General features: G+C 48.2%; 55 protein-coding genes, 1 pseudogene and 1 riboswitch (2 of these 57 cut by a window edge). Of the genes and pseudogenes, 27 read left to right on the top strand and 29 right to left on the bottom strand.

Annotated features, from left to right (window positions below; all coding sequences use genetic code 11):
* Together znuB and znuC are read right to left on the bottom strand one after the other, a co-directional pair.
* A protein-coding gene (znuB, locus tag AC3CIC_RS11130) for a zinc ABC transporter permease subunit ZnuB (protein WP_016961087.1) crosses the window boundary here: on the bottom strand, positions 1–391 show its 5' end (the start). 395 nt of this gene lie to the left of the window's left edge; 391 of the gene's 786 nt are visible here — the first part of the coding sequence; its start codon is at positions 389–391; its stop codon lies off the left edge, out of view.
* Between the two features lies 1 nt (position 392).
* A complete protein-coding gene (znuC, locus tag AC3CIC_RS11125; protein ID WP_026024165.1) occupies positions 393–1,151 on the bottom strand; it encodes a zinc ABC transporter ATP-binding protein ZnuC in 759 nt (252 codons plus the stop codon).
* A gap of 59 nt (positions 1,152–1,210) precedes the next feature.
* Here znuC and znuA point away from each other — a divergent pair, with 59 nt between their 5' ends.
* From znuA to AC3CIC_RS11100, 5 genes are all read left to right on the top strand, one after another.
* The gene (gene znuA, locus AC3CIC_RS11120; protein WP_488514634.1) at positions 1,211–2,131 is read left to right on the top strand and encodes a zinc ABC transporter substrate-binding protein ZnuA; all 921 of its coding nucleotides are present in this window, start codon (positions 1,211–1,213) and stop codon (positions 2,129–2,131) included.
* Between the two features lie 240 nt (positions 2,132–2,371).
* Positions 2,372–5,101 (top strand): helix-turn-helix domain-containing protein, encoded by a 2,730-nt coding sequence (locus AC3CIC_RS11115; RefSeq protein WP_488514633.1) that lies wholly within the window; start codon positions 2,372–2,374, stop codon positions 5,099–5,101.
* A 508-nt stretch (positions 5,102–5,609) separates the two neighbouring features.
* The gene (locus tag AC3CIC_RS11110) at positions 5,610–5,843 is read left to right on the top strand and encodes a FeoA family protein (protein ID WP_371733152.1); all 234 of its coding nucleotides are present in this window, start codon (positions 5,610–5,612) and stop codon (positions 5,841–5,843) included.
* Positions 5,833–8,115 carry a Fe(2+) transporter permease subunit FeoB gene (gene feoB / locus AC3CIC_RS11105; RefSeq protein ID WP_488514632.1) on the top strand — a complete coding sequence of 761 codons (2,283 nt, stop codon included), beginning with the start codon at positions 5,833–5,835 and terminating at the stop codon, positions 8,113–8,115. The genes AC3CIC_RS11110 and feoB overlap by 11 nt, the downstream gene beginning before the upstream one ends.
* Positions 8,112–8,336, top strand: a complete 225-nt coding sequence (locus AC3CIC_RS11100) for a FeoC-like transcriptional regulator (protein WP_488514631.1) — start codon at positions 8,112–8,114, stop codon at positions 8,334–8,336. The genes feoB and AC3CIC_RS11100 overlap by 4 nt, the downstream gene beginning before the upstream one ends.
* A gap of 159 nt (positions 8,337–8,495) precedes the next feature.
* Here AC3CIC_RS11100 and AC3CIC_RS11095 read toward each other — a convergent pair whose 3' ends face one another.
* Positions 8,496–8,924, bottom strand: coding sequence for an HIT domain-containing protein (locus AC3CIC_RS11095; protein WP_488514630.1), 429 nt, complete (start codon positions 8,922–8,924; stop codon positions 8,496–8,498).
* A gap of 228 nt (positions 8,925–9,152) precedes the next feature.
* On the opposite strand from AC3CIC_RS11095, the gene AC3CIC_RS11090 reads away from it, so the two are divergent.
* The gene (locus tag AC3CIC_RS11090) at positions 9,153–9,752 is read left to right on the top strand and encodes a DUF924 family protein (RefSeq protein WP_394210509.1); all 600 of its coding nucleotides are present in this window, start codon (positions 9,153–9,155) and stop codon (positions 9,750–9,752) included.
* Between the two features lie 13 nt (positions 9,753–9,765).
* On the opposite strand, the gene AC3CIC_RS11085 is transcribed toward AC3CIC_RS11090, so the two are convergent.
* Both AC3CIC_RS11085 and argS read right to left on the bottom strand, forming a co-directional pair.
* On the bottom strand, positions 9,766–10,788 hold the full coding sequence (locus AC3CIC_RS11085; protein WP_488514629.1) for a GGDEF domain-containing protein: 1,023 nt from the start codon (positions 10,786–10,788) through the stop codon (positions 9,766–9,768).
* Positions 10,789–10,917: 129 nt separating this feature from the next.
* Positions 10,918–12,648: an arginine--tRNA ligase gene (gene argS, locus AC3CIC_RS11080; RefSeq protein WP_488514628.1), complete on the bottom strand. Its 1,731-nt coding sequence runs from the start codon at positions 12,646–12,648 to the stop codon at positions 10,918–10,920.
* A 357-nt stretch (positions 12,649–13,005) separates the two neighbouring features.
* Here argS and AC3CIC_RS11075 point away from each other — a divergent pair, with 357 nt between their 5' ends.
* Positions 13,006–13,608, top strand: coding sequence for a VOC family protein (locus AC3CIC_RS11075; protein ID WP_488514627.1), 603 nt, complete (start codon positions 13,006–13,008; stop codon positions 13,606–13,608).
* A gap of 82 nt (positions 13,609–13,690) precedes the next feature.
* On the opposite strand, the pseudogene purU reads toward AC3CIC_RS11075, so the two are convergent.
* Positions 13,691–14,529, bottom strand: a pseudogene (gene purU / locus AC3CIC_RS11070) (formyltetrahydrofolate deformylase).
* Between the two features lie 209 nt (positions 14,530–14,738).
* Here purU and yoaA point away from each other — a divergent pair.
* From yoaA to rnd, 6 genes are all read left to right on the top strand, one after another.
* Positions 14,739–16,661 carry a DNA repair helicase YoaA gene (gene yoaA / locus AC3CIC_RS11065; protein ID WP_488514626.1) on the top strand — a complete coding sequence of 641 codons (1,923 nt, stop codon included), beginning with the start codon at positions 14,739–14,741 and terminating at the stop codon, positions 16,659–16,661.
* Between the two features lie 84 nt (positions 16,662–16,745).
* Positions 16,746–17,441: a tRNA (adenosine(37)-N6)-threonylcarbamoyltransferase complex dimerization subunit type 1 TsaB gene (tsaB, locus tag AC3CIC_RS11060; protein ID WP_488514625.1), complete on the top strand. Its 696-nt coding sequence runs from the start codon at positions 16,746–16,748 to the stop codon at positions 17,439–17,441.
* Between the two features lie 51 nt (positions 17,442–17,492).
* Complete coding sequence (locus AC3CIC_RS11055; protein ID WP_016961102.1) at positions 17,493–17,783, top strand: hypothetical protein; 291 nt, start codon at positions 17,493–17,495, stop codon at positions 17,781–17,783.
* 107 nt (positions 17,784–17,890) lie between these two features.
* Entirely contained in the window at positions 17,891–18,769 is an 879-nt protein-coding gene (locus AC3CIC_RS11050; RefSeq protein ID WP_488514624.1) for an alpha/beta fold hydrolase, read from the top strand.
* A 95-nt stretch (positions 18,770–18,864) separates the two neighbouring features.
* Positions 18,865–20,562, top strand: a complete 1,698-nt coding sequence (fadD, locus tag AC3CIC_RS11045) for a long-chain-fatty-acid--CoA ligase FadD (protein ID WP_016961104.1) — start codon at positions 18,865–18,867, stop codon at positions 20,560–20,562.
* Between the two features lie 143 nt (positions 20,563–20,705).
* Entirely contained in the window at positions 20,706–21,824 is a 1,119-nt protein-coding gene (rnd, locus tag AC3CIC_RS11040; protein ID WP_488514623.1) for a ribonuclease D, read from the top strand.
* A gap of 45 nt (positions 21,825–21,869) precedes the next feature.
* Here the strand turns inward: rnd and minE are convergent, their stop codons facing one another.
* From minE to minC, 3 genes are read right to left on the bottom strand one after another with little or no spacing between them, the layout of a single operon-like run.
* On the bottom strand, positions 21,870–22,133 hold the full coding sequence (gene minE / locus AC3CIC_RS11035; protein ID WP_016961106.1) for a cell division topological specificity factor MinE: 264 nt from the start codon (positions 22,131–22,133) through the stop codon (positions 21,870–21,872).
* Between the two features lie 3 nt (positions 22,134–22,136).
* A complete protein-coding gene (gene minD, locus AC3CIC_RS11030; protein WP_016961107.1) occupies positions 22,137–22,949 on the bottom strand; it encodes a septum site-determining protein MinD in 813 nt (270 codons plus the stop codon).
* 19 nt (positions 22,950–22,968) lie between these two features.
* The gene (gene minC, locus AC3CIC_RS11025; RefSeq protein WP_026023972.1) at positions 22,969–23,631 is read right to left on the bottom strand and encodes a septum site-determining protein MinC; all 663 of its coding nucleotides are present in this window, start codon (positions 23,629–23,631) and stop codon (positions 22,969–22,971) included.
* A 311-nt stretch (positions 23,632–23,942) separates the two neighbouring features.
* Here minC and AC3CIC_RS11020 point away from each other — a divergent pair, with 311 nt between their 5' ends.
* Both AC3CIC_RS11020 and AC3CIC_RS11015 read left to right on the top strand, forming a co-directional pair.
* Positions 23,943–24,218 (top strand): YcgL domain-containing protein, encoded by a 276-nt coding sequence (locus AC3CIC_RS11020; RefSeq protein WP_017004264.1) that lies wholly within the window; start codon positions 23,943–23,945, stop codon positions 24,216–24,218.
* A gap of 9 nt (positions 24,219–24,227) precedes the next feature.
* Positions 24,228–25,205, top strand: a complete 978-nt coding sequence (locus AC3CIC_RS11015) for a lytic murein transglycosylase (protein WP_488514622.1) — start codon at positions 24,228–24,230, stop codon at positions 25,203–25,205.
* A gap of 233 nt (positions 25,206–25,438) precedes the next feature.
* On the opposite strand, the gene AC3CIC_RS11010 is transcribed toward AC3CIC_RS11015, so the two are convergent.
* The gene (locus AC3CIC_RS11010; protein WP_016961111.1) at positions 25,439–25,837 is read right to left on the bottom strand and encodes an H-NS family histone-like protein; all 399 of its coding nucleotides are present in this window, start codon (positions 25,835–25,837) and stop codon (positions 25,439–25,441) included.
* A gap of 344 nt (positions 25,838–26,181) precedes the next feature.
* A riboswitch (Lysine riboswitch) is annotated at positions 26,182–26,363 on the top strand.
* Positions 26,364–26,450: 87 nt separating this feature from the next.
* Here AC3CIC_RS11010 and AC3CIC_RS11005 point away from each other — a divergent pair.
* Both AC3CIC_RS11005 and AC3CIC_RS11000 read left to right on the top strand, forming a co-directional pair.
* Positions 26,451–28,031, top strand: coding sequence for a Na+/H+ antiporter NhaC family protein (locus tag AC3CIC_RS11005; protein ID WP_488514621.1), 1,581 nt, complete (start codon positions 26,451–26,453; stop codon positions 28,029–28,031).
* Positions 28,032–28,149: 118 nt separating this feature from the next.
* Positions 28,150–28,728, top strand: coding sequence for a thymidine kinase (locus tag AC3CIC_RS11000; protein ID WP_016961113.1), 579 nt, complete (start codon positions 28,150–28,152; stop codon positions 28,726–28,728).
* A 123-nt stretch (positions 28,729–28,851) separates the two neighbouring features.
* Here the strand turns inward: AC3CIC_RS11000 and AC3CIC_RS10995 are convergent, their stop codons facing one another.
* Genes AC3CIC_RS10995 through AC3CIC_RS10975 form a run of 5 tightly spaced genes read right to left on the bottom strand, consistent with a single transcriptional unit; the run spans position 28,852 to position 33,407 of the window.
* Positions 28,852–30,618: a bifunctional molybdopterin-guanine dinucleotide biosynthesis adaptor protein MobB/molybdopterin molybdotransferase MoeA gene (locus AC3CIC_RS10995; RefSeq protein WP_488514620.1), complete on the bottom strand. Its 1,767-nt coding sequence runs from the start codon at positions 30,616–30,618 to the stop codon at positions 28,852–28,854.
* Complete coding sequence (gene mobA / locus AC3CIC_RS10990) at positions 30,615–31,199, bottom strand: molybdenum cofactor guanylyltransferase MobA (protein WP_488514619.1); 585 nt, start codon at positions 31,197–31,199, stop codon at positions 30,615–30,617. Before mobA ends, AC3CIC_RS10995 begins: the two co-directional genes overlap by 4 nt.
* The gene (locus tag AC3CIC_RS10985) at positions 31,183–31,884 is read right to left on the bottom strand and encodes an energy-coupling factor ABC transporter ATP-binding protein (RefSeq protein ID WP_488515906.1); all 702 of its coding nucleotides are present in this window, start codon (positions 31,882–31,884) and stop codon (positions 31,183–31,185) included. The genes mobA and AC3CIC_RS10985 overlap by 17 nt, the downstream gene beginning before the upstream one ends.
* Before the next feature lie 12 nt (positions 31,885–31,896).
* Positions 31,897–32,595, bottom strand: coding sequence for an ABC transporter permease (locus tag AC3CIC_RS10980; RefSeq protein ID WP_394210488.1), 699 nt, complete (start codon positions 32,593–32,595; stop codon positions 31,897–31,899).
* A complete protein-coding gene (locus AC3CIC_RS10975) occupies positions 32,595–33,407 on the bottom strand; it encodes an ABC transporter substrate-binding protein (RefSeq protein WP_488514618.1) in 813 nt (270 codons plus the stop codon). The genes AC3CIC_RS10980 and AC3CIC_RS10975 overlap by 1 nt, the downstream gene beginning before the upstream one ends.
* 271 nt (positions 33,408–33,678) lie before the next feature.
* Between AC3CIC_RS10975 and AC3CIC_RS10970 the strand changes: the two genes are divergently transcribed.
* Together AC3CIC_RS10970 and AC3CIC_RS10965 are read left to right on the top strand one after the other, a co-directional pair.
* Entirely contained in the window at positions 33,679–35,064 is a 1,386-nt protein-coding gene (locus AC3CIC_RS10970) for a sigma-54-dependent transcriptional regulator (RefSeq protein WP_488514617.1), read from the top strand.
* Between the two features lie 45 nt (positions 35,065–35,109).
* Positions 35,110–37,146, top strand: a complete 2,037-nt coding sequence (locus AC3CIC_RS10965; RefSeq protein WP_488514616.1) for a sensor histidine kinase — start codon at positions 35,110–35,112, stop codon at positions 37,144–37,146.
* Positions 37,147–37,158: 12 nt separating this feature from the next.
* Here the strand turns inward: AC3CIC_RS10965 and AC3CIC_RS10960 are convergent, their stop codons facing one another.
* On the bottom strand, positions 37,159–38,058 hold the full coding sequence (locus AC3CIC_RS10960) for a substrate-binding domain-containing protein (RefSeq protein ID WP_394210480.1): 900 nt from the start codon (positions 38,056–38,058) through the stop codon (positions 37,159–37,161).
* The gene (locus tag AC3CIC_RS10955; protein ID WP_488514615.1) at positions 38,051–38,881 is read right to left on the bottom strand and encodes a formate dehydrogenase accessory sulfurtransferase FdhD; all 831 of its coding nucleotides are present in this window, start codon (positions 38,879–38,881) and stop codon (positions 38,051–38,053) included. Before AC3CIC_RS10955 ends, AC3CIC_RS10960 begins: the two co-directional genes overlap by 8 nt.
* Positions 38,882–39,073: 192 nt before the next feature.
* On the opposite strand from AC3CIC_RS10955, the gene AC3CIC_RS10950 reads away from it, so the two are divergent.
* From AC3CIC_RS10950 to AC3CIC_RS10915, 8 genes are all read left to right on the top strand, one after another.
* Positions 39,074–39,526 carry a DUF3305 domain-containing protein gene (locus AC3CIC_RS10950; protein WP_488514614.1) on the top strand — a complete coding sequence of 151 codons (453 nt, stop codon included), beginning with the start codon at positions 39,074–39,076 and terminating at the stop codon, positions 39,524–39,526.
* The gene (locus AC3CIC_RS10945; protein WP_488514613.1) at positions 39,516–40,208 is read left to right on the top strand and encodes a DUF3306 domain-containing protein; all 693 of its coding nucleotides are present in this window, start codon (positions 39,516–39,518) and stop codon (positions 40,206–40,208) included. Before AC3CIC_RS10950 ends, AC3CIC_RS10945 begins: the two co-directional genes overlap by 11 nt.
* A 230-nt stretch (positions 40,209–40,438) precedes the next feature.
* Positions 40,439–42,121 (top strand): 4Fe-4S binding protein, encoded by a 1,683-nt coding sequence (locus tag AC3CIC_RS10940; RefSeq protein ID WP_488514612.1) that lies wholly within the window; start codon positions 40,439–40,441, stop codon positions 42,119–42,121.
* A 9-nt stretch (positions 42,122–42,130) separates the two neighbouring features.
* Complete coding sequence (locus AC3CIC_RS10935; RefSeq protein ID WP_488514611.1) at positions 42,131–42,742, top strand: TorD/DmsD family molecular chaperone; 612 nt, start codon at positions 42,131–42,133, stop codon at positions 42,740–42,742.
* 49 nt (positions 42,743–42,791) lie between these two features.
* On the top strand, positions 42,792–43,001 hold the full coding sequence (locus AC3CIC_RS10930) for a twin-arginine translocation signal domain-containing protein (protein ID WP_394210470.1): 210 nt from the start codon (positions 42,792–42,794) through the stop codon (positions 42,999–43,001).
* 25 nt (positions 43,002–43,026) lie between these two features.
* Entirely contained in the window at positions 43,027–45,882 is a 2,856-nt protein-coding gene (locus AC3CIC_RS10925; protein ID WP_488514610.1) for a formate dehydrogenase subunit alpha, read from the top strand.
* Between the two features lie 15 nt (positions 45,883–45,897).
* Positions 45,898–46,503: a formate dehydrogenase FDH3 subunit beta gene (gene fdh3B, locus AC3CIC_RS10920; RefSeq protein ID WP_016961129.1), complete on the top strand. Its 606-nt coding sequence runs from the start codon at positions 45,898–45,900 to the stop codon at positions 46,501–46,503.
* Between the two features lie 48 nt (positions 46,504–46,551).
* On the top strand, positions 46,552–47,553 hold the full coding sequence (locus tag AC3CIC_RS10915) for a formate dehydrogenase subunit gamma (protein WP_488514609.1): 1,002 nt from the start codon (positions 46,552–46,554) through the stop codon (positions 47,551–47,553).
* A gap of 64 nt (positions 47,554–47,617) precedes the next feature.
* On the opposite strand, the gene pseI is transcribed toward AC3CIC_RS10915, so the two are convergent.
* From pseI to hisD, 12 genes are all read right to left on the bottom strand, one after another.
* On the bottom strand, positions 47,618–48,670 hold the full coding sequence (gene pseI, locus AC3CIC_RS10910) for a pseudaminic acid synthase (RefSeq protein WP_488514608.1): 1,053 nt from the start codon (positions 48,668–48,670) through the stop codon (positions 47,618–47,620).
* A gap of 8 nt (positions 48,671–48,678) precedes the next feature.
* On the bottom strand, positions 48,679–49,230 hold the full coding sequence (gene pseH / locus AC3CIC_RS10905) for a UDP-4-amino-4,6-dideoxy-N-acetyl-beta-L-altrosamine N-acetyltransferase (RefSeq protein ID WP_488514607.1): 552 nt from the start codon (positions 49,228–49,230) through the stop codon (positions 48,679–48,681).
* Complete coding sequence (gene pseG / locus AC3CIC_RS10900) at positions 49,227–50,294, bottom strand: UDP-2,4-diacetamido-2,4,6-trideoxy-beta-L-altropyranose hydrolase (RefSeq protein ID WP_488514606.1); 1,068 nt, start codon at positions 50,292–50,294, stop codon at positions 49,227–49,229. The genes pseH and pseG overlap by 4 nt, the downstream gene beginning before the upstream one ends.
* Positions 50,291–50,992 carry a pseudaminic acid cytidylyltransferase gene (pseF, locus tag AC3CIC_RS10895; protein WP_016961134.1) on the bottom strand — a complete coding sequence of 234 codons (702 nt, stop codon included), beginning with the start codon at positions 50,990–50,992 and terminating at the stop codon, positions 50,291–50,293. The genes pseG and pseF overlap by 4 nt, the downstream gene beginning before the upstream one ends.
* Positions 50,993–51,000: 8 nt before the next feature.
* Complete coding sequence (gene pseC / locus AC3CIC_RS10890; protein ID WP_488514605.1) at positions 51,001–52,155, bottom strand: UDP-4-amino-4,6-dideoxy-N-acetyl-beta-L-altrosamine transaminase; 1,155 nt, start codon at positions 52,153–52,155, stop codon at positions 51,001–51,003.
* Positions 52,156–52,391: 236 nt separating this feature from the next.
* The gene (hisIE, locus tag AC3CIC_RS10885) at positions 52,392–53,030 is read right to left on the bottom strand and encodes a bifunctional phosphoribosyl-AMP cyclohydrolase/phosphoribosyl-ATP diphosphatase HisIE (protein WP_016961136.1); all 639 of its coding nucleotides are present in this window, start codon (positions 53,028–53,030) and stop codon (positions 52,392–52,394) included.
* Complete coding sequence (gene hisF, locus AC3CIC_RS10880; RefSeq protein WP_488514604.1) at positions 53,027–53,800, bottom strand: imidazole glycerol phosphate synthase subunit HisF; 774 nt, start codon at positions 53,798–53,800, stop codon at positions 53,027–53,029. The genes hisIE and hisF overlap by 4 nt, the downstream gene beginning before the upstream one ends.
* A complete protein-coding gene (gene hisA, locus AC3CIC_RS10875; RefSeq protein ID WP_017004246.1) occupies positions 53,782–54,519 on the bottom strand; it encodes a 1-(5-phosphoribosyl)-5-[(5-phosphoribosylamino)methylideneamino]imidazole-4-carboxamide isomerase in 738 nt (245 codons plus the stop codon). Before hisA ends, hisF begins: the two co-directional genes overlap by 19 nt.
* Positions 54,520–54,521: 2 nt before the next feature.
* Positions 54,522–55,124, bottom strand: coding sequence for an imidazole glycerol phosphate synthase subunit HisH (hisH, locus tag AC3CIC_RS10870; protein WP_017004245.1), 603 nt, complete (start codon positions 55,122–55,124; stop codon positions 54,522–54,524).
* A gap of 11 nt (positions 55,125–55,135) precedes the next feature.
* Positions 55,136–56,203 carry a bifunctional histidinol-phosphatase/imidazoleglycerol-phosphate dehydratase HisB gene (gene hisB / locus AC3CIC_RS10865; RefSeq protein WP_488514603.1) on the bottom strand — a complete coding sequence of 356 codons (1,068 nt, stop codon included), beginning with the start codon at positions 56,201–56,203 and terminating at the stop codon, positions 55,136–55,138.
* Positions 56,204–56,228: 25 nt separating this feature from the next.
* Complete coding sequence (hisC, locus tag AC3CIC_RS10860; RefSeq protein WP_026023970.1) at positions 56,229–57,269, bottom strand: histidinol-phosphate transaminase; 1,041 nt, start codon at positions 57,267–57,269, stop codon at positions 56,229–56,231.
* Between the two features lie 20 nt (positions 57,270–57,289).
* Positions 57,290–57,493 carry the end of a histidinol dehydrogenase gene (gene hisD, locus AC3CIC_RS10855; protein WP_017004243.1) on the bottom strand. It continues 1,092 nt past the right edge of the window, so the window shows 204 of its 1,296 coding nt (coding positions 1,093–1,296); the start codon falls outside the window, past its right edge — the gene reads right to left on this strand; the stop codon is at positions 57,290–57,292.

Raw genomic sequence — 57,493 nt, 5'->3', positions numbered from 1 at the left:
CTATAAGCCCGAGATCGGCATAAGTGACAGAAAGCAGATCGCCGAATAGGTATGACATTAAATCAACCCGCAAGTCGTCAACAAAACTGATTGAGACTAAGCCTAACGACAATGAAGTATGCGCAATGATGCCAAGCAGGGTATCCGTAGATACACTGCTTTTTCTTTGCAATGCCACCAACAGGATAGCAATGGTTAAGCAACTTGCTATTAAGGCGAGATTTAGGCTCACTTGCAGCATAAAACCTAAGGCAAGGCCAAACAAAGAGGCATGAGCCAAGGTATCGCCGAAATAGGCCATCTTTCGCCAAACAACAAATGAGCCCAAAGGCCCAACGGCCGCTGCAATACACATGCCCGCCAACAGAGGGATGGCAAGAAATTCCAACATCTTAATGGTCTCCGTGCTTGCAAGGTCCGACAGGGTTGCCAGATAGGTCGTGGTCGTGGTTGTGATGGTGATGATAGAGCGCCAACTGTTCACTCTCTTGTCGACCAAAAAGCGCCACGTATTCAGGGTGAGTTGAAATGGCATCAGGCTCACCTGAGCAACATATGTGGTGTTGAAGGCAGATGACTTCATCTGTTTTTGCCATCACCAAATGCAAATCATGAGAAACCATTAAAATACCGCAGTGAAGGGTTTCTTTTAACTTGGCAATTAGGCTATACAGCTCGAGTTGTCCCGCCACGTCAACACCTTGGACAGGTTCATCAAGCACTAATAGGTCCGGCTTTTTCAACACAGCGCTTGCCAAAAGAACACGCTGCATTTCCCCTCCTGAAAGGGTATGCATATTGGCGTGCAGTAACTTCATAGCACCGACTAGGCTAAGTGCATCTTGAATCGATGCACTGGTTGCTTTAGGGCAAAGCTTGAGGAAGCGATCAACACGCAAAGGCAAACTTTCGTTTAGCCGAAGCTTTTGCGGAACATATCCGATTTTTAGCTGAGGCAGACGCTCAATCGTTCCTTCCGTGGGCGCATTGAGTCCAATCACGGTTTTCACCAGCGTAGACTTGCCTGCCCCATTTGGGCCAATTAGGGTAGTGATCTTATCGCGATAAAGAGAGAGCGAAATGCGATCTAGCACGCTCCTACCATCAAAGATGACCGAAACGTTATTTAGCGTAACCAAGGATGCGGACATAAATTGGACATGATGTTTAAATTGAAATGTTATAATATAACATTTCCTGTCGTATTAAAATGTTGGCCCCAAAACTCATGATAATCACCCGTTGCTTCCAAATTCTGACGATGTTATTTCTCGTCATTTCAATGTCAGCATATGCATCACAGCCTTCTATCGTGACAACGATTAAGCCACTCGGCTTGATTGCTCATGATATTGCAGGCGATCTAGCAACGGTTGATGTCCTGCTACCGGACAATGCTTCACCGCATGATTACGCATTAAAACCGTCTGACATAAAAAAACTTCGCGATGCAGATCTTGTGGTTTGGGTGGGTCCAGAGGTCGAACTATTTTTAGAAAAAGTGTTGAGTGGTCAGCCCAATACACTCAGGTTAATTACTTACGAAGGTATGCCTGTTCGCCATTATGGGGAAGACAGCCATGAGAAGCATGATGATCACGGCCATAGTCATGACGGGATTGATGGACACATTTGGCTTGGTCCAGACCAAAGCAAAGTGATTGCGAAAGCCATTAAAAACGCGCTTTCACAACGAGACCCCGCTCATGCGGCGGACTATCAGGCAAACTACGATAAATTCTTAGCGGAAGTGACTCAGGCGCAAACGAGAATTGCGAAAAGTCTTGATGCAAGTTCTTCCAAAGGCTATTTCTTGTTTCACGATGCTTATGGGTACTTTGAAAGTGCGTTTGGGCTTAAACCTGCTGGGCACCTGACCATTAACCCGGATAGAAAACCGGGTGCACGAACCTTGGTTTCCATTCGAAGTGCATTGATGGAAGATCAAGCACAGTGTGTGTTTTCAGAACCCCAGTTTAATCCGGGCTTGGTGAAGAGTGTGGTGAAAGGAACACAAGCAAAAATCGTATTGCTTGACCCGATGGCACAAGATATGTCGCTCGTTGATAACCACTATGTTGATTTCCTCAACGCCCTAGGTAAAAGCTACGCTGATTGTTTTTCGCTGTAAGCAATTTTCAGTAAGATAATTGAAGCGAAGCGGCAATTTTGTTTGCGATTTTAGGCGTTTGGACGCAAGGTCTGCGATTAGTTGCGAGAGTGATATGCATCGCATTGATGTTCTCGATCAACTTAAATGTCACTAAAAGCTGACAAGATGTGGCGAGATCAGAATAACGCTAAGTAAACGATGTTCTCACAGTATCAACGCTTTCTAACCAAATCGCTTATTATCTCCATTGTGTTGGTGATGCTTGCAACAGCACCAATCCGAGCTGTTGCATCGGCTGTTTTTTATGCATTTCCTTTAACTGGCGAGAAGCAATCTAACAATGTGGTTGATGTGGAGTACACGCCTAATTACGGAGTATGGTTGCTTGATAGCCATGGAAATGTCAGTTTCTATGATGGTGTTCACTACCATTCTCTTTCTCAGTTTTTACCGCTTCCGTCTTATCCCATCTCGCGTATTTCGGCGTTTGATGACTCGCTTTGGTTTATCGCCAATAGCGCTTTGTTTCGCTATGACATTGAATCGAATGCGTTAGAGATAATCCCCTTAGGGGAGGCTGAGTCAGTCACAGATATCGCGTCAGACCCACGCTATTTGTGGGTTTCTACCTCATCAAACTTGTTTCGAATTCCTTTCGCGACATCTTCAGCAGAAAATCTAGGACACATGCCTTTGGCGAGGTTATTTGAGAGCCAAAACAAGGTGATTGGTCTGAGTGAATCAGCATTAATCGATGTTCATACCGGCAAAAAGGTGTTTGCGTTAGCTGATAATGTTTCGGTGAAATCCGCCTATGAAAGTGAGGGTGCACTGTGGCTGGGTTCTCAACAGGGCCTTTTTCACGTTGTCGATGGGACAATATCGTCTCACTTTTTGAAAGATACCTCAGTGAATGTGGTTGAGGAAACCAGCGAAGGTCTGTGGGTCGGGACAGATAGCGGTCTTTATTTAGGTACATCGAGAAGCAATAACGCCATCCAGTTTGAGCACATTGATGGGGAGATTGATGATGCATACAGCTTATCGGGCGAACAGATCTTTGATATTGAGACTGGCCGATCAGGAGGCATTTGGTTATCGACAGAAAATGCGCTTAATTATCGTTCGCCAGCGGCACAAAGCGTTCATCGTTTCCCGTTACACGCAATGATGCCGGACTGGGGAGATGCAAGCATTTCGTCAATGGTGACCTTAGGTAATAAATACTATTTAAGTGCCAGAAACAAACTTGTTGCGCTAGATAAAGATCTCAAACCCACTAAGTCCGCCAAACTCAACCTTGTGATTGAAAGCATGAGTGCTTTAGATGACCGCCTATGGATAGCTTCTGCTTCTGGGTTAAGTGCGTTGGATCCTGACACCTTGCAACCTCTAGAAAACATGTCTCCTCCACGATTAGATAACGTATCGATTGACCATGTGATTGCAGACACTCACTCGTTATGGCTTGTTTCTGGCAAGCAGGTTTTTCGCTATTGGCCAGAAAGTAAAACGCTCATCGATTTTGGCTCCGATTGGTCGGATACGCCTTACACTCAACTGAATGCCGTACTTGACCTCGATAAACAGGGGACATGGTTGGGAACCAGTGAAGGTTTACTTTTCTATTTCGATGGTCAGTTTCAAACCAAATTAACGCGAGAAAAAATCGGTATCATAAAGTCTATCAGTATTGATGGCAGTGATAACCTTTGGATGCTGACGGAGCGCGGCGTATTTAAATACAGGATGGATGGCACAGTTGCACCCCAGCTCATATTCAACAGTGATATTGAGGCAAGGGCTAAATGTTTTGTATTGTCTGAGCATGCGGCCTTTATTGTGACCACAAAAGGCATTAACCGCATTGATTTAGCATCGTATCAACAGCACTACATCCAGGGAGGCAACCAGACCACTTCAGCGGCTTCGCTGCGCCATCTGTGTCAGATCGAGAATAAAGCAATGTTAATCGCAGGTGACTATGGGGTGTTTTCACTTTCCTTTGAGATGTTAGAAGCTCTATTTGAAGCGCCACTTCGGACTTCGTCTATTGGTTCGATATCGGTGAATGGCAGACCATGGAGGCTTGGTGGCACGAATCTGGACAATATCTCTTTGCCAAGCAAAGCTTCGCTGATGATAGACATTGGTAAGATGCCGTTCGGCAAGCACGAAAGCATTGAGTATCGGCTCGATGGCGTTAGCGATGATAATTGGCACACGACTAAAGATCAGCAACTTCTCTTTAGTGCGCTTGAGTCGGGCCGCTATACACTGATGATTAAAGAGCCCATCCAAGGGGGGCAGTCTTCTGAACGAACGTTGATTACGTTAAACGTGGCTGCCCCTTGGTATGAAAGACTTGGGTATGTATTGATCTTAATAATGGGTATGGGAATACTTGCTATTTGGTATTTCCGAAGAAAAACCGCCATTGTCAAAGCCCACAATGTTCAGCTTCGCCACACTGTTCACCAAAAAGTGATAGAGATAGATAGGCGTCAAATGCTTGCTAAAGGTTCTGATGGTCAAGGTGATGACACAGCGGATGATATCGTTAAAGCCCCATATATGCCCTCTAATGACGTCACTTTGGACACATCTCTGACCGGGGAGATATTCTCTGAAGAAGCAAGACAGACGGCGGAAGAGTCGAAGCAATGGAAAGAAAGGGCGTTAAGTGAAATTGCTATACATTTTCACAACCCTGATTACTCACCTACCGTATTGGCTAAAGCGCTCTTTATCTCAGAGCGAAGCTTGCAACGACGGTTTAAGACAGAGTTAGGTTATACCTTTAAAGAAGCATTAATCAGTGCAAGGCTAGCCAATGCTAAGCGCATGCTGTCTCAAGGCGATAAGATCACAAATGTAGCAGTAGCATGTGGGTTTAACGAACCGTCTTACTTTACCAAATCTTTCAAAGCAAAGTACGGATGTACGCCATCGCAGTTTCGGGAATTATGTGAGAGTGAGAAGGGGTAGGTAAACAAGGTGGAAAAAAAAGAGCGTGGTATAGCCGACTGACTATACCACGGGCGTCAAAGACACCTTCGCTTGCTGCCGGAGGTGTGTGGGAGTCCCTCACACCATCTGGAATTAACTTGAGTTCATTTAAACGGTTCTCCCTCCCTCGCACATAGTAATTTCCCGCCATTATTTCATTCCGATTAAAAAGCCATGTGTTTTTTGCACTGAGTCGAAGATTTCAAAGGGCAAAAAAAGCCATTTGGTGATTTTTTGACGAAATTAACAATCTTCTGCCAACGTTGCTGAAGAGAATTTTGTTTGATTAGTCGGGAATGGACGCATGAAACGGGATGGAATTTCACGTAGTTGACGTTATTTTTGACGGAATTAACGAGTTCGAGAAAGTGCGTTGCGTCTCTTAGCGAGCAAAGCGCCAATTTTGTTGATCAAAAACAACTTTATTTCTGCAACATTTTGCAATACTTTACCGCAAACGTTTATGATTCTCATTTAGGTTGTGATTATGAAGCTGTCGGAGCTAAAGCCGGGTTTAACGGGGCAGGTGCTGTCGTTATCAAACGTACCTTCTATCCCCCGAAAGAAATTGATGGCGATGGGATTGCTACCAGACACAGAGGTACGCATTATCCGCCTAGCGCCGATGGGTGACCCTATTCAAGTCCGCGTCCGTGGATGTGATATTGCGCTTCGAAAGAGTTTAGCCAGCCAGATTGAGGTAATAAGTCATGACAAGTAAGCAGTTACTTACTGTCGGTAACCCGAATTCCGGAAAAACTACGCTTTTTAACCGATTAACTGGTGGTCGACAGGAGATCGGTAACTGGGCGGGTGTCACCGTGGACAAAAAAACCGGCGCTGCATTGCTTGGTGATGAAAGCTGCGCACTCACCGATCTTCCGGGTATCTATACCCTAGATAATGCCGACGGTGAAAACAGCCTTGATGAGTCGATTGCCATCACGGCACTTTTCTCTCTTCCAAGCGATTTGATTGTCAATGTACTGGATGCCAGTTGTTTAGAGCGAAGCCTTTACCTCACGCTTCAGTTGCGTGAGCTAGGGCGACCGATGGTTGTCGTTTTGAATAAAATGGATGTGGTGGAGCAGCATGGTTTTCGTCTTGATACCGACGAGCTTGCTAGACTGCTTGGCTGTCAGGTCTTCACGGTTACCGCAACGAATCCGTCATCAGTCGACGCATTAAAGTGCTCTCTGGCTGAAAGCATTCGAACGCCATATGATAGCTCAGCACTGACTCTGGATTACGGCAATGACGTTGAATCTGCAATCGCTAAGCTGTCTGGAGGATTAAAGCAAGAAGCCGCAAACTACGAACGCGCAAAGTCTATTCGTCTGCTGGCAGGTGATCGCGTCTTGCTGAGTCAACTCTCTGCCGAGACCAAGATATTGCTTGATGAGGTTTCTCATCAACAACTAGATCAGACTGATGTTGATCTCGTTATTGCCAATGTGCGTTACTCGCGCGTGGCGCAGATTTGTCGTCTGTGTAAAAAGCAGGTCGTTCCACTTAAAGCTCGAATTACCGATGCTATCGATAATGTGGTGTTGAGCCGCTACTTTGGTTTACCCATCTTTTTCCTCATCATGTATCTGATGTTTATGTTTTCGATAAACATCGGTAGTGCATTTATCGATTTCTTTGACATCAGTACCGGCGCGATACTGGTCGACGGCGGGCACTACTTGCTTGACGAGCACCTTCCTGTTTGGCTTGTGACGATTCTTGCTGATGGGGTTGGCGGGGGTATTCAAACTGTGGCCACCTTTATCCCCGTCATTGCCTGTCTCTACCTGTTTATGTCTTTACTTGAAAGCTCAGGTTATATGGCTCGTGCCGCGTTTGTGCTAGATAAAGCGATGCAGAAAATTGGCTTGCCGGGCAAAGCATTTGTACCGTTGGTCTTAGGATTTGGCTGTAATGTGCCTGCGATCATGGCGACCCGTACTCTTGATCAAGAACGAGAACGCCGATTAGCAGCAGCAATGGCGCCATTTATGTCATGTGGCGCACGTCTACCTGTTTATGCGCTGTTTGCCGCCGCCTTTTTCCCAGAAAACGGACAAAACGTGGTGTTCTTGTTGTACCTGCTTGGCATTGCTATCGCCGTATTTACGGGCGTTGTACTGAGAAATACGCTATATCCAGGGGACAGTGATTCCTTCATGATGGAAATGCCGCGCTACGAATGGCCTCGTATCAAAGACGTGGTGTTGAAAACATGGCACAAACTCAAACGTTTTGTGTTGGGCGCGGGTAAAACCATTGTCGTCGTTGTGACGGTGTTGAGCTTTTTGAACTCGGTGGGGACAGACGGCTCATTTGGTCATCAAGATTCTGAACATTCTGTTTTATCAAAAGTTGCACAAGTCATCACACCTGTCTTTGCGCCTATTGGTATTCAAGAAGATAATTGGCCGGCGACGGTTGGGATTATCACTGGGATCTTTGCAAAAGAAGCGGTTGTCGGTACGCTCAATAATCTTTATTCGACACCAAGCGAAGCGGATACGTCAGACTATGATTTGCTAGCGAGTTTGCAAGAAGCGTTGGAAACCATTCCAGAGAATTTACTGGGGTTAAACTTTGCTGATCCGCTCGGAATAGACGTTGGTGATTTGCCCGATCAGCACGCAGTTGCCGAAGAACAAGAAGTCGATTTGAGTATCTTTGCTAACTTGAGTGTTCACTTTACAGCTGCCAGCGCATTTGCCTATTTGGTGTTTATCTTGCTCTATACACCTTGTGTGGCAGCCATGGGCGCCTATGTCCGTGAATTTGGTCGTCCGTTTGCGGTGTTTATTGCCAGTTGGACAATGCTACTTGCTGTGGTGTGTGCAACTATCGTTTATCAAGCCGCGATGTTAACGGAAACACCCGTCAAAAGTGGTATTTCCATTCTTGGCAGTGTGACCGTGATGGCAGTCGTGATTCATTTACTTCATCGCCATGCAAAACGTAATGCGGCAATGAATGCGGTGGCATTGTGATACTGACTGAATTGCGTGATTACGTGATTGCTAACCCCCAATGCAGTTTGACGGAATTGGCGGTACACTTTGGATTGTCGGAAGATGGTATCGACGCAATGTTGAGTGTGTGGGTCAAAAAAGGCCAGCTCAAAACCACGGTTTCCGATTCACGAAATGGCGTTGTTCGCCGGTATCAGTGGGTGTCGGATAAAGAGCTAGGCATTACTGTCATACAGTAAGTGGCTATCAGCTAGAGCGGGTAATCCGCTTATCAGATACACGTAGATACTAAAAAAGCGCGGTGATATTCACACCGCGCTTTTTCTATATTTCGATTGGCTATTTCGCGTTATCTATCAAGATAGATATTGGGCAGATGCGGGTTTCGATACAGACGGTTACGCTGCAATGAAATCGCTGATTTCACTTAAGTGTTGTCGCCATTGAAATGCCATAGCATCTTGATCTTCTTTGGTTCGAGCGATACCGGGTGTATTTCCCCATATAGGACCAGGCCAAGCACTGTCAGATTGAAAGCGGGCGATATGGTGAATATGAAGTTGTGGCACCATATTTCCGAGTGCGCCCATATTCAGCTTATCTGGGCGGGTAAGAAATTCCAGCTTTGCAGCAAGCAAGGATGATTCACGCATAAACTGTTGCTGATCAGCTTCACTCAGGTGATGCAGTTCGGTAACGCCTACCACTTTGGGTACCAGAATAAACCAAGGCCCAATATCTTCTTTGCTCAATAAAACACGACACAGCGAAAAATCTCCCAGCCATGTGGTATCTGCTTCCAAACGCGGATGTAACTCAAACGCCATTTTATTTTCTCTTTTTTCAAAAACTCATTCAAAGCTACTGGCAATTTTGAAAAATGTAAACCAATGACAGAGATTAAACTCTGTGATGATTAGATGAAATGGGTTTGCCTAATTGTCATGGAAAAATCACAAAACCCACTACAACTTGACCAATAGCGCGCCCTTTTTCTGATAAGGGTTTAGGCTAAAGAGAGAGTCACAATCAGAGCCAACATCGTGGGAGCGAGCATGGACTATATAGAAGTGCTGGACTTTTGGTTTGAGGATGCCGAGGCACCACAAACGCATGATTTGATAAAAGCGATGTGGTTTCATGGTGACGAGTGTACCGACCGTGTTATTCGTGAACGTTTTTTGCCTTACGTTAGCATGGCAGGGGAGGGTAAATTGTCACAGTGGCTAGAAACGCCTTTTGGCGCATTAGCGCAGATTATTTTGCTCGATCAATTCAGTCGCCGTATCTATCGAGGCTTAAGTGCTGCGTTTCGCTATGATGAGTTTGCGTTAGCACTTTGCAAGCGTGGGTTGGCGATTGGTCAGGACCAACAATTGCTGCCGATCCAGCGCGCGTTTTTCTATACGCCACTTCAGCACTCCGAGCACGCAGAAGATCAAGAAGAGGCGCTGTTTAGATTTAGTCAGCTATGTGAATCAGCAGACCAATCAGAGGCGGGCATGTTTGAGAACTTTTATCGACAAGCGCGGAATCATTTTGACATTATTCAGCGCTTTGGACGTTTCCCTCAACGCAATGCCTCTTTAGGTCGGCTATCGACGGAAAATGAGATGTTGTGGTTGGTTGAAGGAGGGGCGAAGTTGAATCAGTAGCCTCTGACCTGCTTTATTGCACCAAAGGCATCACTCTATTTCTACCGCGATGTTTTGCATCGTAAAGTGCTTCGTCAGCGCGAGAGACAAACTGCGCACCTTGCTCACCAATAGCAAATTCGGCGATACCGAAAGAGGCAGTGATCGAGTTGATTTTCTGCCCCGAACGTTTGTCGGTAACAGAAAGTCGCTCTAGCGATTTTCGTGTTTTCTCCGCAATTTGATAGGCGCCCCGTAGAGACATTTTAGGGAGTAGTATTGAAAATTCCTCACCACCATAACGAAAAATCATTCCGTTGGTTTCGACGCTTTGCTCAAGCCTCTGAGCCACTATCTTAAGGACTTTGTCGCCCATTTGATGACCAAATTCATCGTTAAACGACTTAAAGTGGTCGATATCGACCATCACTAAGCACATTTCGCTTTTTTGCTTAAGGTGTTCATCAAGTTCTTGTTCAAAGGCACGTCGGTTGAATGCGCCCGTTAGAGCATCATGAGTGGCTTGCTTTTGATATTCTTTGAGCTGCAGTTTGAGTGAGTCGATTTCTGATTTTTGCGATGATACCTGCAATTGGTATTGAGAGGTGGCTTGCAGTAAATGCTGTGATCCTTTGAGCACATCTTGAAGCACAACTTGGCTTTCACCGCTGATGTCAGAGTGGCTTTTTACATCCTCAAGCCGGCTAACCGAAGAGTTAAGAATGTTCTGGAACGCTTGAGTGTCTTGCACCGTATCGTCAATAGAATGGCCTAAGTCAGCGGCAAGGCTTTCCAACTTCTTCCGAAAGCTGTCGACTTCTCGTTTTGCATCATCAAGCAGGTAGGATTCGATCAGGGTATCGCAGTGCCCTTTGGAGCATTGACCAAAGCGTTCGACCGTCTCATCAACCGCTTGGTTAAGTTGTGGATGAGTTCCGGCACAATAGGTATACCAAAGCGAAAAATAGTGCGGGGTAGTGGGTACTTTGTACTTCACCATCAATGGCACGGCACGCTTGAATATCTTTGTTGCTTCGAAAAAAGCGTAATCACTCATGCACAATCCCTTAGTACTGCTTGTATCAATTATGATACAAGAAATGCGAGAGTTTGTTGAGGTAAAGCGGAAAAAAAGCCCCATTCTTTTTGAATGAGGCTCAAACTTTTCACACGCAATTAGTAATGATTACATGCGTTCTAGCGTGTTAATACCAAGAAGATCAAGGCCTTGCTTGATGGTTTTTGCAGTCAGTGCTGCAAGTTTCAAGCGGCTTTGTTTTGTGTCACCGTCTGCATTGAGGATAGGGCAGGCTTCATAGAAGCTAGAGAATGTCCCTGCCAGTTCAAACAGATAGCCACACATGATGTGAGGCTGACCTTCACGCGCGACAGATTGAACTGCTTCTTCAAATTGCAGCAACTTAGACACGAGTGCTTTCTCTTTGTCGTCAGCAATGATGATATCGCCTTGTACTGAGTCAGCTTCGATGCCTGCTTTGTTAAAGATAGAAGCAACGCGTGTGTAGGCATACTGCATATAAGGTGCAGTATTGCCCTCAAATGCAAGCATGTTGTCCCAATCGAAGATGTAGTCAGTGGTGCGGTGCTTAGACAGCTCTGAATACTTCACGGCAGCCATGGCAACGGTGTTGGCGATGTTCGCTTTTTCGTCTGCTGGCATTTCAGGATTTTTTTCTTCAATCAGTTTGGCTGCACGCACTTCTGCTTCGTCAAGTAGATCCGCTAGACGAACGGTGCCACCAGCACGGGTCTTAAACGGACGACCATCTTTGCCTAGCATCATGCCAAATGCGTGGTGCTCTAGGCTCATTGATTCAGGGATATAGCCCGCTTTACGCACAATCGCCCACGCTTGCATCAAGTGCTGGTGTTGACGAGAATCGATGAAATACAGAACACGATCTGCATTAAACGTTTCGTAACGGTATTTCGCACAGGCAATATCTGTTGTGGTGTACAAGAAACCGCCGTCACGCTTTTGGATGATCACACCCATAGGTTCGCCGTCTTTGTTCTTGTACTCATTCAAGAACACAACCATTGCGCCATCGCTTTCTACCGCCAGACCTTTCTCTTTAAGATCTGCCACGATACCTGCCAACATGCTGTTGTACATGCTTTCACCCATTACGTCTTTGTTAGTCAAAGATACGTTCAGGCGATCGTAGTTACGCTGGTTTTGTTCAAGGGTGATTTTGACCAGTGTCTGCCATTTTTCTTTGCAGTATTCGTCACCGCTTTGAAGGCGAACTACGTAGTTACGTGCGGTTTTTGCAAATTCTTCGTCTTCGTCGTAAAGCGTTTTTGATTCACGGTAGAAGCTTTCGATGTCGCTCAAATCCATTGAGATGTCGCCACCTTGTGCTTCATGGCGCTCAAGGTTTGCGATCAACATGCCGAACTGCGTACCCCAGTCACCCAGGTGGTTGGCACGAATGACGTTGTGACCCAAAAATTCAAGCGTACGAACAACCGCATCACCGATAATGGTTGAGCGAAGGTGACCAACGTGCATTTCTTTTGCGACGTTAGGCGCTGAGTAATCTACAACGATGTTCTGTTTGTTATCTTCAGCCACACCAAGGCGGCTATCTGCCAGCGCGAGGCCTGCTTGTTCACCGAGCCACTCTGGGCTAAGGAAGATATTGATAAAGCCTGGGCCTGCGATTTCGGTTTTTGATGCAATGCCGTCAAGGTCTAAAACATCTAACACTTTCTGTGCGAAATCACGTGGGTTTCCACCCAGCTTTTTAGCAACGCCCATGATGCCGTTTGCTTGATAGTCACCAAATTGTGGCTTCGCCGACTGACGAACTGCAGCTGGGCTGCCTTCTGGTGCACCTGCTGCGACCATAGCAGCCGATACTTTCTCATTGAGAAGGGCTTGAATATTCACGTGCTTACCTTAATTTTGATACCCGATTAACAGTGCGTGATAGTTGACCACGATCACGACGATGGGCTTACTTGCTTTGGTACTAAAGCAAAAATCCGTCAACGATACCCAATGATAAATGCTCATTGCGGGGCATGGTTGACGCCTTTAATACCGCGCTTTCGACACCAAAAACGAGTGCAGATTGATAGGCGTAATAATACCCACAAATAGGCGTGGTTTGAAACCAAAATCCCGTTAAATGCCTTCAATTCATTGTCGCTGGGTTGTGTTCATTTCCTTGCAGCGTATTTCTGGAGAAATTTCACTCATTCAATAACGTATTGGTAATCGTTTTGTGGGGATGGGATACTTTGCATGATTTCCACGACTAACACAGAGATTTCCATGTCGGCACTTACCGTTGATCAGCTTTTCTCCTCACTTGACTCTTTTAGCCTTCGTATAAACGTATTATTGGAAATGCTGGGTATCGATCTCGCTTCTTATGAAGCTGACCATATTGCACTTCGTGTCAATGATGTTGATCTTGCCCTGCAACTGCACCAAGCATGGTTGGCATATGGCGATGAAATCTCTGTCAACACCATTAATGGTCGCCCTATTGTGGTAATTAAGACGCATGACAGTGTGTCTTTCGGGCAGTGGAAAACGCATTGTGTTGAGCTTCCGTATCCGAGTGAAAAAACCTATCCAGAAGAAGGATGGGAGCATGCAGAATGGGTGATACCTTCCGATGCAGTCACCCCAGAAGCGCTATTGGATGACGTATTTTGTTTGTTTCCTGAATTGAAAGCACGTTGGGAAACACTGAGCGAGATGGGCGTGAAGGTGAAGCTCAGTTCACCATCAGGGGAGGGTGAACGCCTTGCTAATCCGACCGTTGCATTTAAAGCCAATGGCGTTTGCGTGAAGTTACATCCCGTTTCGCTTGAGCAAGTGATTGAAAGCGAAAAGTAAGCTATTGAGAATCTACTGAAACAGATGTGAAAAAGGGGCATATCATGCCCCTTAATTTGTTATATATGGGTGTTTCTTGAAACTACAGAATCACAGTCTTATTACCGTAGACAAAGACTTTGTCTTCTAGCACTTGACTCAGTGCGGTACTGAGTACCGTCTTTTCTACATCACGTCCTGCTTTCACCATGTCTTCCGCGCTGAAAGTGTGGTCAACATGCCTGATGTTCTGCTCAATGATTGGCCCTTCATCAAGATCGTTCGTGACGAAATGCGCGGTTGCGCCGATGATCTTTACACCACGTTGATAAGCCTGATGATAAGGGCGTGCACCAATGAATGCGGGTAAGAAACTGTGGTGGATATTGATGATCTGACGGTGATAGTGCGCAACAAAACTTGGCGTGAGCACGCGCATGAATTTCGCCAAAACGACGTAATCGGGTGTATAGGCGTCGACGATCTCAATCACTTTATTTTCATGTTCTTCACGTTCCATGCCTTCGTGGCTGACGAAATGGAACGGAATATCGAATTTCGTTGTCAGTGCTGCAAGCGTTTCGTGGTTGCCCACGACTGCTGAAATCTCCACATCTAGCGAGCCGTCGTAGGCTTTCATTAGAATATCACCCAGACAATGGGATTCTTTGGTGACCAGAATAACGATGCGTTTGCGACGTTTGCTATCAACCAAGCTGCGATGGCTACCTGCTGGTAGTGCTTGATCAATATCCATCAAGAAGGTTTCATCATTAAAGATGCCCTCTAGCTCGGTGCGCATAAAGAACTGCCCCGTGCTGTGGTCAACATACTCATTGTTATGAATAATATTGAGCTGATGTTTGTAACAGATGTTTGTGATTTTGGCGATAAAACGCCTTGTGCGTCGGGACAATCCGTCAGCAGAGTTTTTCTTTCCATAGAAGTGTGGATCTCGCGAAATAGTGATTTTTGCTATTCATCACGTTTTACGCTGATTTTGTTTCAAGGTCAAAACCTCACGTGACGCTCTTTTGATGTATCGCAATTTGGCGGATAAAGGTTGAACGCTCGCTTTGCGTTTTCACCCGTAGCAGACGCGAGCGATTGTTGGCATAATGCGATGCTTTCAACCACTGTATAAATGACCAATGATTTCGACGGTTTTCTCCACAGACGGCGCCCTTGCTCGCGCGATAAAGGGTTTTCAACCGCGCCAGCCCCAGACAGACATGGCACTGTCGGTCGAACGCGCCATTAAAGACGGCACGCAATTGGTCGTCGAGGCGGGGACAGGTACGGGTAAAACCTATGCGTATTTGGTGCCAGCCTTATTAAGCGGCAAGAAAACCATCGTCAGCACGGGTTCCAAAAACCTTCAAGAGCAATTGTTTCACCGTGACTTGCCATTAATGGTGGATACGCTCGGCTTTACAGGTCGTGTCGCGCTACTGAAAGGGCGGGCGAATTACCTGTGCCCTGAAAGACTCAGTCGTCAAATGATTGAAAGTCACGATGGACAGTCAGATCCTAAATTGCTCACCCAGTTGGTCAAAGTACGGGGTTGGTCATCGGAAACTAAAACCGGTGATTTGGGTGAATGTGATGATCTTGCTGAAGACAGCCCGATTATTCCTACCATCACGTCAACGAACGACAATTGCTTGGGGAAAGAATGCCCAAGCTACCAAGATTGCTTTGTGGTCAAGGCGCGTAAGCGGGCTTTGGATGCAGATTTGGTGGTGGTAAACCACCATCTTTTTCTTGCGGATTTAGCCATTAAAGAAACAGGCTTTGGTGAGTTAATTCCTGAAGCCGAAGTGTTCATCTTCGATGAAGCCCACCAAATCCCCGACATAGCCAGTCAGTACTTTGGGCAAAGTTTGTCGAGCCGACAAATTCAAGAGCTAGCAAAAGACATTCATATTGCGTATCGCACCGAACTTCGTGATACCAAACAGTTAGATAAAGTGGCGGACAGGTTGTCTCATGCAGGCTCAGATCTTCGTATTGTGCTGGGTGAGCCAGGCTTTCGTGGAAACTGGCGCGAGATAAGCGCTTCACCTGCGGTGGCACGTGAGTTAGTGAGATTAGCCGATGCACTGACTCTCGCCTATGACGTGATTAAATTGTCCTTAGGTCGCAGCCAATTGCTCGATGCCGCGTTTGAGCGCACAACGATGCTAAAATCCAGACTTGAACGATTAAGCGACACCACCATTCCGGGCTATTCCTATTGGTATGAGTGCAGCCGCAATCACTTCAGCTTAAATATCACGCCGTTATCCGTGGCGGAAAAATTTCGCGAACAAATACAACAACAGCAAGGTGCGTGGATATTCACATCCGCCACGCTGGCAGTGAATGACGATTTTAGCCACTTCAGTCATCGCCTTGGCATTGAGCCCACCGAGCAGTTTACGCTGCCGAGTCCATTTGACTATGAAACGCAGGCCATTTTATGTGTGCCGCGTTTCTTGCCTGAACCCAATAGCTATGGTTTGGCGGATAAGCTGGTGGAAATGCTCCTTCCCTTGATTGAACAGAATGAAGGGCGCTGCTTTTTCTTGTGTACCTCTCACCAAATGGTACGGGACTTGTCAGAGCGTTTTCGCGAAAAGCTCTCTTTGCCTGTGCTGGTGCAAGGTGAAACGTCGAAGCAAAAGTTATTGGCCGAATTCTTGGAAATGGGCAATGCGCTCTTGGTCGCAACAGGCGCATTCTGGGAAGGTATTGACGTTAGAGGGCAGGCACTGAGCTGTGTTATTATTGACAAATTGCCTTTTACAGCGCCGGATGACCCGCTGCTGAAAGCACGAATTGAAGACTGTCGATTGCAAGGTGGGGATCCATTCTCCCAGGTTCAGATACCGGATGCGGTGATAACGCTAAAGCAAGGGGTAGGGCGACTTATCCGAGACAGAAGCGATCATGGCGCGCTGATTATTTGTGATAACCGCTTGGTGAGTAGACAATACGGCGAGACGTTTTTGCGCAGTTTGCCGCCTATCCCGAGAACGCGGGATCTGGCAAAAGTCGGCGAGTTTCTCGCGGCCATTGAATCGAACGAATAAGGGCGCTGCTATAAAGCAGTGCTCGATAATAACAGACCAAATAACAACGATGTTGCTGGTATTGCAGCAACACCCGAGGCGTAAATGACATCTATAATTCTTGCCGTGGATACGGCGACTGAAAACTGCTCTGTAGCATTGAAAGTAGGTAACGAGACGATTTCTCGCTGTGAAATCGCCCCGCGTGAGCATACAACCAAGATTCTCCCTATGGTTGATAGTGTGCTTGCAGAAGCAGGCTTGAAACTTAATCAGCTGGATGCGTTAGCATTTGGTCGTGGCCCAGGTAGCTTTACCGGTGTGCGTATCGGGATTGGTATTGCACAAGGTTTGGCATTCGGTGCTAATTTGCCGATGGTGGGTGTTTCTACGTTGGCTGCAATGGCACAGCAGGCTTATCGTCGCAATCAAGCGAACAATGTCCTTGCGACCATTGATGCTCGCATGAATGAAATCTATGTGGGTGGCTATCGGCGCTTAGAAAACGGCGACTGGAAACGTGTGGTTGAAGAGGCTGTTTTACCGCCAGATCATTTTAGACCTACACTGTCAGAAGATAAGTGGTTTACGGCAGGAACTGGGTGGCAAGCTTACCCAGATCTGGCAAGCCAGCTACACTTAGAAACAACAGATAGCGGTGTCTTGTACCCTGAAGCGGAAGACATGCTTATTCTTGCGCATCATGCGCTTGAGCGTGGTGAGGCGGTGGATGCAGAGCATGCAAGCCCTGTTTATCTGCGTGACACGGTAGCATGGAAAAAGCTGCCAGGTCGCGAATAACCTCTGCATTTCTGTTTGCAGAACGGATAGGACGAGCCGAGAAGAGCAGCGATGGTTTCAATTCATGGATTACCGCAACCGATACAACGTCCTAGCAATGCTGGACGTAAGAAATCACAAAAAGCATCCAATAGCGCTGAGGTTACTCAGCCGTCTGTGGTTGCTAAAGCGGTAAGTCAGGGGATTCGTCATCCTGAGCTGGCACAAGATGCCCATCAACAGATCCATTATGATGTTCCCGATGGTCGAAGCCGACATGCACTCCTTTCTTATATGGAAGTGAAAAATCAGGCTCGACGAGAAGAGATTATGGCTTTGTTTGGTGTGGATGTTTTCGTATGAAATCGTGCTAACTTCAACTCCTCGTACCACTTAACTAACCCCGACTGTGATAGGCTTCGCGCCCTCTGAAAGAGGTGCGAAGCCTATACGGCATTCAGCAGCTCATCATGGTATTACAAGAAAAACAATTTGCAGCGAGGTTTGGCAATCTCGCGGCACAGGTTTGTCTCACTGACAGTCCAAAACCCATCTTGCTCATGTTGCATGGATGGCAGGACAACAGTGGAAGCTTCGAACCTCTCGCACCACTTCTTACCGAACATGTTGACCTTGTGATGCCAGATTGGCCTGGTCATGGTTTATCCGATCACAAAGGCGCGGACAGCTTCTACCCTTTTTTTGACTATGTGGATGATCTTCATCAGCTGATTTTACAGCTGAGTGATAAACCTATCTTTCTGGTTGGGCATTCCTTAGGGGCATTAGTGGCTTCTTGTTGGAGTGCTGCGTTCCCAGAACGTGCAAAAGGGTTGGTGATGATTGAGGCGCTAGGCCCAATGTCAGAGCGTGATGACAAGGTGGTAGATCGCCTTCGTCATGGCGTTGAAAGCCGATTGAAGATGAATGCACCAAGAACTTTACCGTCACTGGATGCCGCGCTGAAACTCCGCCGGAGTATCAACAAAGTATCGATTGAAGATTTAACGCCGTTGGTGACACGTGGAATACGGCAAGTGGGTGAGGAATGGCGCTGGAGACACGACGCCAAACTGAAAACAGACTCGATTTATCGTATGTCTACTCACCATGCAGAGCACCTGATCAAAGGTATACAATGTCCGGTTCTCGCCATTATTGGCGAAGACGGATACCCAGAACTACGCAGCCCACTTGCTGAACAGCGCAAAGAGTGGTTTAAGAACCTGACGGTTGAGATGGTAGAAGGTACGCACCACTGCCATCTTCAAAGTCAGCAGAAAACAGCTGCACTGATTATTGATTTTGTGACCAAGCTACATCTCACAATGCGTGATGATGTTAATTGATTGTTACTCATGGTCTAATTGGGCGTTAAAACGCTCGTTTGAATTTTTGCTTCTGACGTGGGCCAAGACTCACGATACACAATAGGAGAGATCACGTGGAAAAGGTTTGGCATCACCGCTACCCATCAGATGTACCAGCGGAAATTTCACCTAATATGTACCCATCCTTGGTGGAAATGTTCGAAAAGTCGGTGCAAAAATATGCCGACCAAACTGCTTTTATCAACATGGGGCAGGTGATGACATTTCGTAAGCTGGAAGAGCGCAGCCGTGCGTTTGCAGCTTATTTGCAAAATGATCTTGGTCTGAAAAAAGGTGATCGTGTCGCCGTAATGATGCCGAACTTGCTGCAGTACCCTATTGCATTGTTTGGTATTTTGCGCGCAGGTTGTGTGGTGGTGAACGTGAACCCACTGTATACGCCGCGCGAGCTTGAGCATCAATTAAATGACTCTGGCGCTGCTGCTATCGTTATCGTGTCGAACTTCGCCCACACGTTGGAAAAAGTCGTTGATAACACCAGCGTTCGTCACGTTATTTTGACCAGCCTTGGCGATCAATTGCCACGAGCAAAAGGTACCTTGGTGAACTTCGTGGTGAAATACATCAAGAAGATGGTGCCCAAGTACAGCCTTCCACATGCGACGTCTATGCGCCTTGCGCTGAAAAAAGGCCGTCGTATGCAATATGTTAAACCCTTTATGACGGGGGATGACATCGCATTCTTGCAATATACCGGCGGTACTACAGGGGTGGCGAAGGGCGCGGTACTAACGCACAAGAACATGCTGGCCAACGTTGACCAAGCGAAAGCGATGTACGCGCCAGTATTGGTAGAAGGACGCGAATTGGTGGTAACGGCACTGCCGCTTTATCACGTGTTTGCGTTAACCGTAAACTGTTTGTTGTTCATTGAAATGGGCGGTCAAAACCTGCTAATCACTAACCCACGTGATATTCCTGCGTTCGTGAAAGAGCTGAAGCAGCATCCATTCACCGCCATCACGGGTGTGAATACGCTGTTCAATGCCATGCTCAACAATGAAGATTTCCACGAGTTAGACTTCTCTAAGCTTAGTCTCACCGTCGGCGGCGGCATGGCGGTTCAGCGCGCGGTCGCTGAGCAATGGAAGAAGCTGACGGGTAAGCATTTGTTGGAAGGTTACGGCCTGACCGAATGTTCACCGCTAGTGGCCGCTTATCCTTACGATCTGAAAGAGTACAATGGCTCGATTGGTTTGCCTGTGCCATCTACTGATGTCCGCATCGTCGATGACGAAGGCAATGTCGTGGCGAACGATCAAGTTGGTGAGTTGCAAGTGAAAGGCCCGCAAGTGATGCAGGGCTATTGGCAGCGCCCAGAAGCGACCAAAGAAGTACTGACTGATGATGGTTGGTTGTCGACTGGCGATGTGGTGAAGTTTGATGACGATGGCTTCTTGCACATTGTTGATCGCAAGAAAGACATGATTTTGGTCTCAGGTTTTAACGTGTACCCCAACGAGATCGAAGATGTTGTGGCACTGCATGGCAAAGTGTTGGAGGTGGCAGCCATTGGTCAGCCTCATGAAACCTCCGGTGAAATCGTTAAAATCTGCGTTGTTAAGCGTGATCCAAGCCTGACCAAAGAAGAGTTGTTAGCGCATTGTCGCGAATACCTCACTGGCTACAAAGTCCCTAAAATTATTGAATTTCGTGATGATTTGCCGAAAACCAATGTGGGTAAAATCTTGCGTCGTGCACTGCGCGAAGAGCAGGAAGCCAAGCAGGAAGCAAATAAAGCGGAAGCATAACGCGCCCGTGCGCTTTGAAGTTGAAGCGCGTACAATGAGGCATATGCCTTTGAAAACATGCTGGCTTACGCCAGCATGTTCGTTTTTGGTCTTCGCAACATTAGGTAAGGCTTTCGGGCGCCAAACAAAATACGGATGACAGTGTGAACTTTGAAATTGTAACTGAGCTATCCCATCTCGAACGAGTATGTGAACAGGCGAGAAAAGTGCCAGCTGTAATGCTGGATACTGAATTTGTGCGCACGCGAACCCTTTATCCAAGATTGGGTCTTATCCAGCTTTATGATGGAGAGACCTTGTCACTGATCGACCCGATCAAACTGGACGATATGTCACCGTTATGGGCGCTGCTTACTGATGAATCAGTGATCAAAGTCCTGCACGCATGCAGTGAAGATTTGGAAGTGTTTCACCATTATTCTGGTGTGATGCCGACGCCGATGGTCGATACACAAATCATGGCGGCTTTTTTAGGACATGGTCTTTCAACGGGCTTTGCTGCGTTGGTGGACGAGTATTTACAAGTATCGTTGGATAAAGGTGAAGCTCGTACCGATTGGTGCGCACGTCCTCTGTCTGACAAACAGCTTGAATATGCTGCTGCTGATGTTTTCTACCTGTGGCCGCTGTATCATTTTTTGGCTGAACGCGTTGCTGACGCAGGTTGGAATGAAGCGGTTAACCAAGAGTGTGACTTGCTGGTGAGTAAGCGCGGTAAAACGCCGGATCCAGAAAAAGCCTACCTCGATATTAAAAACGCTTGGCAGCTTCGCCCTCAGCAATTGGCTGTGTTGAAAAAGCTGGCAAGTTGGCGTTTACGTGAAGCGCGCCGTCGCGATTTAGCACTGAATTTCGTGGTGAAAGAGTTGCACCTTTGGAAGATGGCGCGGTTTGATATTCGTTCGCTGGATAAAATGGTGGATGAAGGCTTTGATCGTTTTGAAGTTGAACGCCATGGCAGCCGTCTACTTCGCATGGTCAGCGAGCTTGATACATTGCCGGAAGAACATTACCCAGAGGCGATTGTTCGTTTAGTCGACATGCCTGGCTACAAGCAAATGGTTAAAGAGATCAAAGATCAGACCAATGCAGTGGCAGAACAATTGGGGGTTGTACCTGAATTTGTTGGGTCAAAAAAACAAATTCATCAGGTCTTAAAATGGGCATGGGTTAACGGCAGAAACCCTGAAAAAATGCCTGATCTGTTGTCTGGTTGGCGTAAAGCTTACGTGGAAGACAGAGTATTACCCTTGTTGAAATAAGCATAAAAAAACCGGCGAAAGCCGGTTTTTTGTTTCTGAAGAGATTTACTTGTCTTCATCAGGCAAGGTGACATTCAATTCCAAAACGGATAAATCGTCATCTCGTTGCTCCAACGCAACAGAGACTTGTTCTGGAGAGATATCCACGTACTTTCGGATAACCTCAAGAATATCTTGTTTTAACTGGGGCAAGTAAGTCGGTTCAGAGCACCCTGCGCGGCGGCGCTCAGCGACAATGATCTGCAAACGCTCTTTTGCCATAGATGCAGATGCTTTCTTTTTCGGACGGAAAAACTCCAGCAGTGCCATGTGTTACCCTCCAAAAATGCGTTTCAGGAACCCTTTCTTCTCTTCTTCCAAGAAGCGGTATGGGCACTCATTGCCTAGTAGGCGACTAATCGCATCGGCGTAAGCCTGACCCGCATCAGATTCTTCATCCAAGATAACAGGTTCACCTTTGTTTGATGCATGCAACACCGACGGGCTTTCAGGGATCACGCTCAGCAACGGTATACGCAAAATATCTTCGACATCCGAAACGCTCAGCATTTCACCACGATTTACACGGGCTGGGTTATAGCGTGTCAGCAAAAGGTGCGTCTTCACAGGTTCTTCACCATTTTCTGCGCGGCGAGACTTGGAATCGAGAATGCCCAAAATACGGTCTGAATCGCGTACAGACGAGACTTCCGGATTAGTTGTCACGATGGCCTCATCAGCAAAGTATAACGCCATCAGGGCGCCTGCTTCGATGCCTGCTGGCGAGTCGCAGATAATGAAATCAAAATCCATGGCTTTAAGGTCATCTAAAACGCGACCGACGCCTTCTTTGGTTAGCGCATCTTTGTCGCGCGTCTGAGAAGCAGGCAAAACAAATAGATTATCAATGCGCTTATCTTTGATCATTGCTTGGTGAAGATTCGCTTCACCATTGATGACGTTCACAAAGTCGTACACGACGCGGCGTTCACAGCCCATGATGAGGTCAAGGTTACGCAGACCAATATCAAAATCGATAACGGCTGTTTTCTTTCCAGCTTGCGCAAGGCCCGTAGCAATGGCTGCACTTGACGTGGTTTTCCCCACGCCGCCTTTGCCAGAAGTGATTACGATAATTCGAGTCATTCCTCAATCCTTTGGATAATTAGAGTGTGAGGTGTTCAATGTTTAAAGAGTCTTCTTGTAGCGAAACTTTCACCGGGCGAGCAGCATACTGCTCAGGGATGGATTCGCTAAGCCAATATGTTCCTGCAATTGAAAGCAATTCAGATTGCAGGTTTTGGCAGAAAATACTGGCTTCTTTTTGGCCACTAGCACCCGCGATAGCGCGTCCACGAAGCACGCCATAAATGTGAATACTGCCATCAGCGATGATCTCCGCACCAGCGCTAACGTGATTAAGCACGACCAAGTCGGCATTTTTTGCATAGACCTGCTGCCCAGAACGAATAGGCGTCGTGACGACTTTCGTTGGGGTTTGGATAGGATCATTCACACGGGTTTGTTTCGCCGGGTTCATGACCGCAAGTCCCGCGAGTTTTGCCGCTTCACGACAAGTATTTTGTTTGCACCCTGTGACACCAACGACCAGCATACCGGTCTGTTCAATGGTGGCTTTTAACGTGATGAAGTCCGGTTGTTGATGCAATCTTGAAATATCAACAACCACAGGTGCACCGTCAAAAAATGCGGGGGCCTGCAGGACTTTATCGGACAGCACTTGTAATGCACCATCTAAGTCATCATCCATTAGATGAAGCACAGAAAGCGTAAATGAACTGCCTTTTAGTTCGGCGTTTTTTGTCATGAGATTTTGTCCAGATGGCAGTTGTTTGATCTGATGTGCGCGCTTCAACGTTTCTCATGAATAAAATTGGCTCAAACATGAGAGGCTGGCGGGACAGAAATATCAATGTGCAAAAGAGGCGAATACAATTTCCGCTTCATCCCAAGAAATATCAGGGTCACGCGCATTATCAGACAGTGTTCAGCATGGTATATTCATGGATACTTTGCGGCAAGAGCCAACGCCGATTGTGGTGTTTTTATCGCCGAATTTGTTACATTTTTCTAAGCGGTTTCTCTTTATTGGGAAATTGCAACTCTGTGAGGTACAAGGTGTATTGCGCAATCTATAAAAGCAGTAAAAAAGATTCGACCTATCTTTATGTTAATCGTAAGGATGATTTAGGGGATGTGCCTCAACAATTGTTACAAACTTTTGGGAAACCTCATTTCGTTATGATGGTCAACTTAGATAAGAGAGAGAAACTGGCTATTGCCGATCTTGATAAAGTAAAAGAGAGTTTGCAACGCGACGGTTTTTATTTGCAGCTACCACCTCCGATTGATCAAGTGCTGCAACACATTAGAGCAAACAATACCAAGTTATAAAGGAGCGCTATGCGTAAAGGATTGATAGGGATCCTCATTGGGGCTGCGTTGTCTTTGTCAGCGCCCGTGATGGCCGAGAAGCCAAGTTTTGACAACTATGTCACTGGCCTAAAAGAAGAGGGCGCAACGAAGGGAATTGATTCGTTACTGCTTGAGCAAGCATTTGATGGTATTCGCTATCGAGAAAGGGCGGTTAAAGCAGATCGTAACCAACCTGAAAAGCGTTTAACGTTAGATGAATATATTCCGCGTGCCGTGCCAGATTGGAAAGTGAAAAAAGCACGTCGTTTATATGACGAGCATTACACTGATCTTCAACGTATCGGCGAAGAATATGGCGTGCAGCCACGCTTTCTTGTCGCGCTTTGGGGAGTGGAAAGTAACTTCGGTGCGTTAACCGGTAATTATAATGTCGTTGAAGCGCTTGCTACATTGGCATACGACGGGAGGCGAGAAGCTTTCTTTCGCAAAGAAGTATTTGCGGCATTAACGATTTTGCAAGAAGGCCATATTGCACCAAGCAACATGAAAGGTTCATGGGCGGGTGCCATGGGGCAATGCCAGTTTATGCCTAGCTCTTTTGTTGCATTTGCTGCTGATGGCAACAATGACGGAAAAAAAGATATATGGACGTCAAAGCCTGACGTATTTGCTTCATCTGCGAATTATTTAAAAAATGCAGGTTGGGATAGCGAATACACTTGGGGACGTCAGGTAAAAGTGCCAGTAGGCATTGAGAAAGAATTGTCAGGATTAGGTCAAGATAAAGCTAAAACATTAGCAGAATGGCAAGCGTTAGGTATACGTCGTATGAATAACACCTCGTTGCCTGATGTCGATATTAACGCCTGGTTGATTCAGCCTGATGACGAATATGGACGAAGCTATTTGGTTTATGGAAATTACCAAAGCTTGATGAAATGGAACCGTTCGCACTATTTTGCAATTGCCGTAAGCCACTTGGCCGATAGGATTAAGTCTGGCTAGCTGATTAGATTAGCCTGCAATGATATGCGTTAATTACCTTAAAGTTATCTGTGGTATTTTTATTGATGGTCGCATGATAAATGCGACCATCACGCGAGCATAGGGCAACGAATTAATCACTATTGCAATCGTATCCAGACCATTAGGGTTGGGATAAAAAAAGGGGCGAAAGCCCCTTTTTTTTGTACAGCCTGACGCTATTTCGCCACAAACCGATGACAATTAATGCGCAATTACAGCAGGAAGTCTTCGATCTTCTTGCCGCTTTCAAGTGCTTCTTTTATTGTTTTTGGCGTACGACCTTGGCCAGTCCACGTTTTTTCTGAACCGTCTACGTCAATGTACTTATATTTTGCTGGACGAGCAGCACGCTTAGATTTTGGTTTAGCACCACCAAGAGTCGCCAGCAATTCTTCTGGGTCAATACCGTCTTTGATCAACATCTCACGATATTTCTCAAGTTTTTCTAGACGCTCTTTTTCTGCTTCATTAGCTTCTGCTTCTGATTCTTCACGCTCTGCAACGACAGCTTGCAGTTTTTCCAGAGCTTCTTGTAGTTGTTCCAGAGTAAGTTCACGCGCCACGGCACGAAGGCTGCGCAGATTTAACAATACTTTCAGTGCATCAGACATTATGCCTATCCTATTCTCTCGTTTATAATAATTAATTACCGTACTAAGAGTAGCAAGAATAATTAATTCTTTGCAATGTTTGCTTAATTAAATTCAGTAATATTAGATATCGAATTTAAGAAAAGTGCAAACTTAAATAAACCTTATTCGCTTTTTCCTGAAAAAAATCGGATGACTTATCCGTGGGGTGTACAATAAAGCCGTCATGCGTGTTTGACTTTGCATGCGTTGAGAGAGAAGAGATTGACGGTTGTAGGTGATTTGTAAATACCATGCACTTAATGTGTAAAATCATTTAGATGGTTATTGCAATGTCCTCGATGTCACATACAATACGCAGGCTTTATGCACGTAGAGGTGCGCTATTTATCAGTAACACATTTTAGGGTGATGCCGTTGAGAATGTGAGAAAGGAAATAGCGCCGAAGTAGGATTTTGCTTATCAAGCTAATCTGCTGGGGTTGTGCTCTAACAGACACAACACTGCCATAGTATTGGGATTTAACTATGGAGCGCTACTGTAGGGTTTAAGAATGTGTTTAACCATTGTTATTTATTAATTGGTTTCCATTTCTGCAGTAGATCTCCAACCTTACAGGTTGATATAGAGATCATGAACTTAATCGATTTTTCCGCGTCTTCTTTATCGGTATTGCCCGCGATTCTTGCGTTGGGCCTCGCCATTGTTACACGTCGTGTTTTGTTATCATTAGGGCTGGGTATTCTCTCCGGCGCATTGCTACTCAATGACTTTTCTTTGTCGGCGACCACGTATTATCTTACCGGGCTTGTAAAAGGCCTTTTTATTGATGATGGCAGCATTAATAGCTGGAACATGAGCATTGTGGCTTTCTTAGTCTTGCTGGGTTCCCTTACTGCACTTATCACACTTTCCGGTGGCACACGTGCATTTGCTGAATGGGCGCAAACTCGCATTAAAAGTAAGCGCGGTGCAAAACTTCTGGCAGCATTTCTAGGCGTATTCATTTTTGTTGATGACTATTTTAATAGCCTAGCGGTTGGCGCCATTAGTCGTCCTGTGACTGACCGTTTTCATGTGTCGCGTGCGAAACTCGCTTATATTCTCGATTCAACCGCCGCGCCAATGTGCGTGATCATGCCGGCTTCGAGTTGGGGTGCATATATCATTACGGTGGTTGGCGGCATTCTTGTTAGCCATGGCGTGACTGATTACAGCCCCCTCAGTGCATTCGTGCACATGATCCCAATGAATTTCTATGCCATTTTTGCTTTGCTAATGGTGTTTGCGGTTGCTTGGTTCCAGATGGATGTGGGCCCTATGCGTCGCTTTGAATACCAAGCATCGACGGGCAGTCGTTTAGGTGATGACGAAAATAGCGGTCCGTCATTAGATGACGAACTCGGTATTGAAGAAAGCGAAAAGGGCAGCGTGGCCGATTTAGTGGTGCCGATTGTCGTGCTTATCGTGGCGACCATGTCTTGGATGGTGTATTCGGGCGCTCAAGCGTTAGAAGCCAATGGTAAAGCTTTCTCTATTCTCGGTGCATTTGAAAACACCGATGTGGGCATGTCACTGTTGTACGGCAGTGCAATGGGTCTACTGTCAGCATTGATCACTGTATTCAAACAGCGTATTCCAGTACCTGAAGTTGGCCAAACCGTTTGGATTGGTGCCAAATCTATGTTCGGCGCTATCTTGATCTTGCTGTTTGCGTGGACGATAGGCAGCGTGATTGGTGATATGGCGACGGGTAAGTTTTTGTCGACCTTGATCCAAGGTAACTTGTCGCCACAACTTCTACCTGTATTGCTGTTCTTATTGTCTGCTGCAATGGCATTTTCAACCGGTACCTCATGGGGTACGTTTGGCATCATGCTGCCAATCGCAGGTGATCTTTCTGCCGCCACTGATATTGCGTTAATGCTGCCGATGTTGTCCGCTGTACTTGCTGGTGCCGTGTTCGGCGATCACTGCTCGCCAATTTCAGATACCACCATCTTGTCAGCAACCGGTGCACGTTGTGGACACATTGACCACGTTTCTACGCAGCTACCGTATGCGCTGGCTGTGGCGCTGGTGGCCGGTATCTCTTACTTGGTGCTGGGCTTCACGGATTCGCTGTCGATTTCGCTGTTGGCAGGCTTCTGTGCCTTTGCCCTTGTCTGTGTGTTCTTTGGTTGGTTATCACGCCGCCCAGGCAAACTGGCTTAATCTATTTTTCAATAACCTCCCTTCGGGGAGGTTTTTTTATGCCATTTCGCGGCCTGTAACGCTTTTACCCTTTCGCTTTTTTCGGTAGCATGCCTGCGTCTTTTTTCGGGAGAATCCAATGGCCCAGTTGTATTTCTATTACTCTGCAATGAATGCAGGTAAGTCGACAACGCTCTTGCAATCGTCGTTTAACTACCAAGAACGTGGAATGAACCCACTGATCTTTACGGCAGCAATTGATGATCGTTACGGTGTGGGCAAAGTGAGTTCTCGTATTGGGCTTCAAGCGGAAGCACAATTGTATTCCCCAAATGATGATATCTTTGCCGCTGTTAGCGATATTAACGTTAACAACAAAGTGGACTGTTTATTGGTTGATGAATGCCAGTTCTTGACCAAAGAGCAGGTTTATCAAATCACCGAAGTGGTTGATAAGTTGAATATCCCGGCGCTTTGCTATGGTCTTCGTACCGATTTTCGCGGTGAGTTGTTTGCTGGTGCACAATACCTATTGGCGTGGGCAGACAAATTGGTTGAGTTGAAAACTATTTGCCATTGCGGACGTAAGGCTAACATGGTGATCCGCACTGATGCCGACGGCAATGCAATTGCAGATGGCGATCAGGTTGTGATTGGCGGCAACGACAGATACGAGTCGGTATGTCGAGTGCACTACAAAGAAGCGCTTGGAAAATAGCGTATTCTTAGAAAAATATGAAACATAAAAAAAGCGGCTGATGAACAGGCCGCTTTTTTGTTTTTCCTTCTGACTTATCCACGATTATTCGGTGAAATACTCCGCTACAGAGCGTGTGCTGGTTTACAGCCGAGAAGCGAGGGGAATCACCGTGACTCTGTCTCCGACTTCAGCACATTCAACTTCGGGTGACACTTCAATCAAGCAGTTCGCCTCGCTCATTGAGCGTAGAATACCCGAGCCTTGTGAGCCGGTTGAACGCACTTCCATTTGCCCATTGGCGCCAAAGCTGTAAATCCCACGGGTATATTCGCTTCGACCTAAACGAGAGCGAATGCGCTCTTGGCAGATGGCGGTCAAGCGTTCAGGTTGCCAGAATTGATCGCCCTGCATTTTGCGGATGGCGGGTTCGACAAACTGCAAGAAGGTGACCATGACAGCCACCGGATTGCCGGGGAGGCCGAAGAACGGCACATCACGCAATTTGCCGAAAGCGAGAGGTCGGCCCGGGCGCATATTCACTCGCCAAAAATTGATGTCGCCCATTTGGCTTAATACGGTTTTGATGTAATCCGCATCGCCCACGGATACGCCGCCTGATGAAATCACCAAGTCAGCGTTTTTGATCGCATTCGTTAGTGTGGATGTCAGCGCTTCTTCGCTGTCTTCAACAATTCCCAAGTCCAGCAATTCACAGCCTAACTGGGTTAGCATCGCACGCAACGTATAGCGATTTGCATCATAAATGCAGTGAGCATTGGGTGCAGAGCCGGGCGCTTGGACTTCATCGCCAGTAGAGAAAATAGCCACGCACAGAGGGCGATAACATTCGGCTTTGGCTAACCCGAGCGATGCCAACATGCCAAGTTCAGCCGCGCCGATGCGCGTGCCTTTATCAAATACCACGGAGCCCTTGCGCAGGTCTTCTCCGGCTTGACGCACATTTTGACCCGGTCTGATTGCCCCTTTGCGGGTATCGAAGGTGATGGTGCCATTCACATCTTGCGCTTGCTCGCGCATGACCACGGTATCTGCGAGTTCGGGTACGGGGGCGCCTGTCATAATCCGCACGCATTCCCCCGCTTTGATTGATTTGTCATAGCCGTGTCCGGCAAACACCTCAGCAATCAGTTGGTAACTGTCTCTGCTTGTGTCGTCACTTCGGATCGCATATCCATCCATCGCTGAGTTGGTGGATGACGGAACATTGACAGGTGCAATAATGGGCTCTGCAAGTACGCAGTGATGCAACGATTCAAGGTTAAGGGATTGCGCGATACTCGGCTCAGAAATCGCGTTGAGTATTTTTTCGCGTCCTGCGTCGACCGAGAGCATGGTCGGGGAAAGGGAATCACACGTGGCAGTTTGCGCTTTGTGTCCTTCCATCCAGCGAAGAATAAACGCCGTTATCGCAGAAACATCATTGATATCCAACACAGGAAGCGGCGTCTCTGGCGCACTGTCACACGCAATCGCGATGATGTTTTTGTCTTCATGGTGAAGCCAAGGTTTTTCTAGGGCGTGACGGTTTAACTCGATTTTCGGAAATGCTTCGCGCTTAAAGCCTTCCACCAAAACGAGGTCGGCACGGGTTTGATCAAGACGGCCAAGTAATTGGTTGAGGCTGGTTTCTTCTTCGGGGGTTTCTGTCATCAAGGCATGGCGATTACGAGAGCTGATGAGCATTTGTGATGCGCCCGCTTTGCGAAGACGGTAACTATCTTTACCGGGCTTATCGACATCAAACTCATGGTGTGCGTGTTTCACCATGGCGATACGTACGCCCGCTCCAACGAGCTTTGGGATCAGCACTTCTAACAATGTTGTCTTGCCCGTACCACTGAATGCTGCAAACCCTAATAGAGGTAGTGAGCAATTGGACAGGTTCATGAAAGGGCTCCGAACTTCTCCAATTCATCAGGGGTATTGAGGTTAATGAATGCATCGTGTTCGTCGCTGAAATCCACGTAACGGGTGGTACACAGGTCGTAAAGCATCACAATTTTCCGGTCGCCATTAGCAAGGAAGCGATCGAGGCGTTCGAAAACATCGCGCTTCATCATGGTGACCACGGGCTGAACGGATTCACCATCATGTGCGACCACAATCTCAGTATCGGCTTCAATAGCGTTAACTAACTTCTCGATCAAATTGTGTGGCAGGTTCGGACAATCACAAGGTACAAACCCTATCCACTCGCTGTCGAGGTGCGACATTGCGGCGTGCATACCGCCAAGTGGGCCAGGAAAACCCTCAAGTACGTCGCCAAAAACGGGACCGTATTGTTGATAGGTTTCTTTATTGCGGTTGGCGTTTATCGCGATGTTGGCTCCTTGCTCCGTCAACCGTTGATGGACGTAATCAATCAAGGGTTTCTGATTTAGAGTGACGAGTCCTTTGTCTTGGCCACCCATGCGTCGGGCTTGTCCTCCGGCGAGAATGACCCAGGTAGTTTTAGAATGCGAAGGCATGGTTATCCTTGTCGATAATATTCAGTTTGGGTTTATGGATCAGGCGTTGGTTTTCAATCAGCCATTGCTGGTTACAGCATTCTGTTAATTTGTTGGGATGGTGGCTGGTTATCACCAAGCTTGCCCCGCGGTCGAGCAAATCATCAATCATCTGTTTTTGTGCGTCGATGGCGTCGGCATCAAGGTTAGCGCAAGATTCATCCATCAGAAGAATTGACGGGTTGAGTGCCCAAGCACGTGCCATGGCAACCTTTTGCTTTTCGCCGCCAGAGAGCACTGAAATATGCTCGTGACTCAGGGTTTCTAACCCGATTTTACGCAGGGCCTGCATTGTAAGCTGGCGTTGGGTTCTTTGACAGAAATGCTTGCCTTTCAGGCCATAAGCGACATTTTCGGAGACCGTACCGTCAAACAGGTAAGGGGTTTGGTGCATGTAAATTACCCCGCTTTGTCCTGTAAACCCCGCTAGACGTTGCAACCAAGATGGACGTTGAAGATTCAAAGAGCCCTTGGTGGGTTTTTGAATGCCGGCCATGACTTTCAGTAAGCTGGTTTTACCGATGCCGTTTTGCCCCGACAAATAGATAGCGTCACCCGGGCAGACTTTTAGCGAAGGGATGTGAAACAGTAACCTGTGTTTGTATTTCACAGAAAGGTCAATTGCTTCCAGTATTATCTGACTCATCATTGCCCCTGCTTATGTCCGTAAATAGCCATTGCCACGAGCAAAACTAATGAAAAAATTCATCGTCAATGCCAGCACTAGCAACACCATGCCGAGTGCAACGCCTTGTGCAAAAGCGCCCTTTGATGTTTCAAGTGCAATCGCGGTAGGGATGTTGCGGGTATAGTTCAGTATGTTGCCGCCAACCATCATGGAGCAGCCAACTTCCGTAATTATTCGGCTAAATGCCGTGATAACCGCAGCCAGAAGCGGGAAACGAATTTCCCACATTAGCGTCGCCATGGCGCGTGGAATGGATGCGCCCAAAGTGTAGGCTGTTTCCCATGCACGGCGATCACTGTTTTGAAATGCAGCATGCATCATCGAGACCAGTATGGGTAAGCTGATCAGAATTTGCCCCAATATCATGGCTCTTTGGGTGAATAACATCTTCCAATCGCCCATAGGGCCTGCACGTGATAGAAGCATGTAAAGCAAAAGCCCAATAACAACGGTAGGGACAGATTGGAGCGTGTTAACCAGTGACAGCACAATCCATTTGCCGGGAATTTCCCAATAGGCGAGCGCGAAACTGAGTAAAAGAGCAGGCAGGATCACCAGCCCAATAGCAACCAATGACACCGAAAACGACACCCCAACAATACCCCATAGCGTGGTATCACCGCTAAACAGCAAAGCAACCGCTTGTCGGGTAGTTTCCAGCATGTCCATTAGCTTGCGTCTGCCACAAACAGTTGCTGACCGTTAACCTTGAAGGTATCGATCATTGCCTGCGCTTTGGGATTCACCAACCAATCGCTCAGGACTTTTGCGCCTTGGTAGTTCAGATCCGGATAACGGCTTGGGTTAATCAAAATCACTTGATACGGGTTGAACAGACGCGCATCGCCTTGGACATGTACATCTAGGTCCATTTTGCTTTGATAAGCCAGCCATGTGCCTCGGTCGGTGAGGGCATAGCCTTGAAGTTCATTGGCCATAGTGAGCGTAGGCCCCATGCCTTGTCCTACCGCTTTGTATGCGGAAAAATCAGGATGAACACCAGCGGCCTTCCAAAGGAGCAACTCTTTCTTGTGTGTGCCTGAATCATCACCGCGAGAAATAAAGTGCGCGTCGGCACTCGCCACTTTTACCAGTGCGGCTGTCACATCTTTGCTGGCTTTGATTTTTGCAGGATCGTTTTTTGGCCCAACAAGAACGAAGTCGTTGTACATTAGGCCACGAGGGAGCACCCCAAAACCTTGGTCAACAAAGCTTGCTTCCGCTTTTGGCGCATGGGTCATCACAAGGTCAACATCACCATTTTCGCCCATTTTTAGTGCTTTACCTGTACCTGCAGCCAGCACCTGTACGTCATATCCCGTGTCTTTTTTGAATTCTGGCAGGAGAAAATCCAGTAAGCCTGAATGGTAGGTACTCGTTGTCGTCGCCAACCGAACGATCTCTGCTGCACTCACCGTGGCAGAGAATGAAACAAGGACTGAAAGTAGTACAAACGCGTTTGTTTTTTTTATTAAGCTCATTATGTCTTCCTGACAATGGATGATTTTTTAATATCGCTACTGCGATAGCCTCATTAAACCGATGAGGTTAAATGTGGACAAAGCAACAAAAATGCCAAATTTATATTTCAGATGTAAATTGTCATAACCCACTAAAAATAAACAATAATATTTTATGCCTCTTAAGCGAGTGACCAGATTTGCATGCATGCCTACATAGCGGTTGTATTGGACTGAGTCAAAATGTCGCATGTATGATGTAAGCCACTGAGAGAATATGGACTTTCACCCGATGAAGGATGCACTGCAGCAATTTGGTTTCTCCGCCTTGGTGGTCGATGACGAGCCGGGTATGCGCGCTATCTTGAATAAAGCGTTATCGAAGAAGCTGACCCAGGTTGAAACCGCGTCTTCTTTAGAAGAAGCGGAAGCCCTTCGAAAGCGAAATCACTTCGATTTGCTGATTGTAGATATCAACTTGCCAGGACGGTCGGGTATTGATTGGCATGAGGCGTTTAACGACGACGAGCGGCGCAGCGACATCATTTTCATGACAGGCTATGCAGAGCTGGAAACGGCGATCAAAGCGCTGCGGGCGGGCGCATCTGACTTTATTCTCAAGCCCTTTAATCTCGAACAAATGCTGCAATCAGTGCAGCGTTGTCTCGATAAACGCATGATAGAAAGACAAAATGTGGCGCTTCAACGTGATGTTGCTCGTTCTTTCCCTGTCGATATCATCGGTGAAGCCCCCAAAACGCTAGCGATGCGAGAAGTCATTTCTCGTCTTGCCCCTTCTCCCGCCGCCGTGTTGATCGAAGGCGAGTCGGGAACAGGTAAGGAACTGGTTGCACGCGCCCTTCATGCTTTGAGCCATCGTAGTGGTCCTTTTGTTCCCCTCAACTGCGGTGCCATTGCCCCTGAATTGCTCGAAAGCGAATTGTTTGGCCACGTTTCGGGCGCGTTTACTGGTGCACGAAAAAACAAAGACGGCCTGTTTCGAGTCGCTGATAAAGGCACGTTGTTTTTGGATGAGATTGGCGAGATGCCGCTTTCGATGCAGGCTTCGTTGCTCCGGACTTTGGAGCAAAAAACCATCCGTCCGGTGGGCGCTGAGCGTGAAGTCAGTGTCGATGTTCGTATCGTCGCAGCGACTAACCGAAACTTGCATGATGAAGTGGAAGCAGGGCGTTTTCGCAAAGATCTTTTTTATCGACTCAATGTATTGTCGGTAGAACTTCCCCCACTGCGTGAGCGTGTCGAAGACATCGGCTTATTGCTTAATCATTTTTCGGATGTGCTCGCACGGGATCTTGGGCTAAAGCCTGTGGTGTGGTCGGAAGAAGAGTTTGTCGCGATGAAACATTACGACTGGCCAGGAAATATTCGAGAGCTGAAAAATACCGTTGAACGTGCGATTTTACTAGGCAAACCTGACCTTCGCCATTGGCAGGGAAACTCTGTCCCCGCCAGCGATAGTGTGGAGCATGATGTTTGCTTGATATCCGAAGGTTCAGAAACTGGCTATCCACTTTGCTGGCCGCTTAAAGACGTTGAAAGAGCTCACATTGAGAAGGTGGTTGACGTCCATGAGGGCAACAAGTCTGCGGCGGCAAGACAGCTCGGTGTGGCGAGAAAAACGTTAGAGCGAAAATTCAAAGACTGGCTTGAAGAGTAAAGCCATCAAAGAGACGGCATCAAGGTTTAAAAGGGAGTGCGGGTAATGGCGTTATTTAAGAAGTGGCGACAGCGTTTTCGTACCATGGTGCGTTATCGTCTGCTGGTGCTGACTTCTGTGCCTATTATCATTACCTTGCTCGCGTTGATTGCGTTGACGCTTTACTGGACGGTGGCGTATTCGTGGAAGAATGCTTTGTCGGGTGTAAACGCAGACCTTGCTGTTGCGAGCAATAGCATGGAAGTGCTGCAACGCGAGCAGCGAAACCAACTTCATGCAATTGCAGACTCCCACGATTTTCAAACTCAAATCATCGAAGACCCTGGGCAAATTTCCGGTTGGGCGCAGTCTCGCGCCGACAAATATGGCGTTGATTTTCTTGCTGTCTATTCTGCTGGCGACATAGAACGATTACCACTGAGCTTACGGCAACCTTTGCAGAACGGCCAAGAGCGGACATTTTTTCAGGTCATGTCAGCGATTGAATTGGCGTCTATATCCGCAGGTTTGTCTGCCAAAGCTGAGATTCCGCTGTTGCAAGAGAATACCAAAGAATATCGCGGCCTAATAAGCCGAAGTTTGCTCCCTCTGTACAATGAAAATGGCGAGCTAGAATGGATCATTGATGGTGGGATCTTACTTAATAACAGTACAGATTTGGTTGATAAAATTCGCGATCTTGTCTTTCCGCTAGGCAAACTCCCAGAAGCCAGCGTGGGAACAGTGACGCTGTTTATGGATGATGTCCGCGTCAGTACCAATGTTCCGCTAGACAGTGAAAACAAATTTGGGCGAGCGATTGGCACACGTGTTTCTGATGAAGTGCGCGATACCGTGCTTATCGACGGGGATGAGTGGGTAAATCGTGCTTATGTTTATGACGCCTGGTATATCTCTGCCTATAAACCGATTAGAGATTTTAATAACAAGGTCATTGGGATGCTTTATACCGGTTACCTCGAGTGGCCGTTGATCAGCCGTTATCTCACCAATTTGATTGAGTTGGGGATAGGGGTGCTTCTGACATTACTGATCTCAGGATTGTTGGTTTATCGCGGTGCCAAAGATTTATTTCGTCCTATTGAACGCATTCACCGTGTTGTGCACCTAATTCGCTTTGATCAGGATACGCGAATAGGCAAGCTGGGTTTAGATCCGCAACACGAACTGGCTATTCTGGCTCGTCAGTTTGACAGCATGTTGGATCAGCTCAAAAAACAGCATGAGGAAATCCGTCAAAACGCACTGGAATTGGAAGACAAGGTCAAAGAACGCACGGCAAGCTTGCATGAAAAAACGGAAGAGCTAAAACAAAATATTAGCTTGCTTGAACAAACCCGAAACAAACTGCTGTTGAGTGAAAAGCTAGCAGCGCTGGGTGAACTCACCGCAGGCATTGCGCATGAAATCAATAATCCCACCGCCGTTATTTTGGGTAACATTGAGCTAATGGAATACGAGTTGGGGCAACATGCCGACTTGGTGGCCGAGGAAATGAGTACCGTACTGGCGCAAATAGACCGTATTCGCAATATCACCCGAAGCTTGCTGCAATACAGCCGCCAAGGCGGGGTGCAAGACACGGTGACGTGGCAACACGTGAACCCTGTGATTGAAGAGAGTGTCACCTTGGTTCGCTCAGGAACCAAAAGACAGGATGTCGAAGTGCTCACTGAGCTAAACGCCAAATGCTGCGCGGAGATAAATCGCCACCAACTGCTGCAAGTATTGGTTAACCTGCAGATGAATGGCATTCATGCCATGAACGACAAAGGTAAGTTGATCGTGCGGTCAGAGGATTGGATGGATGGCAGTGGTATGACTATAGGCGCCAAAATTTCCGTGCAAGATTTTGGTTGCGGCATTGCCAATGAAAACCTCACTAAAATTTTCGATCCATTTTTCACTACTCGTCACTCCGGTACAGGGTTAGGACTTGCTGTAACACAAGGGATTGTGAGTGGGTTGGGCGGTGAAATAAAAGTGGAATCCGAGTTGGGAAAAGGCAGTGTTTTTACGCTTTATCTTCGTGAGAAAATTCAACCGGATGACGAAATTACATCGCTGAACATGGTGGAGTAAAACACTGGCAGTTTACTCTGATGCCCACATTTGTTTTCCCGTATTACCAAAATGATAGCCACCAAACTGTTCGCTCTGTTTGAGAATGGAGTCCTCATCCAAATGGTGAACCAACTGCTGCACCAGTGCGCGAAAATAGATGTTTTTGGGGATCACCAGTTCAAATGCTTCATTGGCAATAGGGTGAAAAGCCAGACCAAATTCGCCTGCACCGCTTTGGCTTCCAAAGCCAATATCAGCCGCGCCCCGCGCAATGGCTGAACTGAGTTCCCGCTCGCTTAAACATTCCTCAACGGTATTGAGCTGACCGCGGGTCGTCCCGTTTTTAAATAGCCATTCATCTAGCGCGCGTGCACTGCCTGCGCCATCTTGCCGACCCGCCCAACGCCAACGTTTATCAATGAAATGATGTGGGTCTTGCAGTTTGTCAGCAAGTTCAGGGCGGGCGATGAGGCCTTGTTGTCGCTCAAAAGCATGGAGTAACACCCAATTTCGGTGACCTGAATATTGCTGGATCAGAGCAGGGTGACGCAGTTTGGCCTCTTCGGCATTTCCCCAATGAATAGCGCAAATATCAACGTGTCCTTTTTCGAGCATCGCTAGGCCTTGTTTGGTTCCTGTTGCGGTGTATCCCACCAATGCCGTGCTGCCGAGCGCTGCCGCCATCTTGCTTACAATGTGCTGAAGTAAAGGGTCATCAGAGCCTGCAATGAGTAGGCGATCGTTGAACACACCATTGTGGCTTGATTCAATCAACCATCGATCGAGCAGGTTCTTAGGAAACAGCCATTTGCCTGTGACTTTGGTGGCGGGCAATACCCCTTCATTGGCGAGGCTGTAGACTTTCTTTTCGTTCAGATCGAGGTATTCCGCAACCTGACGGGCATTCATAAATTGCGGAAATTCACTCATCGCGGCCGCCTTTTACATCAAACTCAATGTTTTCTGCGCCGTTAAAGACCTGAAAGCGATGACCTTTTGCCCGCGCGATCATGGTAATGCCGAGTTGCTTAGCAAGGTCGAGACCCATTTGCGTGACGCCAGAGCGAGACAGCAATACGGGGATGCCCATCTGCGCGACTTTGATGACCATTTCGGAGGTGAGTCGGCCTGTGGTGTAAAACACTTTATCGTCGCCGATTTCCCCATTCAGCCACATTTCACCGGTGAGGGTATCAACGGCGTTATGGCGACCGATATCCTCAACAAAAGAGAGAATCTCAGTGCCTTTGCACACGGCACAACCATGTACGGCGCCAGCGGCTTTGTAGGTGTCGTTGTGATGGGTCAACGCTTCTAGCAACCCATAGAGCATGGATTGTTCAATGTGCGGACGAGGCAGTTGCAGGTTCTCTAGCTTCTTCATTACGTTGCCAAACATGGTGCCTTGACCGCAGCCAGAGGTGACCGTTTTCTTCGACAAGGTTTCTTCGATATCCGCCTTTTGCTCACGTGTGACGACCGCGGCTGATTGGGTTTGCCAATCAATGATGACGGAATCGAGCGCGTCAGCGTCTTCAATCAATCCCTGATTTTTTAAATACCCCAACACCAGCATGTCCGGTCGCGCCCCCAGCGTCATCAAGGTCACTATCTCTCGCCAATTGAGATAAACAGTGAGTGCCCGCTCACAAGCGATCTGCTTGGTCATGGTTTCGCCGTACTCATCATGGACGGTCACGTCGATTGTCTGAGGAATATCTGTTTGCGTGGTAATAATTTTGGGCTGAGACATCGAACCGCTTTCCTTTTGCCTGAATGCTGGAGGGTAGGTAGCAAATCCTGTTCCAACCCTTCACGACTGGTATGTGTTTTGCTTTGTTGGGTGAATAAAACCGCATTTTTTCGCCAACCATGGCTAAGAGAAACGTCGCTGAAATGCGCTGTGCGGGGAAGATATCACCGCAGGAACAACAAGGAGTGATGTGTGACTGAAACAATAAAAGACCCACAATACTGGTTGACGCAGTTTGACCTTGAATCAACAGATGTTGATATAGGTCGTTGGAAAACAAAGCGTTGGTCTGTGGTCAATCTCCATCTTCCTCGGGAAGAAAGTGAACGCAAAGACGACATGATTTCTTTACCGCTCGAGCTATTTAAAGACGAGCGAACAGACTACCGATTTAACCTCAGTTCTCGCGATCCGCATGTGTTTTTTATCTTTGAAGTGAACGAAGACGAATCCCTCAAACCCTTGAAAGTGACCGCCTCACAAACCAGTGCCGCTAGCTTTATGGACGGTGATTATTTGGTGTTGTCAGAGACAATGCCACTGCCTATTCAAGCGTGGATGGAAGCCTTTATAGGGCGTCATGGAGAGTTGCTGGATGTGCGTAAGAAGAAGCGCAAAGGCGCAGGGAGGGCGAGTGGCAACTGATTCTTTTTTAAACCGCTGGTCAAAGCGAAAGCAGGCGATCGCTGACGAAGAATTGCGGGAACAAGAAACGGCGCTAGCGTCGGATGAATACCAAGCCATTGCTGAGTCTGAAAACCGACGTTTTGATTTACCCCATCAAGCTGAAAGCCTCATTTCAGACACCGAACTGATCGACGGCCAGCAAGGAGAAGAAGCGACCGATGTGCAAATGGCGCTGGACACTGTACAGGAAGTAGATGTCCCGCCAACGCCTGATATGGAAGACGTGGCGCGTTTGAAACAAGGGGATTCAGCGGCGTCATTTCTTGCCAAAGGGGTCTCTGCAGAAATCAAAAAAGCCGCGTTGAGGAAGCTGTTTCATACCGATGCCTACAACGTGTTGGATGGCATGAATGATTACGACCTTGATTATTCAAATAAGGCCTCTCTTTCTGCTGAAGTCGCGGCTAGCCTGCGCCAATGGACAAAAGAGAAAATCGAAGATGTCCAAGAAGGGAGTCAAATACCAGATCTTACTGACGATGAGTCCGTTCTAGATCAAACGGTTGAACAGGATGTCGAAAGTACGGCTGCAAAAAGAGAGACAAAAAGTACCCATGATGAAGAAAGGGACAATTTGTCTTACGAGGTGAGACAAATTGTCCCAAATGAAAGTGTGGATAATAATTCAGACGGATCCTGACTCCGTATTCGTCATTTTATTTCCTTCAAAACTGGTTCACTACTTGCTGTATCAATAGGGTCACAGGCAAAGGACGCGTGAAACCCTTGTCTGACAGCGCCTTACCACATTGGCGATGGCCTTGAGTAAATCAATGGCATTGATAACCGCCGATGTAGGGAATCAGCCCACGAGGTAACCCGCCGGGATGGCCGGTCACCATGGCTTAAAAGACGATGGCTAAGAAGACAATGTCGACAATAACTAAAATAACAACACTCAATCAATTGGTTGAGCAGACCACCGACGTGAACGGAAAAGCAAGACAGCATGCGCTGCGAGCGACTGTAACGCTGGGTAATTTGATACCGTCAACCGTGACCTTTGAAAGCCGAGGTTTGGCCTTGGTTGTTGGCGGTGGTGAAGCGGTAGCGTTGTTTGCTGCCCAGATCCCTACATCGCTTCGTGATCAAGCTGTTTTGGTGTGTACTGACGAATCCTCAAACGCGATCCCTCTTCCTGAAGGGATGGCATTTTTCTACGCGCGCGAGGTGCAAGTGGATGGCTTTCTTGGGGCGTTTGATGTGTTCATCACGCATACCTTGGTTAAGCAAAACTTGGCGCAAATCACCCAAGGCCATGAACACTTTGATTTGATTATTGATCTGTCGGAAAGGGGCTTTCATTTCGCTGAATTACCGCCCTTAGGTTATTACGCGGTTGGCCGAATGCTTGTGACATCAGACGATGCGCTTGAGGCGCTATCTGATATGACGGGCACATTCGATAAGCCCAAATTTTTCCGCCTAGATACCAATAGCTGCGCCCACTCGGCGCGAGGCATTGAAGGCTGCACCCGCTGTATTGATGCTTGCCCAGCCGATGCGCTGAGCTCGGTAGACAGCGCCATCACAATCAATCCCTATCTTTGTCAGGGCATGGGCTCTTGCGCCACAGCTTGCCCTACAGAAGCCATTAGCTACGCGCTACCAGACCCCGATAATACGCAACATTTTGTATTCCAGTTGCTGACGCATTATCGCGAGCAAGGGGGAGAATCCCCTATTGTTATGTTCTACGCCGAAGCCTCTGAAACGGAGTTGGCTGAGCAGTTAGCGGAGCTTCCTAGTCGTGTTATCCCCGTGCGGTTGGAAGAACTCGCATCGGTCGGTATTGATAGCTGGTTCAGTGCGCTGGTCTATGGCGCATCTCAGGTTGTGCTTGCGGCTTCTTCGTCACTGCCGGTTAAAACACGCAAAGTACTTGAACAAGAGCTCGCCGTCGCATCGTCGTTTCTCTCTTCACTCGGGCACAGTGCAGATCGTATTGCGCTCTCTTCGGTCACATCGCTGAGCACGCAAAACCTGTACAGCAATGCCTTGCTTGACCAAAGCAAAAAACTGGAAGGCAGTAAGCGCGAAAAATTGGCGCTAGCCCTCGACCTTCTTGCATCAAATGCGATGTTGGAAACTACCGTGAGCCCCGTGCCTGACGGTGCGCCTTATGGACGTATTGATGTCGCCACCTCGGATTGCACTTTGTGTATGGGATGTGTGGCGGTGTGTCCTACCGATGCGTTGCAATCCATTGGTAGCAGCCCCGGCATGACGTTTAGAGAGCAAGATTGCGTGCAGTGTGGATTGTGTGAACAAGCGTGTCCTGAATCAGTGGTCACCTTGGTGCCTCGTTATAACTGGGACGCCGCTACCCGCCAACAACGTGACATTGTTCATGAAGAGCCTGCCGCAAAATGCATTAGCTGCGGTAAACCTTTCGCGCCGGTTTCTATGGTCAACATGCTGATCGAGAAACTGAGCAACCATAGCCATTTCCAAGATGACGCCATCAAACGTTTGTCGATGTGCGAAGACTGCCGTGTCCGCGACATTGTCTCCGACATGATGGATAACCCAGACAAACAGTTGAAGGTATAGGAGGCGGATATGGCAATGCAAGAAATCACCATTGATGATGTAACAAACGAAGAAAACCAGATCCGCCAGAGCATTTACAGCTTGTTGGCGCATGTATTTCGTCAAGCGCCTGATGAAGCCTCACTGGCTTGGCTTGCCACGCTGGAAACAGAAGGCGACGAGCAGTCAGCCGGCATGGCAGCAGCTTGGTCGGTACTCAGATTAACCGCCAGCAAAACTACGACAACGCAGGCAGCCGATGAATATCAGCTGATGTTTATTGGCGTAGGCCGTGGCGAAGTGGTGCCATTTGGTTCTTGGTATTTGACGGGATCATTGATGGAGTTGCCGTTGGCACTGCTTCGTCAAGATCTGCGTCGACTAGGTTATGAACGCCAAGAAGACACCAAAGAGCCAGAAGATCATATCGCCGCATTGCTGGAAGTGATGGCTATGCTGGTGGAAGAAGAAAGTGACATTGAACAAGCGGCCTTTTTTAACCGCCACATTGCAGCATGGTGTGAACGGTTATGTGAGGACGTGAAACGGGCTGAACCTGCAGTGTTTTATGCAGCCGTTGCAGAGCTTGCCCAACGATTTTTAACCATAGAAAAAACGCGATTTACCCAACGTCCATGGTGACAAGCACGACCTCAACCTGACGTGGAATAAAAAGAACAAGGAGCAAGTAATGTCTGAAAACAAGAAAGATACAGATATGCAGAACCCGAATCGGCGCCAGTTTTTGACAGGCCTCGGGGTTGCAGCCGCAGCGGGCGCAGTCGCGACCGTTGCCACAGGAAGCGCTCAGGCTGAGACCATGGTGAAATCACCACAAGACAAAAAACCGTCGGGTTATCGCGAAACACAACATATTCGCGATTACTACGATTCCCTATAACCCAGCGTGAAGATGGAGTTTGACAATGAAACTAACGAAACGCTCTGATTCGGTCAGCAAGGACGAAAAACAGCTGGGTGTGTCGCGCCGTACCTTTATGCGAAATACCTCACTGGCAACAGCTGGAGGCATCGCGGCGGCAGGTATGTTTGCACCGGGCATGATGAAAAAAGCGGCGGCAAAAGACGCCGATCCTAATAAGCCAGTAGAGCAAAAGCGCACCATTTGTTCGCATTGCTCAGTGGGCTGTGGCGTGTATGCGGAAGTACAAGACGGGGTATGGACTGGGCAAGAGCCTGCTTTCGATCACCCGTTCAACCTCGGTGGACATTGTGCCAAAGGGGCCGCTCTGCGTGAGCACGGTCATGGTGCACGTCGCCTGAAATATCCGATGAAGCTGGTTGATGGGAAGTGGCAAAAAATCAGTTGGGACACGGCACTGAATGAAATTGGCGATCAAGTGCTAGAAATCCGTGAGCAATCGGGCCCCGACGCGGTCTACTTCCTTGGCTCGGCCAAACACAGCAATGAACAAGCGTATCTGTTCCGTAAAATGGCGTCGCTTTGGGGCACCAACAACGTTGACCACCAAGCACGTATCTGCCACTCCACTACCGTAGCGGGCGTAGCCAATACGTGGGGTTACGGAGCCATGACCAACTCTTTTAACGACATGCATAACTGTAAGTCGATGCTTTTTGTTGGCTCGAACCCTGCGGAAGCACACCCCGTTGCGATGCAGCACATCCTTATCGCCAAAGAGAAAAATGGCTGTAAGATCGTCGTCGCTGATCCTCGTCGCACACGTACTGCAGCGAAAAGTGATCATTTCGTTTCATTGCGTCCAGGGACAGACATTGCCTTTATTTGGGGCTTGCTGTGGCACATTTTCGATAACAACTGGGAAGATAAAGAATTCATCCATCAGCGCGTTTTTGGTCTCGAGGAAATTCGTGAAGAAGTTGCCAAGTGGCCGCCTGAAGAAGTGGAGCGTGTGTCGGGCGTTGGCCGTGATGACATGTACCAAGCAGCGAAAATTTTGGCTGAAAACCGTCCGGGCTGTGTGGTTTGGTGTATGGGTGGAACCCAGCACACCACAGGTAACAACAACACTCGCGCCTACTGTGTGTTAGAACTGGCGCTGGGTAACATTGGTAAATCCGGCGGCGGCGCTAACATTTTCCGCGGTCACGACAATGTTCAAGGCGCGACGGACTTAGGCGTATTGTCACACACCCTACCGGGTTACTACGGCCTGTCTGATGGTGCGTGGAAACATTGGTCGAAAGTGTGGGAGGTTGATCAGAAGTGGATTCAAGACCGTTTTGACCCCGCTGAATACAACGGTTCAAAACCTATCAATAGCAACGGTATTCCGGTTTCTCGCTGGATTGATGGCGTGCTGGAAGACAAAGACAAAATCGCGCAGAAATCAAACATTCGCGCCATGTTCTACTGGGGCCATGCAGTGAACTCGCAAACCCGTGGACCAGAAATGCGCAAAGCAATGGAAAAACTGGATTTGATGGTCATTGTTGACCCGTATCCGACCGTTGCTGCTGTCATGAACAACCGAAAAAATGGCGTGTATCTACTACCGACCACAACGCAATTTGAAACTTATGGTTCAGTCACGGCGTCAAACCGTTCGCTACAGTGGCGTGACAAGGTTATCGAGCCGTTATTCGATTCCAAACCTGACCATACCATCATGTATCTGCTGTCGAACAAACTCGGTTTCTCCGATCAGCTTTTCAAAAATATTGCGGTGAAAAACGACGAACCTGTGGTTGAAGACATCACCCGCGAGTTCAATCGCGGCATGTGGACGATCGGTTATACCGGTCAAAGCCCAGAGCGTATTAAAGAGCACCAGAAAAACTGGCATACCTTCAATACCACGACACTCGAAGCGCAGGGTGGCCCTGTCAATGGTGAAACCTATGGCCTGCCTTGGCCATGTTGGGGAACGCCAGAAATGAAGCATCCCGGCACCCACATTCTTTATGACACATCCAAAGAAGTCGCGCGTGGCGGCGGTAATTTCCGTGCACGATTCGGGGTGGAATTTGAAGGGCAAAGCTTATTGGCAGTGGACAGCTATTCAAAAGGCTGTGAACTGGAAGATGGCTATCCTGAGTTTACCGACAAGATGCTCAAGCAACTTGGCTGGTGGGATGACCTGACTGCAGAAGAAAAAACATCTGCTGAAGGCAAAAACTGGAAGACTGACTTATCGGGTGGCATCCAACGCGTCGCGATTAATCACGGTTGTATTCCTTTCGGTAATGCCAAAGCGCGCGCGATTGTGTGGACCTTCCCAGACCGTGTGCCACTTCACCGTGAACCGCTTTATACGCCACGTCGGGATTTGCTCCCCGAGTATGCGACCTGGGATGACAAAGCCGATATCTACCGTCTTCCTACTCTATACAAGTCGATTCAAGACATTGATGCCGCGAAGGATTACCCGATCATTCTGACTTCCGGTCGTTTGGTGGAATATGAAGGTGGGGGCGAGGAAACACGCTCTAACCCTTGGCTAGCTGTTTTGCAGCAAGAGATGTTTGTCGAAATCAACATTGTTGATGCGAACAATATCGGGATTGTTGATGGACAAGATGTGTGGGTCGAAGGCGCAGATAAAGGTCGTGTGAAGGTGAAAGCCATGATCACACCGCGTGTGTATGCAGGGCTGGCATTTATGCCGTTCCACTTCGGCGGGGTCTTCCAAGGACAAAGCTTGCTTGATAGGTATCCAGAAGGTGCGGATCCTTACGTGATTGGTGAGTCTGCTAATACCGCGACCACTTATGGTTATGACCCGGTTACTGTGATGCAGGAAACCAAAGTCACCCTTTGTAAGATCATTCCAGCGTAGTAGGGAGCATACATTATGGCCGATATGAAATTTTTGTGTGATACCAAACGCTGCATTGAGTGCAACGGTTGTGTCACTGCGTGTAGTAACGCGAACTCAGAAGTGGTTACTTGGGGCATCCAACGCCGCCGAGTCGTCACATTAAACGACGGTGAGGCGGGAGAGAATTCGATCTCCGTGGCTTGTATGCACTGTGCGGATGCGCCTTGCATGGCCGTTTGCCCAGCAGATTGCTTCTATCGTACTGAAGATGGCATTGTGCTTCACAACAAGGAAACTTGCATAGGGTGTGGTTACTGCCTGTTTGCTTGTCCGTTTGGTGCACCTCAGTTTCCGAAAACGGCAGCGTTTGGCGAGCGTGGCAAGATGGATAAATGTACCTTCTGTGCGGGCGGTCCTGAGCCTGATGGTTCTGCCAAAGAGCGTGAGCTTTACGGTGCGAACAGAATTGCAGAGGGCAAATTGCCATTGTGCGCCGAAATGTGCTCAACCAAAGCACTGCTTGCGGGTGATGCGGAGAAAATCTCTGCGGTCTTCCGTCAGCGCGTGGTAGAGCGTGGCGCGAAAGGTGCTGGCTGGACGAACGGGAATGATCTTGCCTATGACGCCACAAAAAGCTGATGAGCATGGAGAGCTGCTGGGTTCGTCCTAGCAGCATTAGGAGGAGATATGTTTAGAACATTGCTCGCCATGCTGATGATGGTCGCCACGTTGTTTGTGTCGCCATCTTTTGCAGAACAGGCCGAGAAAGCCGATCCGCAAAGAGAAATGGTGCAATTGGCAGGACCTGAGTATTGGCGTGAAGTGAAATCCGGCGAGTCGGGATTCACTGTCGCCACTGGCGCTGAAGCGGGTCAGTTAATTAATGTTGATGGACAGCGATGGCGTGAGATTCGCAACCAATGGATTAGCCCGCTGGGGCTTATCTTTATGGGCGCATCTGCGGCAAGCCTACTGCTTTTCTATTTGTGGGCGGGTCGCATCAAACTAACGAATGAACGCACAGGAAAAAAGGTGCACCGCTGGTCGCCATTTGAACGCGCAATGCATTGGTTTACCGCGATCAACTTCCTCATTTTGGGGCTGTCAGGTGTTGTGCTGCTGTACGGTAGACATTTTATTAAACCGGTTGCACCAGAGGCCTTGTGGGGAAGTATTATCTACGCTGCGAAACTGTCGCATAACTACTTAGGCCCTTTGTTCGTCCTTGGTCTGCTTTGCATGTTAGTGAAGTGGTTTAAGAACAACATGATCAACAAGGTCGACATTGAGTGGTTTAAGCAAGGCGGTGGTATTTTACCTAACGGTAAACACCCTGATGCTGGCTTTTGTAACGGCGGTGAGAAGATATGGTTCTGGTTGTTAGCAACCGTGGGTGTGGTGGTATGTATTACTGGTTTAGTGATGGATTTTCCGATCTTCGGTCAAACCCGCGCAGACATGCAAATCGCTAACGTTATCCACGGTATTGCATCTTTGGGCTTACTGGCTGCCGCGTTCGGGCACATCTATATCGGTACCGCGGGTACAGAAGGTGCGTTTGAAGGCATGGCGACAGGCTATGTCGATGAAGCATGGGCTAAACAACACCACAAACTGTGGTTGGAAGAAGTGCAAAATCAACCCGCACAAGAAGGCAAGCAGCCCTCGACGGATGAACAAAAAGTTTAGTCAGTCAGAGTGATGATGAATTATCGACAAAGCCAGCGAATTCTCGCTGGCTTTTTGTTTTTAGCTACTTGGTGACCATGTCCCATCGAAGTGCGGTACCAAAGGCAATGTCTGCACTCGCCGTTTTTCCTATCACATCGTCATAATATTTTGGCGCTAAGCCAAAGCCCGGTCTGACGCTGCGAACGTTCTGCGCAGTGAATTTGTCACCTGCTTTGATATCGTCACTGATATACAAAGACCGACGAAATTGCACATTGGCTTTTTCTGCGTCTTTGAGTTGATAACCTGCCTGGCCAAGTGCCTGCCATGCGATGCCCGTGTCACGGCATAGCGCCTCAAGCTCATGAGGCTCGAGCGAAAAGGTGGAATCTGGCCCTGGATCGTTGCGACTGAGCGTAACGTGCTTTTCAATCACAGACGCGCCAAGCGCCACTGCTGCAATGGACACGGTAGTGCCTAGGGTATGATCAGACAGGCCGCCAATGGTGTGAAAACGCGAAGACAAATCGGAAATGGTGCGCAGATGACTTTGCGATGCAGGCGCCGGATAAGCACTGATGCAATGGAGCAAAACCAACTCTTTGCAGCCACTGTCTCGCGCCATCGCAACCGCTTCTGCGATTTCGTCGTTGTTAGCCATGCCGGTAGAAATGATCATCGGCTTGCCTGTTTGAGCAACGTAACGGATCAGGGGCAAATCAATCGCTTCAAATGAGGCAATTTTATACGCGGGTGCGTTGAGATCTTCGAGTAAATCAACGGCAGAAAAATCAAATGGGGTACTGAAGAGCGTGATACCCACATCGCGCGCTTTATCAAACAACGGTTTGTGCCAATCAAATGGCGTGTGAGCTTCTTGGTAGAGGTCATAGAGTGTTCTGCCATCCCACAAGCCGCCCTTAATTTGAAACTCTGCAGAAGCACAATTCAGGGTGATGGTATCGGCGGTGTAGCTTTGCATTTTGACCGCGTCAGCACCCGCGCGTTTTGCCATCTCGATGGTCTGAAAAGCACGTTCTAGGGAACCATTATGATTCGCCGACATTTCCGCGATGACATAGGGCTTATGCTCTGGGCCTATTTTTCGACCATCTATCGTGATGCATTGCGTCATAGCTAGATTCAATACTCTGTTAAGTGGTTAGCGCTGCGTGTCCACTGCTCTCGTGATAAATGAAACACGCAGTAAGGAATAGCGTCACCACCGTCATTTTGTAACACCGCGACGCTCTCGTCTTTGCGAAAACTAAGTTTGTGGTGGAGGTGCAGCACCTTGGAATTGGTGCAAAGTACACGGCTATCAATTTGTCTCAGCGCTAAATCAGTAAAGCCATAAACCAGCGCAGCTTGAAGTAGGTGAATCCCCGTACCGGTCGGCGAACCTGGGTCTTTGTAAAAGCCCCACTCGGCTGAGCCAGAGGTGGCGTCAATATGGGTGAAAGAGACCATACCAATAGGTGTCTCATCAATCAGAGCGATCAGAAATCGCTTGGTCTGATCATCAGTAATGGCAGTAAACCAGCATCGGTGTTCCTCGGCATTGATGTCGTGTTGGGTGAACATGAACTGGCGAACCGCGGGGTCGTTGCGCCACTCTCTCACCATCGCTAAATCTGCTTCTGTCATTGGGCGCAGCGTTGTTTTGGTGTTGTCGCAGGGCGTCATCTCGCTCATTGGCAATTCTCCATTGCGCGAACGACACGTTCTGCGCCTAGCCCGTCAATGTCTGATTCAGGCAAACGAAGCGGCAAAGCATCCCAATGTTCGGCGAGCCAAGTCAGCTCTTGTGCATAGCGAGAGGCTGTTGTGATATTACTCAAACCGAGATAACGATACTGTCCAGATTTGGCAAGGTGCTCTGCCATGTCACGCTGATTTTCAGCAACTGACACCAAGGTGCTGGGCAAGCGTAAACAGGTACGTTCGATCGCGCTAACACCCGCAGCCCCAAATGCATAGCGCGAGCAAGCCAGTTCTGTTTCGAAGTCAGGAAGGCTTTCAACTAATTCGATAAATTCAGGCACGGTTTCCGTCAACAGCACTTCTTTTCGCGGATTTGCCATGCCATAGACAATGACAACCTTAAAGGGCAGCGTAGAAAATTGCTGACAGGCGTGAAGGAGTTTGAGCGTTTCACCTGTTGGGTCTGTACCACTGAAGAAGGCCACAATTTGGTTTTTAATTAAGCTCATATCGTGATCTCGAAGCGCTGAAAATGAGTCGCGCAACAACGCAAAGCGAGGGCCAAGCAGTTGTTGGCATTCAGTGGGCACCCATGAGTGGTAGCGGTTTTCAACGTCAGGCCAAGGATTGTGGTCAAGCAAGATATCGCAGGCATGCCTACGATTGGCGAGATCATCAATGGCGAGCACCTTGGCACCTGATGTTTTCATTAGCGATTGCCATTTTTCATCAATCGCATAATGATCAAAAACAACCCAGTCGAGGGTAATGTCATCCAACATCGCGAGACACTGATGCGCATCTTCTTCCTGCGTTACGCCTAACCAGTGCGCGTAATCGCCAGTATCCGGTAGAAAGGTTTCTTCAATGGCCGGTAGGGGAAGCACATGGATGTTTTGTCGGCGGCAATACTCAAGCAAATTCCCCGTTAGTTCTCGGCTAAGCATGCGCACATGGTGTCCGTGCTCGATCAGCTTTTTGGCAAGAACGAGGCAACGCATTACGTGTCCTGTGCCGATTTGACTCGACGCATCCACGCGAATGGCGACGTTCACAACTCGCCTCGTTTCGACAGAATTTCATACAGCATTTCAGCACGTAGCCAGTCATCGGGTTCATCGATATCTTGCACGCGAAAATGGGGTATTTGAACCGATTTCGAATGGGGTGCAAAGATTGGTAAGCCCGAAACAAATGCCTCTGGCGTTCCCCAGTAGAACATGCCTGCATCGTGATAAGCCGGCTCTAAATCTTGGGAGCGCGTTGAGAAGTGCTCAGGCCAGAACATTTCGACATTACCTTCTTCGGTCATGCGGATGCTGCGCTGGATCGGGAATGAAAAACGCGTGCTGGCGAAGGTGTATTTGGTGCCTTCACTTTGCAGCAATGCAAGGCCTTCTTCGAGATCTGAAGTGCGTGTAAATGGCACGGTGGCATACAGGCAACAGACCGCCTCGATACGGCTTTGGTCATGATCGTTCAACCATTCGATGGCGTGCTTAATCACATCCAGCGTGGTGGCGTGATCGTTGGCGATGTCTGACGGGCGAATAAAGGGAACCTCTGCGCCATATTCTGTGGCAACGGCAGCGATTTCTTCGCTGTCGGTGGACACGATAATGCGATCAAATAGACCTGACTGCTTCGCCACGTTGATGGCATACGCGATGATAGGCTGACCAATGAAGGGTTTAAGGTTCTTACCCGGAATGCGCTTGCTGCCGCCTCGGGCAGGGATAATACAGACTTTCATTGTGTCCTTTAATTGGCGTTAAGCGCCTCAGTAAGTGCTGCCACAACCTGATCTTGTTCGTCTTTCGTCATGTCAAAAAACAGCGGCAGACTTAGCGCAGCATGGTAATAATTTTCAGCAACAGGGAATTGGCCCCAATCGAAACCAAGTTCGCGGTAATAGGGTTGCGTGTGCACGGGAATATAGTGGACATGCACGCCAATCCCTTTTGCCCGTAGCGTATCGAAGACGTGGCGGCGGCAATCCGGTTCCGCTAACTGAATGACATACAAATGCCATGCCGACTCGCACGAATCGAGTAGTGTCGGCGTAGCCAGTGGCAGGTTCTCGAGTAAGCGGTTGTAGCGACGTGCAAGCGCATTTCGGCGTTTGACAAACGCATCGAGACGAGTCAGTTGAGATACGCCTAGAGCCGCTTGAAGATCTGTCATGCGGTAGTTGTAACCCAAGCCTTGCTGTTCGTAATACCAAGCGCCTTGCCCAGCATCGACAAGGTCGGCGGGGTCTCGAGTCACGCCATGACTGCGCAAGCTTTCTAATGCCTTGGCAAGTGCTGGGTCATTGGTTATCGCCATGCCACCTTCGGCGGTGGTGATAATTTTCACCGGATGAAAGCTAAACACCGTGATGTCGCTGTAACGACAACTACCAATATAGTCCCCCTGATAGCGCCCACCGATGGCATGTGAAGCGTCCTCAATTACCTTGAAACCGTATTGCTTTGATAAGCGATGGATAGCTTCCATGTCGCAGCTTTGGCCACACATGTGCACGGCAACCAGGACGTGCGGCAAGGTGTTTTCTTGTTCCGCTAGCGCAAGTTTTTCTGCGAGCTTTTCTGGGCAAAGGTTGTAGGAGACAGGATCGATATCGACAAAGTCGACCTCTGCGCCACAGTAAAGCCCACAGTTCGCTGAGGCAACAAAGGTATTTGGCGATGTCCAAAGGCGCAGACCAGCGCTTAAGCCTAACGCTAAACAGGCAAGGTGAAGGCTGGAGGTCGCGCTGTTGGCGGCAATAGCAAATTCGGCGCCAACCATTACTTTTACCGCATTCTCAAATTCTAGAACCCTAGGCCCTTGAGTAACAAACTCAGATTGTAATGCTGCAATCACTGACTCTATGTCAGCTTGATTGATAGATTGTCGACTATAGCTATGCATTTGTTCTCGATCTTTTACGCAAAACACATCCGGATACCCAGCAAGTTTGATGCCGAATATTCTACTAGGGCAGAAATTACTGAAAGGTGAACTTTGCAAGTGAGTTAATATTTCAAAACGTATTTTATCTTAGTGTGGCTATGCAATTGATGGAAAAATGCCTACAGCGTGATTAGGTGTCGAAAAAAAAGGCAACTTCTCATGAAGTTGCCTCATTGTGCGGACGTTATCCGTGATTATGATGACTTATGGCGCTCTTTCAGTTTGTTCGCCACATCTTGTAAGGAGAAATCTTGATCTTGCAGCAATACCATTAAGTGGTACATCAGGTCGGCGGATTCGTTAATCAACTCCTCCTTATCGCCCGACGTCGCTGCAAGCGCGACTTCGACGCCTTCTTCGCCCACTTTCTGCGAAATACGCTTGGTACCCTTAGCGTAAAGGGACGCGGTGTAAGACGTAGAAGGATCGGATCCTCGACGGGAAGCCAACACTTGCTCCAATTGATGAAGGAACACCAGGGCTGGCTTGCTTTCATTGTCTTCGCCAAAGCAGCTTTCTGTGCCAAGGTGGCAGGTTGGGCCGATAGGGTCGACTTGCACCAGCAGGGTGTCTTTGTCGCAATCCAAGTCGATGTGTTTAAGCTGCAACACGTTACCGGAGGTTTCGCCTTTGGTCCAAAGACGCTCCTTGGTGCGAGACCAGAATGTCACTTGCTCGGTTTCGAGGGTTTTCGCTAGCGCATCTTGGTTCATGTAGCCCAGCATCAATACCTGGCCGCTGGTGGCATTTTGCACCACGGCAGGCACGAGACCGTCAATCTTTTCCCAATCAATGCGTTCAGCCAGTGCGGCGGTTCCATCTGTCTGGCTCATAAGCGGATCTCCACGTCTTGTTGTTTTAGGTATTGTTTTAGCTCACCAATATTAATGATTTGCTTGTGGAATACGGAGGCTGCGAGTGCACCGTCAATGTTGGTTTTGTTGAATGCCTCGGCAAAGTGCACCATTTCACCCGCGCCACCGGATGCAATCAAAGGCACGTGGCACACTTCGCGCACCATGTTGAGTTGCTCCAGATCGTAGCCGTTGCGCACGCCATCTTGGTTCATCATGTTTAACACGATTTCACCTGCGCCGCGCTTTTGCACTTCTTGTACCCAATCGCGGGTTTCCCACTTGGTGGCCTTGGTACGCGATTCGTCACCTGTAAATTGGTAAACCTGATACTTACCCGTGTCTTTGTCGTAGTAAGAATCAATGCCGACAACAATGCACTGCACGCCGAACTTTTCGGCAAGCGTAGTGATCAGTTCTGGGTTCGCAAGGGCCGGGGAGTTGATGGAGATTTTGTCTGCACCAAACTCCAAAATTCGCTGTGCATCTTCTGCGGTTTTGATGCCGCCTGCCACGCAGAAAGGAATATCAATCACTTCGGCAACACGTGCTACCCAACTTTTGTCTACGACGCGACCATCGCTTGATGCAGTAATATCGTAAAACACCAATTCGTCAGCGCCTTCAGCCGCATAACGTGCAGCAAGTGGGACGATGTCACCAATGATTTCGTGGTTACGAAACTGAACGCCTTTGACGACTTGACCATCACGAACGTCTAGGCAGGGAATTATTCTTCTTGCCAACATGCGAATGCCTCCTCTGCGGTGAATTTGCCGTCTAGCAGGGCACGACCCACGATGACACCCGCAACGCCAGTATCTTTGAGCGCGTCAATGTCTGCCAGAGAACCAATGCCACCTGAAGATTGGAATTGAACTTGCGGGTAGGCTGCGCAAAGATCTTTGTAGAGCTCAACGTTTGAACCTGCCAATGTGCCGTCACGGGAAATGTCGGTACACAGAACATGTTTTAAGCCCACAGTAAGGAAATTTTCCAGCAGTGCTTCAATAGTCACGCCGGAATCTTCTTGCCAGCCTGATACAGCAACCATGCGATTGCCGTTTTCGTCGATGTTGATGTCCAGTGCTAAGACGATATGTTCCGCGCCGTATTTTTGCATCCAGCCCTTCACAATTTCTGGCTGCTTCACGGCAGTTGAACCAATCACTACGCGTTTTGCGCCTGCGCGAAGCAGTTCTACAACATCGCTTTCTTTACGAACGCCTCCGCCAATTTGAATATTCGCGGGAGTGCTTTCAATCAAGGATTCGATGATAGAAAGCTGGCGAGCAGTGGTGTCTTTTGCGCCGGTTAAGTCGACCAAATGTAGCCAGTTTGCGCCTGCATTGTGGTACAGCGCGAATTGCTCACGAGGGTCAACTTTGTATTCGGTGACTTGGCCGTAATCGCCTTGATAAAGGCGGACGACTTGTCCATCAATCAAATCTAAAGCAGGAATTATCATCCTTATAACTCCAAAAAGTTTTTGATCAGCTGCGCTCCAACTTTGCTCGAGCGCTCTGGGTGAAACTGAACGCCGTAATAGTTGCCGTTTTGTACCGCAGCGCTAAAAGGCTTGTCGTAGTCACATTGGCCAATGGTGTAATCGCCCACTGGCATGGCGTAGCTGTGCACGAAATAGAAGTAGCTGTTCTCTGGGATATCTTTGAACAGGGGATGGTTATTCACGGGAGTGACCGTATTCCAACCCATGTGTGGAAGCGGTAAGTTGCCTGTTTCCATCAGTGTGGTGTCAGCATCAACATGGCCAAGGCAGTTAACAGCTGCTTTACCTTCTTGTGATGACTTGCCCAACAACTGCATGCCCAAACAGATGCCAAGTAATGGCTGTTTGACGTCACGAACGAGCGAGATCAAATCGCGTTCTTCAAGGTTTTTCATTGCCTCGGTCGCCGTGCCAACACCAGGAAGAAACAGTTTGTCAGCGGCCAGTACTACGGCAGGGTCACGACTAATCGTGACGTCGTAACCTAAGCGCTCAATGGCAAAACGCACAGAGCTGACGTTGGCGCATCCGGTATCAATAATGACAATGTTTGCGTCGCTCATACTATCTCTCCTTAGAGTACGCCTTTGCTGCTTGGCAGCTCGTTGCCTTCAACGCGGATCGCTTGGCGCAATGTACGGCCATAAGCCTTAAACAGGCTTTCAACGATGTGGTGCGTGTTATCACCATCCGAGGAAAGGTGCAGCGTACAGGCCATGGTGTCCGTCAATGAGCGGAAGAAGTGCTCGACCATTTCGGTCGAAAGATCGCCGACTTTGTCTTGCGAGAACGTCGCGTCGAATTTCAGGTACGGGCGACCAGACAAATCCAAGGCACATTGTGCAAGGCATTCGTCCATCGGCAGGCTAAAGCCAAAACGGCCGATGCCGCGTTTGTTGCCAAGGGCTTCTTTCAGTGCTTGGCCCAGCGCTAGCGCGGTGTCTTCTACCGTGTGGTGGTCGTCGATGTGCAAGTCACCTTCTACTGCGACTACCATGCGGAAACCACCGTGTGTGGCGATTTGATCTAGCATGTGATCAAAAAAGCCAAGGCCTGTGCTGATGCTGTTGCCGCCGCTTTCATCCAAGTTTACCGTGATACGAATATCGGTTTCTTTGGTGGTGCGAACCACTGAAGCAACGCGCGGGGACGTCGTCAAATCTTTGAGGATCTGTTTCCAGTTCATGGTTTCTGGGTGATATTGAATACCACGGATCGCCATGTTCTCAGCCAATTGCAGATCGGTTTGACGATCGCCAATCACGGCGGAGGTTTTGAAATCCACTCGGCCTTGTTGGAGGTAGTCTTTCACCAAACCCAGCTTGGGTTTGCGGCAGCTACATCCTTCGTGGTCGAAGTGCGGGCAAATCAAAACGTCAGCAAACTTAACGCCTTGAGATTCGAAAATCTCCATCATCATATTATGTGGGGCATCGAAATCAGCTTGTGGGTAGCTGTCGGTACCCAAACCGTCTTGGTTGGTGACCATCACCAGCTTGTAACCTGCATCCTGAAGCGCAAGCAGAGCAGGAATGACATCAGGCTCTAGCTTTAGTTTGTCGAGGCGGTCGACTTGAAAATCAACAGGTGGCTCGACAATCAGTGTGCCATCGCGGTCAATAAAGAGGATTTTTTCTTTCACTACAAATTCCTTTTCGTTTCGCTCTTTATGCCAGTTGCTGGCGGATAAAGGTCAGAGTTTTTTCACATTCTTCACGGTTGCCGATGCTGATACGAATGCAGCCTTCAATCGGAGAGCGGCGAAGAATAATGCCGTTGTCCCAAAGGGCGGTAAACAGCAGTTCCGCGTCGTCGAATTTCACCAGAAGGTAGTTAGCATAGCCATCAAACACTTGCACACCCGGTAACATGGAAAGACCTGCTTGCAAATAAGCACGGTTAGCACTCAGATCCAACACTTGATATTTCATGCGGGCAAGACCGGCTTCAGACAGTGCCTGACAAGCAATTTCCGTCACGGGAACAGGCACAGGATAAGGCGCGATCACTTTTTGCATCAGCTGGATAACTTGTTGATTGGCAATGGTGAAGCCACAACGCAGTCCCGCGAGAGCAAAGGCCTTCGACATGGTGCGCAAAATCGCAAGGTTTGGATAACGAACCAAAAGGTCAACGGTCGACGCCTCAGGGCAGAAATCAATATAGGCTTCATCCATCACAACCAGTGCGCGACCTGCGGTCATTTCTAACAGTGCTTCAATGTCCTTGCGCTCAATCAGGTTGCCCGTTGGGTTATTTGGGCTACAGACGAAAACCAGTTTCACGCCGTCGAGATTGTTTTCGATCTCAGCGATGTTTAGCTGCCACTCTGGCGTCAGTGGAACGATTTTTCGCTCAACACCTGCGGTTTCCGCACTGATGGCATACATGCCATAGGTCGGCGGGCAGAAAAGAATGCTGTCTTCGCCTGCTTCGCAGAAGGTACGAATAAGAAGCTCAATGCTCTCATCCGCGCCACGAGAGGTGAGCACCTGTTCTGGACGCACGCCCGCATAGTCTGCATACGCACGGATGAGTTCATCTGGCTGACATTCGCTATAGCGATTAAGACCAGCACCATTAATGGTGTATTCGTTGTTAAAGGGTGATTCATTGGCATTTAGCCAGACATCACCTTGACCACCTAAGCGGCGGGCAGACATGTAAGGGGTCAACGCCTGAACATCCTTACGAGCTAATTTTTCAATATCCATCACTCACCCCAAAATTACTGCAATTTATTAAGCTTGTTGACGCGAATAGTGACCGCATTGCGGTGCGCGTCTAAACCTTCTGCATTTGCCATTGCTACCACGGTGGGTGCGAGCGCTTGCAGGCCATCTGCTGATAGCTCTTGAACCGTCATACGCTTACTGAAATCCGCAAGCCCGAGGCTTGAGTAAGTGCGCGTATAACCATAGGTTGGCAGTAC

This window comes from Enterovibrio sp. QJM3NY_24 (assembly GCF_057786035.1).
Note: the sequence above shows the minus strand (reverse complement) of the source record. Positions and strands in the feature narration are given on the sequence as shown.

Bases quoted from the DNA above. Each gene is read 5' to 3' on its own strand.
- AC3CIC_RS11050 (WP_488514624.1), top strand. From the start codon at position 17,891: ATGGTATTACAAGAAAAACAATTTGCAGCGAGGTTTGGCAATCTCGCG.
- AC3CIC_RS10985 (WP_488515906.1), bottom strand. From the start codon at position 31,884: ATGAGTCAGATAATACTGGAAGCAATTGACCTTTCTGTGAAATACAAA.
- znuC (WP_026024165.1), bottom strand. From the start codon at position 1,151: ATGTCCGCATCCTTGGTTACGCTAAATAACGTTTCGGTCATCTTTGAT.
- AC3CIC_RS10940 (WP_488514612.1), top strand. From the start codon at position 40,439: ATGTCGACAATAACTAAAATAACAACACTCAATCAATTGGTTGAGCAG.
- AC3CIC_RS10975 (WP_488514618.1), bottom strand. From the start codon at position 33,407: ATGAGCTTAATAAAAAAAACAAACGCGTTTGTACTACTTTCAGTCCTT.
- AC3CIC_RS11115 (WP_488514633.1), top strand. From the start codon at position 2,372: ATGCTTGCAACAGCACCAATCCGAGCTGTTGCATCGGCTGTTTTTTAT.
- mobA (WP_488514619.1), bottom strand. From the start codon at position 31,199: ATGCCTTCGCATTCTAAAACTACCTGGGTCATTCTCGCCGGAGGACAA.
- AC3CIC_RS11090 (WP_394210509.1), top strand. From the start codon at position 9,153: ATGGACTATATAGAAGTGCTGGACTTTTGGTTTGAGGATGCCGAGGCA.
- AC3CIC_RS11085 (WP_488514629.1), bottom strand. From the start codon at position 10,788: ATGAGTGATTACGCTTTTTTCGAAGCAACAAAGATATTCAAGCGTGCC.
- minC (WP_026023972.1), bottom strand. From the start codon at position 23,631: ATGACAAAAAACGCCGAACTAAAAGGCAGTTCATTTACGCTTTCTGTG.
- pseC (WP_488514605.1), bottom strand. From the start codon at position 52,155: ATGCATAGCTATAGTCGACAATCTATCAATCAAGCTGACATAGAGTCA.
- AC3CIC_RS11010 (WP_016961111.1), bottom strand. From the start codon at position 25,837: ATGTCTGATGCACTGAAAGTATTGTTAAATCTGCGCAGCCTTCGTGCC.
- hisA (WP_017004246.1), bottom strand. From the start codon at position 54,519: ATGATAATTCCTGCTTTAGATTTGATTGATGGACAAGTCGTCCGCCTT.
- AC3CIC_RS11000 (WP_016961113.1), top strand. From the start codon at position 28,150: ATGGCCCAGTTGTATTTCTATTACTCTGCAATGAATGCAGGTAAGTCG.
- AC3CIC_RS10965 (WP_488514616.1), top strand. From the start codon at position 35,110: ATGGCGTTATTTAAGAAGTGGCGACAGCGTTTTCGTACCATGGTGCGT.
- AC3CIC_RS10915 (WP_488514609.1), top strand. From the start codon at position 46,552: ATGTTTAGAACATTGCTCGCCATGCTGATGATGGTCGCCACGTTGTTT.
- AC3CIC_RS10930 (WP_394210470.1), top strand. From the start codon at position 42,792: ATGTCTGAAAACAAGAAAGATACAGATATGCAGAACCCGAATCGGCGC.
- pseI (WP_488514608.1), bottom strand. From the start codon at position 48,670: ATGACGCAATGCATCACGATAGATGGTCGAAAAATAGGCCCAGAGCAT.
- AC3CIC_RS11075 (WP_488514627.1), top strand. From the start codon at position 13,006: ATGATTTCCACGACTAACACAGAGATTTCCATGTCGGCACTTACCGTT.
- AC3CIC_RS11110 (WP_371733152.1), top strand. From the start codon at position 5,610: ATGAAGCTGTCGGAGCTAAAGCCGGGTTTAACGGGGCAGGTGCTGTCG.
- AC3CIC_RS10935 (WP_488514611.1), top strand. From the start codon at position 42,131: ATGGCAATGCAAGAAATCACCATTGATGATGTAACAAACGAAGAAAAC.
- AC3CIC_RS11015 (WP_488514622.1), top strand. From the start codon at position 24,228: ATGCGTAAAGGATTGATAGGGATCCTCATTGGGGCTGCGTTGTCTTTG.
- AC3CIC_RS11095 (WP_488514630.1), bottom strand. From the start codon at position 8,924: ATGGCGTTTGAGTTACATCCGCGTTTGGAAGCAGATACCACATGGCTG.
- pseF (WP_016961134.1), bottom strand. From the start codon at position 50,992: ATGAAAGTCTGTATTATCCCTGCCCGAGGCGGCAGCAAGCGCATTCCG.
- hisF (WP_488514604.1), bottom strand. From the start codon at position 53,800: ATGTTGGCAAGAAGAATAATTCCCTGCCTAGACGTTCGTGATGGTCAA.
- minE (WP_016961106.1), bottom strand. From the start codon at position 22,133: ATGGCACTGCTGGAGTTTTTCCGTCCGAAAAAGAAAGCATCTGCATCT.
- AC3CIC_RS10980 (WP_394210488.1), bottom strand. From the start codon at position 32,595: ATGGACATGCTGGAAACTACCCGACAAGCGGTTGCTTTGCTGTTTAGC.
- fdh3B (WP_016961129.1), top strand. From the start codon at position 45,898: ATGGCCGATATGAAATTTTTGTGTGATACCAAACGCTGCATTGAGTGC.
- AC3CIC_RS11055 (WP_016961102.1), top strand. From the start codon at position 17,493: ATGGTTTCAATTCATGGATTACCGCAACCGATACAACGTCCTAGCAAT.
- AC3CIC_RS10995 (WP_488514620.1), bottom strand. From the start codon at position 30,618: ATGAACCTGTCCAATTGCTCACTACCTCTATTAGGGTTTGCAGCATTC.
- hisH (WP_017004245.1), bottom strand. From the start codon at position 55,124: ATGAGCGACGCAAACATTGTCATTATTGATACCGGATGCGCCAACGTC.
- hisIE (WP_016961136.1), bottom strand. From the start codon at position 53,030: ATGAGCCAGACAGATGGAACCGCCGCACTGGCTGAACGCATTGATTGG.
- minD (WP_016961107.1), bottom strand. From the start codon at position 22,949: ATGACTCGAATTATCGTAATCACTTCTGGCAAAGGCGGCGTGGGGAAA.
- pseH (WP_488514607.1), bottom strand. From the start codon at position 49,230: ATGAGCGAGATGACGCCCTGCGACAACACCAAAACAACGCTGCGCCCA.
- AC3CIC_RS10925 (WP_488514610.1), top strand. From the start codon at position 43,027: ATGAAACTAACGAAACGCTCTGATTCGGTCAGCAAGGACGAAAAACAG.
- AC3CIC_RS10970 (WP_488514617.1), top strand. From the start codon at position 33,679: ATGAAGGATGCACTGCAGCAATTTGGTTTCTCCGCCTTGGTGGTCGAT.
- feoB (WP_488514632.1), top strand. From the start codon at position 5,833: ATGACAAGTAAGCAGTTACTTACTGTCGGTAACCCGAATTCCGGAAAA.
- yoaA (WP_488514626.1), top strand. From the start codon at position 14,739: ATGATTTCGACGGTTTTCTCCACAGACGGCGCCCTTGCTCGCGCGATA.
- AC3CIC_RS10960 (WP_394210480.1), bottom strand. From the start codon at position 38,058: ATGAGTGAATTTCCGCAATTTATGAATGCCCGTCAGGTTGCGGAATAC.
- tsaB (WP_488514625.1), top strand. From the start codon at position 16,746: ATGACATCTATAATTCTTGCCGTGGATACGGCGACTGAAAACTGCTCT.
- AC3CIC_RS11005 (WP_488514621.1), top strand. From the start codon at position 26,451: ATGAACTTAATCGATTTTTCCGCGTCTTCTTTATCGGTATTGCCCGCG.
- znuA (WP_488514634.1), top strand. From the start codon at position 1,211: ATGTTGGCCCCAAAACTCATGATAATCACCCGTTGCTTCCAAATTCTG.
- AC3CIC_RS10955 (WP_488514615.1), bottom strand. From the start codon at position 38,881: ATGTCTCAGCCCAAAATTATTACCACGCAAACAGATATTCCTCAGACA.